The organism is Bradyrhizobium sp. 2TAF36 (assembly GCF_052114925.1).
Classification (GTDB): domain Bacteria; phylum Pseudomonadota; class Alphaproteobacteria; order Rhizobiales; family Xanthobacteraceae; genus Bradyrhizobium; species Bradyrhizobium barranii.
In genome coordinates this window covers 57,672-105,784 of sequence record NZ_JBFRFR010000018.1, presented here as the reverse complement: position 1 = coordinate 105,784, position 48,113 = coordinate 57,672, and the positions used below count along the sequence as shown (strand labels likewise).

General features: G+C 64.7%; 41 protein-coding genes. 29 read left to right on the top strand and 12 right to left on the bottom strand.

Going from position 1 to position 48,113, the window contains the following annotated elements; translation table 11 throughout:
- Window positions 1–249: 249 nt before the first annotated feature.
- Window positions 250–1,122, bottom strand: a complete 873-nt coding sequence (locus tag AB4Z51_RS12760) for an SDR family oxidoreductase (RefSeq protein WP_063986558.1) — start codon at window positions 1,120–1,122, stop codon at window positions 250–252.
- 105 nt (window positions 1,123–1,227) lie between these two features.
- On the opposite strand from AB4Z51_RS12760, the gene AB4Z51_RS12755 reads away from it, so the two are divergent.
- From AB4Z51_RS12755 to ppc, 6 genes are all read left to right on the top strand, one after another.
- Window positions 1,228–2,037 (top strand): crotonase/enoyl-CoA hydratase family protein, encoded by an 810-nt coding sequence (locus AB4Z51_RS12755; protein ID WP_085403925.1) that lies wholly within the window; start codon window positions 1,228–1,230, stop codon window positions 2,035–2,037.
- 168 nt (window positions 2,038–2,205) lie between these two features.
- On the top strand, window positions 2,206–3,750 hold the full coding sequence (locus AB4Z51_RS12750) for an acyl-CoA synthetase (protein ID WP_085403924.1): 1,545 nt from the start codon (window positions 2,206–2,208) through the stop codon (window positions 3,748–3,750).
- Window positions 3,751–3,861: 111 nt separating this feature from the next.
- The gene (locus tag AB4Z51_RS12745) at window positions 3,862–4,656 is read left to right on the top strand and encodes an enoyl-CoA hydratase/isomerase family protein (RefSeq protein ID WP_085403971.1); all 795 of its coding nucleotides are present in this window, start codon (window positions 3,862–3,864) and stop codon (window positions 4,654–4,656) included.
- Between the two features lie 87 nt (window positions 4,657–4,743).
- Window positions 4,744–5,823 carry a rhomboid family intramembrane serine protease gene (locus tag AB4Z51_RS12740; protein ID WP_085403923.1) on the top strand — a complete coding sequence of 360 codons (1,080 nt, stop codon included), beginning with the start codon at window positions 4,744–4,746 and terminating at the stop codon, window positions 5,821–5,823.
- Between the two features lie 63 nt (window positions 5,824–5,886).
- Window positions 5,887–6,291, top strand: coding sequence for a YccF domain-containing protein (locus AB4Z51_RS12735; RefSeq protein ID WP_441497497.1), 405 nt, complete (start codon window positions 5,887–5,889; stop codon window positions 6,289–6,291).
- A 122-nt stretch (window positions 6,292–6,413) separates the two neighbouring features.
- Complete coding sequence (gene ppc, locus AB4Z51_RS12730; protein WP_441497496.1) at window positions 6,414–9,212, top strand: phosphoenolpyruvate carboxylase; 2,799 nt, start codon at window positions 6,414–6,416, stop codon at window positions 9,210–9,212.
- A gap of 72 nt (window positions 9,213–9,284) precedes the next feature.
- Here the strand turns inward: ppc and AB4Z51_RS12725 are convergent, their stop codons facing one another.
- From AB4Z51_RS12725 to AB4Z51_RS12710, 4 genes are all read right to left on the bottom strand, one after another.
- Window positions 9,285–10,451, bottom strand: a complete 1,167-nt coding sequence (locus AB4Z51_RS12725) for an SMP-30/gluconolactonase/LRE family protein (RefSeq protein ID WP_085403921.1) — start codon at window positions 10,449–10,451, stop codon at window positions 9,285–9,287.
- A gap of 114 nt (window positions 10,452–10,565) precedes the next feature.
- A complete protein-coding gene (locus AB4Z51_RS12720) occupies window positions 10,566–11,480 on the bottom strand; it encodes an SDR family oxidoreductase (protein WP_441497495.1) in 915 nt (304 codons plus the stop codon).
- 138 nt (window positions 11,481–11,618) lie between these two features.
- The gene (locus AB4Z51_RS12715; RefSeq protein WP_085403919.1) at window positions 11,619–12,758 is read right to left on the bottom strand and encodes a thiolase C-terminal domain-containing protein; all 1,140 of its coding nucleotides are present in this window, start codon (window positions 12,756–12,758) and stop codon (window positions 11,619–11,621) included.
- Between the two features lie 3 nt (window positions 12,759–12,761).
- Entirely contained in the window at window positions 12,762–13,175 is a 414-nt protein-coding gene (locus AB4Z51_RS12710) for a Zn-ribbon domain-containing OB-fold protein (RefSeq protein ID WP_085403918.1), read from the bottom strand.
- Window positions 13,176–13,368: 193 nt separating this feature from the next.
- Here AB4Z51_RS12710 and AB4Z51_RS12705 point away from each other — a divergent pair, with 193 nt between their 5' ends.
- The 5 genes from AB4Z51_RS12705 to AB4Z51_RS12685 all read left to right on the top strand — a co-directional run bounded on the left by AB4Z51_RS12705 (window position 13,369) and on the right by AB4Z51_RS12685 (window position 17,680).
- Complete coding sequence (locus tag AB4Z51_RS12705; protein WP_085403917.1) at window positions 13,369–14,718, top strand: amidase; 1,350 nt, start codon at window positions 13,369–13,371, stop codon at window positions 14,716–14,718.
- On the top strand, window positions 14,711–15,397 hold the full coding sequence (locus AB4Z51_RS12700) for a DUF2848 domain-containing protein (protein ID WP_085403916.1): 687 nt from the start codon (window positions 14,711–14,713) through the stop codon (window positions 15,395–15,397). Before AB4Z51_RS12705 ends, AB4Z51_RS12700 begins: the two co-directional genes overlap by 8 nt.
- Before the next feature lie 156 nt (window positions 15,398–15,553).
- Entirely contained in the window at window positions 15,554–16,300 is a 747-nt protein-coding gene (locus tag AB4Z51_RS12695; protein ID WP_085403915.1) for a 2OG-Fe(II) oxygenase, read from the top strand.
- A gap of 9 nt (window positions 16,301–16,309) precedes the next feature.
- Window positions 16,310–16,963 carry a DNA oxidative demethylase AlkB gene (alkB, locus tag AB4Z51_RS12690; RefSeq protein WP_085403914.1) on the top strand — a complete coding sequence of 218 codons (654 nt, stop codon included), beginning with the start codon at window positions 16,310–16,312 and terminating at the stop codon, window positions 16,961–16,963.
- Window positions 16,964–17,035: 72 nt separating this feature from the next.
- Window positions 17,036–17,680: a hypothetical protein gene (locus tag AB4Z51_RS12685; RefSeq protein WP_028146918.1), complete on the top strand. Its 645-nt coding sequence runs from the start codon at window positions 17,036–17,038 to the stop codon at window positions 17,678–17,680.
- Between the two features lie 6 nt (window positions 17,681–17,686).
- Here the strand turns inward: AB4Z51_RS12685 and AB4Z51_RS12680 are convergent, their stop codons facing one another.
- The 6 genes from AB4Z51_RS12680 to hpaH form a co-directional block, all read right to left on the bottom strand.
- Entirely contained in the window at window positions 17,687–19,312 is a 1,626-nt protein-coding gene (locus tag AB4Z51_RS12680; protein ID WP_085403913.1) for a thiamine pyrophosphate-dependent enzyme, read from the bottom strand.
- A 24-nt stretch (window positions 19,313–19,336) separates the two neighbouring features.
- Entirely contained in the window at window positions 19,337–20,206 is an 870-nt protein-coding gene (locus tag AB4Z51_RS12675) for a fumarylacetoacetate hydrolase family protein (protein ID WP_085403912.1), read from the bottom strand.
- A gap of 194 nt (window positions 20,207–20,400) precedes the next feature.
- Complete coding sequence (gene hpaD, locus AB4Z51_RS12670; RefSeq protein WP_085403911.1) at window positions 20,401–21,384, bottom strand: 3,4-dihydroxyphenylacetate 2,3-dioxygenase; 984 nt, start codon at window positions 21,382–21,384, stop codon at window positions 20,401–20,403.
- 127 nt (window positions 21,385–21,511) lie between these two features.
- A complete protein-coding gene (hpaE, locus tag AB4Z51_RS12665; protein ID WP_441497494.1) occupies window positions 21,512–23,050 on the bottom strand; it encodes a 5-carboxymethyl-2-hydroxymuconate semialdehyde dehydrogenase in 1,539 nt (512 codons plus the stop codon).
- Entirely contained in the window at window positions 23,043–23,441 is a 399-nt protein-coding gene (locus AB4Z51_RS12660; RefSeq protein WP_085403909.1) for a 5-carboxymethyl-2-hydroxymuconate Delta-isomerase, read from the bottom strand. The genes hpaE and AB4Z51_RS12660 overlap by 8 nt, the downstream gene beginning before the upstream one ends.
- A gap of 30 nt (window positions 23,442–23,471) precedes the next feature.
- Window positions 23,472–24,278, bottom strand: a complete 807-nt coding sequence (hpaH, locus tag AB4Z51_RS12655; protein WP_085403908.1) for a 2-oxo-hept-4-ene-1,7-dioate hydratase — start codon at window positions 24,276–24,278, stop codon at window positions 23,472–23,474.
- Between the two features lie 111 nt (window positions 24,279–24,389).
- On the opposite strand from hpaH, the gene hpaR reads away from it, so the two are divergent.
- The 8 genes from hpaR to AB4Z51_RS12615 all read left to right on the top strand — a co-directional run bounded on the left by hpaR (window position 24,390) and on the right by AB4Z51_RS12615 (window position 33,493).
- Window positions 24,390–24,905, top strand: coding sequence for a homoprotocatechuate degradation operon regulator HpaR (gene hpaR, locus AB4Z51_RS12650; protein WP_085403907.1), 516 nt, complete (start codon window positions 24,390–24,392; stop codon window positions 24,903–24,905).
- 294 nt (window positions 24,906–25,199) lie between these two features.
- Window positions 25,200–26,345, top strand: coding sequence for an ABC transporter substrate-binding protein (locus AB4Z51_RS12645; protein ID WP_085403906.1), 1,146 nt, complete (start codon window positions 25,200–25,202; stop codon window positions 26,343–26,345).
- Between the two features lie 83 nt (window positions 26,346–26,428).
- Window positions 26,429–27,301 carry a branched-chain amino acid ABC transporter permease gene (locus AB4Z51_RS12640; RefSeq protein ID WP_071915720.1) on the top strand — a complete coding sequence of 291 codons (873 nt, stop codon included), beginning with the start codon at window positions 26,429–26,431 and terminating at the stop codon, window positions 27,299–27,301.
- Window positions 27,298–29,076, top strand: a complete 1,779-nt coding sequence (locus AB4Z51_RS12635; protein WP_085403905.1) for a branched-chain amino acid ABC transporter ATP-binding protein/permease — start codon at window positions 27,298–27,300, stop codon at window positions 29,074–29,076. The genes AB4Z51_RS12640 and AB4Z51_RS12635 overlap by 4 nt, the downstream gene beginning before the upstream one ends.
- Complete coding sequence (locus AB4Z51_RS12630; protein WP_063986556.1) at window positions 29,076–29,804, top strand: ABC transporter ATP-binding protein; 729 nt, start codon at window positions 29,076–29,078, stop codon at window positions 29,802–29,804. The genes AB4Z51_RS12635 and AB4Z51_RS12630 overlap by 1 nt, the downstream gene beginning before the upstream one ends.
- Window positions 29,805–29,819: 15 nt before the next feature.
- Window positions 29,820–30,905 (top strand): malate/lactate/ureidoglycolate dehydrogenase, encoded by a 1,086-nt coding sequence (locus AB4Z51_RS12625; RefSeq protein WP_085403904.1) that lies wholly within the window; start codon window positions 29,820–29,822, stop codon window positions 30,903–30,905.
- Window positions 30,906–31,033: 128 nt separating this feature from the next.
- Entirely contained in the window at window positions 31,034–31,810 is a 777-nt protein-coding gene (locus AB4Z51_RS12620; protein ID WP_028157190.1) for an HpcH/HpaI aldolase family protein, read from the top strand.
- 159 nt (window positions 31,811–31,969) lie between these two features.
- Window positions 31,970–33,493: a UxaA family hydrolase gene (locus tag AB4Z51_RS12615; RefSeq protein ID WP_071915717.1), complete on the top strand. Its 1,524-nt coding sequence runs from the start codon at window positions 31,970–31,972 to the stop codon at window positions 33,491–33,493.
- A 13-nt stretch (window positions 33,494–33,506) separates the two neighbouring features.
- Here AB4Z51_RS12615 and AB4Z51_RS12610 read toward each other — a convergent pair whose 3' ends face one another.
- Window positions 33,507–34,433, bottom strand: a complete 927-nt coding sequence (locus AB4Z51_RS12610) for a lipase family protein (RefSeq protein ID WP_161495909.1) — start codon at window positions 34,431–34,433, stop codon at window positions 33,507–33,509.
- Between the two features lie 263 nt (window positions 34,434–34,696).
- Between AB4Z51_RS12610 and AB4Z51_RS12605 the strand changes: the two genes are divergently transcribed.
- The 10 genes from AB4Z51_RS12605 (at window position 34,697) to AB4Z51_RS12560 (ending at window position 48,087) form a co-directional block, all read left to right on the top strand.
- Window positions 34,697–37,966 (top strand): transglutaminase family protein, encoded by a 3,270-nt coding sequence (locus tag AB4Z51_RS12605; RefSeq protein WP_354075227.1) that lies wholly within the window; start codon window positions 34,697–34,699, stop codon window positions 37,964–37,966.
- A 27-nt stretch (window positions 37,967–37,993) separates the two neighbouring features.
- Window positions 37,994–40,519, top strand: coding sequence for a circularly permuted type 2 ATP-grasp protein (locus AB4Z51_RS12600; protein WP_135214867.1), 2,526 nt, complete (start codon window positions 37,994–37,996; stop codon window positions 40,517–40,519).
- The gene (locus AB4Z51_RS12595) at window positions 40,516–41,394 is read left to right on the top strand and encodes a transglutaminase family protein (RefSeq protein WP_085403900.1); all 879 of its coding nucleotides are present in this window, start codon (window positions 40,516–40,518) and stop codon (window positions 41,392–41,394) included. Before AB4Z51_RS12600 ends, AB4Z51_RS12595 begins: the two co-directional genes overlap by 4 nt.
- Window positions 41,395–41,601: 207 nt before the next feature.
- Window positions 41,602–42,429 (top strand): metal-dependent phosphohydrolase, encoded by an 828-nt coding sequence (locus AB4Z51_RS12590; protein ID WP_085403899.1) that lies wholly within the window; start codon window positions 41,602–41,604, stop codon window positions 42,427–42,429.
- Window positions 42,430–42,540: 111 nt separating this feature from the next.
- Window positions 42,541–43,431, top strand: coding sequence for an alpha/beta fold hydrolase (locus tag AB4Z51_RS12585; protein WP_085403898.1), 891 nt, complete (start codon window positions 42,541–42,543; stop codon window positions 43,429–43,431).
- A 126-nt stretch (window positions 43,432–43,557) separates the two neighbouring features.
- Complete coding sequence (folE, locus tag AB4Z51_RS12580) at window positions 43,558–44,184, top strand: GTP cyclohydrolase I FolE (RefSeq protein ID WP_071915711.1); 627 nt, start codon at window positions 43,558–43,560, stop codon at window positions 44,182–44,184.
- A 32-nt stretch (window positions 44,185–44,216) separates the two neighbouring features.
- A complete protein-coding gene (locus AB4Z51_RS12575; protein ID WP_085403897.1) occupies window positions 44,217–45,740 on the top strand; it encodes an FAD-dependent oxidoreductase in 1,524 nt (507 codons plus the stop codon).
- A 129-nt stretch (window positions 45,741–45,869) separates the two neighbouring features.
- Window positions 45,870–46,445 (top strand): HdeD family acid-resistance protein, encoded by a 576-nt coding sequence (locus AB4Z51_RS12570; protein ID WP_014496836.1) that lies wholly within the window; start codon window positions 45,870–45,872, stop codon window positions 46,443–46,445.
- 92 nt (window positions 46,446–46,537) lie between these two features.
- On the top strand, window positions 46,538–46,762 hold the full coding sequence (locus AB4Z51_RS12565) for a hypothetical protein (RefSeq protein ID WP_014496835.1): 225 nt from the start codon (window positions 46,538–46,540) through the stop codon (window positions 46,760–46,762).
- Between the two features lie 113 nt (window positions 46,763–46,875).
- Window positions 46,876–48,087, top strand: a complete 1,212-nt coding sequence (locus tag AB4Z51_RS12560; RefSeq protein ID WP_041955751.1) for an ABC transporter substrate-binding protein — start codon at window positions 46,876–46,878, stop codon at window positions 48,085–48,087.
- The last annotated feature ends 26 nt before the right edge of the window (window positions 48,088–48,113 follow it).

The window sequence follows — 48,113 nt, the reverse complement described above, 5'->3', positions numbered from 1 at the left end:
GCCTCGTGCAACTGTTCAGGTTGATAGATGGAACGGGCGGGAGACCGGGCCGGATCACGGCGTCAAGCGCCAAGGACCCAACGGCTTCCCGCCCACTCCATCATGACAGGCTTCCAAGACACAGGGACCCAAAGCCACAGGGAGGAGTGTGGCGCGATATCGGGTTGTGAGTCTTCGCCAAACCTCATCCTGGGGTTATGGGTCCCGGGCTCGCGCTATGCGCGCCCCGGGACGACAGCGGTGGGTGCATCACCCCCGCTTCGCCCGGTCCTTCTCGTTCTGCGCCATGATGCTCTCGCGCGCGGTTTTCCAGTCGTCGTCGCTCCAGTCGCGGAGCTGGTAGAAATTGCCGCCCATCGCCAGCGCCTGCGCGCCGTCCATCGCGATGGTCTCGCCGCTGATCCAGTCGCAGCCGCCGGAGATCAGGAACACCGCGAGGTTCTGCAATTCCTCCATGGTGCCGACGCGGCCCATCGGGTTCATCGCCTTGGTGCGCGCGCCGGCTTCGTCGCCGGGCTTGATGCGCTTGCTCATGCCCTCGGTCGGGATCTCGCCCGGCGCGATCGTGTTGAGGCGGATGCCGTAGCGGCCCCATTCGGTCGCGAGCGACATCGTCATGGCGTGGATCGCCGACTTGCTCATCGCGGACGGCACCACGTAAGGCGAGCCGTTGCGCACCCAGGTCGTGGTGATGGAAACGACATTGCCGGGCTGCTTCAAGGCGATCCAGCGCTTGCCGACCGCATGGGTCACATAGAACGTGCCGTGCATCACGATGTTGGCGACGGCATCGAAGCCGCGGGGCGAGAGCTCTTCGCTGCGCGAGATGAAATTGCCGGCCGCGTTGTTGATGAGATCGGTGAGGGGAGCGTCACGAAAGATGGTCTCGATCATCTCTTCGACCGCGAGCGCGTTGCGGATGTCGACGCCGTGGCTGGTGACGCGGCCACCATACTCAGCCATCAGCTCGGTCGCGGTCTCGTCGCACACGATCTTGCGCCGGCCGCAGATGTGCACCTCTGCTCCAAGCTGGAGGAAGCGCGCCGCCATCGACTTGCCGAGCCCGGTGCCGCCACCGGTGACAAGGATGTTCCGGCCGGCCAGAAGATTTTCCTTGAACATGGCTGTTTCCTCCGCAGGCATTGTCAGTTAATTGGTCGATTGACTAAATCCGGCCGCCGGCTTCCTGTAAAGCGGCACTGAACAAGAACAGGGGAGAATTCATCCATGGAAGAGCGCGTCTCGATCTCGATCTCGGAAGGCGTCGCCGACGTGCGCCTGGTGCGCGCGGACAAGATGAATGCGCTCGATCAGGCGATGTTCGAAGCCCTTGTTGCCGCAACCGACCGGCTTTCGAAGGAAAAGGGCGTGCGTGTCGTCGTGCTCTCGGGCGAAGGCCGCGCCTTCTGCGCCGGTCTCGACATGGGGCGTTTTGCCGCCATGAAGGAGACAGGCGGCAACGGAATTCCGGGTGGCGAAAATCGCGATCTCACCAAACGTACGCATGGCCAGGCGAACTTTCCGCAACAGGCGGTATGGGGCTGGCGCCAGCTTCCGGTTCCCGTGATCGCGGCCGTGCACGGCGTCGCTTTCGGYGGTGGGTTCCAGCTCTCGCTCGGTGCCGACATGCGCTTTCTCTCACCGGATGCGCGGATGTCGGTGATGGAGATCAAATGGGGCCTCGTGCCCGACATGGCCGGCACGCCGATCCTGGCCTCGCTCGTGCGCGACGACATCCTGCGCGATCTCACCTACACCGGCCGCATCTTCTCCGCACAGGAGGCGATGAGCTACGGCCTCGCGACGCGCATCTGCGACGACCCGCGCGCCACGGCTCTCGAAGTCGCGCGCGAAATCGCCGGCAAGAGCCCCGATGCGATCCGCGCCGCCAAGCGCCTGCTCAACAATCTCTCGGTCGATCCGGGCCCGGCGCTGCTCGCCGAGTCGGTCGAGCAGCAGAAGCTGATCGGCAGTGCGAACCAGACCGAAGCGGTGCGCTCCAATCTGGAGAAGCGCGAGGCGAGGTATGTAGACTGACAGGCTCTCCGTCATGGCCGGGCAGAAGCGCGAAGCGCGTCTTCGCGCTAGATGTCCCGGCCATCCACGTTCTTGGTCAGAAGCGGCAAGCAAGAACGTGGATCACCGGGACAAGCCCGGTGATGACGACTAACTGGCAACGTCGCTAAACAACAAAGAAAAACAAAAATGAGCGAAACGTCCCCATTCCTCGGCATCGTCTCCGGCGAGCGCCGCCGCACCCATGCCGAAGTCGCCAACCGCGCTGATCGCATCGCGAGCGGCCTCGCCAAAATCGGCGTCAAGCAGGGCGATTGCGTCTGCATGCTGATGCGCAACGATATCGCCTTCCTCGAAGCCGCCTACGCCGCGATGCGGCTCGGGGCCTATGGCGTGCCGATCAACTGGCACTTCAAGCCGGAGGAGATCAACTACATCCTCGGGGATACCGGCACGTCCGTGCTGATTGGACATGCCGACATGCTGCACGCCCTGCGCGATGCCATTCCGAAAGGCGTCACCGTGCTCAGCGTGCCGACCCCGCTGGAGATCCTGTCCAACTACAAGATCGACCCCGATCACCTGAAGACGCCGGACTTCGCGATCGATTTCGAATCCTGGCTCGCACAGTACCCGCCCTACGACGGCCCGGTCGTGCCGCAGCCCATGAACATGATCTACACGTCAGGGACGACCGGCCATCCAAAGGGCGTGCGGCGCAATGCGCCCACGCCGGAACAGGCGGCGGCCGGCGAGCGCATGCGTGCGATGATCTATGGGCTCAAGCCCGGCGCCCGCGCGATCCTGCCGGGCCCGCTCTATCACTCCGCGCCGAACTCGTTCGGCATCCGCGCCGGCAAGCTCGGCGGCGCACTGGTGCTGATGCCACGGTTCGAGGCCGAAGAATTTCTGGACCTGATCGAACGATACAAGATCGACACCATCTTCATGGTCCCGACCATGTTCATTCGCCTGATGAAGCTGCCTGAGGCGGTGCGCAGGAAGTATGATGTCTCCTCGCTCCGCCACATCATCCACGCCGCCGCGCCATGTCCGGCCGACGTCAAGCGCGCGATGATCGAGTGGTGGGGGCCGGTGATCTACGAATTCTACGGCTCGACTGAATCCAGCGCCGTCACCTTCGCGACCCCCGAGGATGCGCTCAAAAAGCCCGGCACCGTCGGCAGGATTTCGCCGGGCGCCGAGCTGCGCTTCATCGGCGACGACGGCCGCGTGCTGGGCGTGGGCGAGATCGGCGAGATCTATTCCCGCATGGCCGAAATGGCTGACTTCACTTACCACAACAAGCCGGAGAAGCGCGCCGAGATCGACCGCGACGGCTTCATCACCTCCGGCGACGTCGGCTATATCGACGAGGACGGCTACGTCTTCATCTGCGACCGCAAGCGCGACATGGTGATCTCAGGCGGCGTCAACATCTATCCGGCCGAGATCGAATCCGTGCTCCACGCCGTGCCCGGCGTGCATGATTGCGCCGTGTTCGGCATCCCCGATGCCGAGTTCGGCGAGGCGCTGATGGCGGTGGTCGAGCCGCAACCAGGTGTCACGCTCGATGCCGGCGATATCCGCACCCGGCTCAAGGGCTCGCTCGCCGACTACAAGGTGCCCAAGCACATCGAGATCCGCACGAGCCTGCCGCGCGAAGACTCCGGAAAAATATTCAAGCGCCGCCTGCGTGATCCCTATTGGGAGCAGGCGGGGCGGAAGATTTGAAAGCCTTGTAGCCCGGATGGAGCGAAGCGCAATCCGGGGCGGTGCTCGCGTCAGAAAGACCCCGGATTTCGCTTCGCTCCATCCGGGCTACGAACACAGGAACGAATGATCATGACCGACGCCGCAAACGAAGTCCTCTATGAGGTCGCCGACCACATCGCGGTGATCACGCTGAATGCGCCGGAGCGCATGAACACGATCTCCGGCCCGATGCTGAACGATCTGGCGCGGCTGCTGACCGAGGCCAATGAGGACCGCAACGTCCGGGTCGTGATCCTCACCGGCAAGGGGCGGGCATTCTGCGCCGGCCTCGATTTGCGCAAGGAGCGCGACGGCAATGGCCTCAGCGCCGCGTCTTCGCCGACCACGATCAATCTGCGCAACACGCCGCCGACCGTGCTTCAGGCGATGGACAAGCCGACCATCTGCGCCGTCAACGGCGGCGCCGCTGGTTACGGCATGGACACCGCGCTCGGCTGCGATATCCGCATCATGGCGGAGTCCTCGAAGCTTGCGGCGGCCTTCGTCAAGCGCGGCGTCGTGCCGGAATCCGGCGGCACCTGGCTGCTGCCTCGGATGCTCGGCTGGGCCAAGGCTTCCGAGCTGATCTTCACCGGCCGGACGCTCAGCGCCCGCGAGTGTCTGGAATGGGGCCTCGCCAACGAGGTCGTGCCGGATGCCGACTTGATGGGCCGCGCCCGCGCCATCGCCCGCGAAATCGCAGCCAACGCGCCGCTCGCGGTGCAGGCCTCCAAGCGCATGATGCGGATGGGCCTCAACGAGAACTTCTCCGATCACGTTCACCACGTCTACCTCCAGCTTCTGCCGCTGTTCAAGACACAGGACATGGCCGAGGGCATGAAGGCGTTCATGGAGAAGCGTGAGCCGAAGTTCGAGGGGCGGTAGGCGCCGCCTGATCGCGCACGCTGGAGTAGCAATCAGTAATCGGCTCGGCTAGGTTGACGTTCCCACGCCAACCGCTTGCGATCGCCGATGCCCTCATACCGCGCCAGCTTCTTCGAAGTTCCTCATGCGGCCCTTTACGCGCTAATGACGGTGACCGTCCTGGCGTCGGGATTCTGCTTCATCCAGGCAGGCAGTCCGGCGGCGCCGGCAGAGTTGCTGTATCGCTATGGCGGCATGTATTCGGGCGCAATCGCGCGGCATGAGTACTGGCGCCTGCTCGCCTATGGCTTCCTGCATGTCAACTTCGTCCACCTCACCATGAACATGTTGTGCCTCGTGCTGTGGGGCGGACATCTCGAGCGGCGAGTGGGACCGGCCTATTTCCTCATCATCTATCTCTGCGCGATGGTGTTCGGCGCCGTCATCGGCAATGGCATCCATTCCACGCCCTATTTGACCGTCGGCGCGTCCGGCGCCACGTCGGGCATTTTGGGTGCGCTGCTCTGCCTGTGGATCCTCGGCAAGCTCGACGTCAGGTTCGACTTCTTCGCCATCAACATCGGATTGAACATCGCGTTTGCGCTCGGCAATTCGCGGATCGACTGGGGCGTCCATCTCGGCGGCTTTGCGGCCGGATTGATCGCCTGCGCATTGCTGGACCTCATCGAGAAGGCGAATCCTTACGCGCTTCGTTGCAAATTTCCCGAAGCCGTGAAGGTCAATCTCACTCTGTTGGCCTGTGTTGCTGCTGCGTGGGCTTGGAGCGGTCAGGCCATCGCCGCCGGGATTTCCGGATGGGGCCTGGCCATCGTTGTCGTGGTCGCATGCTGTGCGGTCGTGAAGGTGGTTGATCTCGTCCTCTCCATGAAGAAGGGTCTTGCGATCGTCGTGGTCGCCCTGGCTGGAGCGAATGCTGTCACCGTCCTGCTGTGCGGTTTGGCTCTGGCATCTTCTTGCAGTCCGCGCTGGCCAACCGGGTCCGCTCCACTCGATAATCTTCTCGTCATATTCTGTCCCAATCCTGTTCTGATCTCGGGGCTGGCCGCGATCGGTGCCGCCGCGGTGACGCTGTGGCTCTGCGCAAGGGAAATTTCGCGCGGGATCGAGGATGTCGGATTTGTCGGCACATCGCTGCGTGCCGAACGCAGCCGGCGTCATGGACTATGACCGCGGAGGTCGTGCTATAAGAGGGCTCATTGACCCCGGATCATCCCAAGGTTCCTAAATCTAATGGCCCCCGTTTCCATTCTGCTCAACGTGATCTGGATTCTCATCGGCGGTGCCTGGATGGCAYTCGGCTGGCTGGTGGCTTCCGTCATCATGGCCATTACCATCATCGGCCTTCCCTGGGCGCGGGCGGCGTTCAACATCGCGGTCTACGCCCTGCTGCCGTTCGGCTCGCGCGCGGTCAACCGCGACGAGGTCACCGGTATGGGCGATATCGGCACCGGCCCGCTCGGGGTGATCGGGAACATTATCTGGTTCGTGCTGGCCGGCTGGTGGCTGGCACTCGGCCACGTGCTGACAGCCGTGATCTTCGCCGTCACCATCATCGGCATTCCCTTTGCCTGGGCCCATCTGAAGCTCGCGGGGATCGCGCTCTGGCCGATCGGCAAGGTGATCGTGCCGGCCTAGCCGCAAGGAGTGATCGCCCCTTTCAGTGTGCGCCGCCCCCAACTTCATCTTGCGCTGCGGCAAAAAACTTGCACACTCGGCGGAGCCGGGCAGCGAAGCGAGCTCGAACAAGGAAGCGAGCCATGTCCCTCCAGACCGTGCCACCCGACGCCATCGACAACCGCGCGAACCGCGCTGAGGACGCCCAGGCGCTGGAGGCAGATGCGCGGCTGCGTGACGACATCCGCCTGCTCGGGCGTATCCTGGGCGACACCGTGCGCGACCAGGAAGGTGCTGAGTTGTTCGACCTGGTCGAGCGCATTCGCCAGACCTCGATCCGGTTCCACCGCGACGAGGACCGGCTCGCCCGTCGCGAGCTCGAGCAGATCCTCGACAGCATGTCGACCTCCGAGACGGTGCGGATCGTCCGCGYCTTCAGCTATTTCTCCCACCTCGCCAACATCGCCGAGGACCAGAACAACATTCGCCAGATGYGCGCCCGCAGTGCCGCCCAGAGCTCTGGTTCCGGCGTGCTGGCGGAGACGCTGGCCCATGCCAGGGACGCCGGGATCAGCTCCGATGTGCTGCGCAATTTCTTCAAGACCGCGCTGGTCAGCCCGGTCCTGACCGCGCACCCGACCGAGGTCCGCCGCAAGAGCACCATGGACCGCGAGATGGAGGTCGCCAGCCTGCTGGACCGCCGCGAGCGTGTAGCGCTCACCGCGGACGAGGCCGCTGCCAGCGACGAGCAGCTTCGCCGCGAGGTGCTGACGCTGTGGCAGACCAATCTCTTGCGCCGGACCAAGCTCACCGTGCTCGACGAGGTCGCCAACGGCCTGTCGTTCTACGATTACACCTTCCTGCGCGAGGTGCCGCGGCTGGTCAACGTGCTCGAAGACCGACTGGAGGAGGCTGGCGAGGCGGCTGCAAGCGAGCTCGCCTCGTTCCTGCGCATGGGCAGCTGGATCGGCGGCGACCGCGACGGCAATCCCTTCGTCACCGCCGACGTGATGCGCGGGACGCTGCGGCTGCAGTCGAGCCGGGTGATGCAATTCTATCTCAACGAGCTGCATGTGCTCGGCTCGGAGCTGTCGATCGCGGCGCACCTCGCCGACGTCTCCGAGGAGCTGCGGACGCTGGCGGAACGCTCGCCCGACACCTCGCCGCACCGGAGCGGCGAGCCTTATCGTCTCGCGGTCTCCGGCATCTATGCGCGCCTGACGGCGACGGCCGAAAAGCTCGAGGTCGAGATCACGCGCCGGCCGGTCGGCAAGGGCAGGCCCTACGAGACCGTCAGGGAGCTGCAGGCCGATCTCGATGTGCTGCACCGTTCGCTGATCTCCAACAATGCCCGCGTCATCGCCCGCGGCCGGCTGCGGCTGCTGCGGCGTGCGGTGGATTGCTTCGGCTTCCATCTGGCGCGGCTCGACATCCGCCAGAATTCTGCTGTGCACGAACGTACCATCGCCGAGCTGATGGACGCCGCCAATCCCGGCATGTCCTATCTCGCGCTGGGCGAGGACGCGCGCATCTCGCTGCTCACCAATGAATTGCGCAGCACGCGCTCGCTGGTCTCGCCATTCGTCAAATACAGCGACGAGACCATGGGCGAGCTCAACGTCTTCCATTCCGCCGCGGAGGCGCATGCGAAGTTCGGCTCGGACGCCATTCCCCAATGCATCATCTCGATGTGCAAGGGCATGTCCGACATGCTCGAGGTGGCCGTGCTGCTCAAGGAGGTCGGCCTCGTTCATCCCTCCGGGCGCAGCGCCATCAACATTGTGCCGCTGTTCGAAACCATCGAGGATTTGCAGGCCTCCAGCGCCATCATGGATCGCATGCTGTCGCTGCACGATTACCGCCGCCTCGTCGACAGCCGCGGCAGCGTGCAGGAGGTCATGCTCGGCTATTCCGACTCGAACAAGGATGGCGGCTTCGTCACCTCGGGCTGGGAGCTCTACAAGGCCGAAATCGGCCTCGTCGACGTGTTCGAGCGCCACAGCGTGCGACTGCGCCTGTTCCACGGTCGCGGCGGCTCGGTCGGCCGCGGCGGCGGCCCGAGCTATGACGCCATCATCGCCCAGCCCGGCGGCGCGGTGAACGGGCAGATCCGCATCACCGAGCAGGGCGAGATCATCTCGTCGAAATATTCCAACGCCGAAGTCGGCCGCAACAATCTGGAGATCCTCGCTGCCGCGACGCTGGAGGCGAGCCTGCTGCATCCGCGCCAGAGCGCGCCGCGCCGCGAATATCTCACCGCGATGGACGAGCTTTCAAATTTGGCTTTCAAGGCCTATCGCGGCCTCGTCTACGAGACCGACGGTTTCGTCGATTACTTCTGGGCCTCCACCGTCATCAACGAGATCGCGACGCTGAACATCGGCAGCCGTCCCGCCTCGCGCAAGAAGACTCGGGCGATCGAGGATCTGCGCGCCATTCCGTGGGTGTTCTCCTGGGCGCAGTGCCGCCTGATGCTGCCCGGCTGGTACGGCTTTGGCAGCGCGGTCGAGCAGTGGATCGCGGAGCATCCCGACAAGGGCATGCCGTTCCTGAAGGAGCTCTACAGGGAATGGCCGTTCTTCCGCATGCTGCTGTCGAACATGGACATGGTGCTGGCGAAAAGCTCGATCGCGATCGCCTCGCGCTATGCCGAGCTCGTGCCGGACGAAGCCTTGCGCGAAAAAATCTTCGRCCGGATCCGCCGCGAATGGCATTCCTGCATCGAGACGCTGCTCGACATCATGGGCCAGGACCGGCTGCTCCAGGGCAACCCGCTGCTGGAGCGCTCGGTGCGCCACCGCTTCCCCTATCTCGATCCGCTCAACCACGTGCAGGTCGAGCTGCTCAAGGAGCATCGCGCGCAGAACCCGGACGAGCAGGTGCTGCGCGGGATTCAGCTCACGATCAACGGCATTTCGGCCGGATTGCGGAATACGGGGTAGTAGGGCGAGTAGCGAACAGAAGGCGTGCCGCTGCCGACTATTCGCTACTCACCATTCGCTATTCGTTGATGTTCACGGCTTTAGTGCGCCCTGCACACCGGTGTACACAGCATAGAGCGATGTCGAGCCACAGATATAGAGTCTGTTTCGCTGCTGCCCGCCGAAGCTCAGGTTGGCGACGGTTTCCGGGATGTGAATTTTGCCAAGCAGTTGGCCGTTGGCCGTATAGCAGCGCACGCCGTCTTCGTTCGGATCGCCCCAGCCCACCGAACACCAGACCCGTCCTTCGGTGTCACAGCGGACGCCGTCGGTGATGCTTGGCTTTGGCATCTCGGCGAAGACCTTGCTGTTCGACACTTTCCCCGCCGCCACGTCGAGGTCGAACACGCGGATATGCGATGGGTTGTCCGGTCCGTCCGTGAACCCGGTCTCGCAGATGTAGAGCTTCTTCTCGTCGGGCGAGATGGTGATCCCGTTGGGCTCCACAAAATCGTCGATGACGACCTTGACGTCGCCGGTTTTCGGGTCGACGCGGTAGACGTTCTTCTTCTCCTGCTCGGGGTCGGCCTTGATGCCCTCATAGAAGCCACCGATGCCGTAGGCCGGATCGGTGAACCAGATCGCGCCATCGGCGGTAACGACCGCATCGTTCGGCGAGTTCAGTCGTTTGCCATTGAATTTGTCGGCAATAATGGTGATCGAGCCGTCGAGTTCGGTGCGCGTCACACGCCGCCCGCTATGCTCGCACGTGATCAGGCGTCCTTCGCGATCGATCGTGTTGCCGTTCGAGTTCATCGAGGGTTGACGGTAGACGCTGGTATGACCGTCATCCTCCGAGAAGCGCATGATGCGATTGTTGGGGATGTCGCTGAACAGCAGATATCGTCCGGCTGCAAAATACACGGGACCTTCGGCCCATCGGAAGCCGGTTGCAACACGCTCGACCGCCATGGTGCCGGCGAAGGCCGGGAAGTCGGCAGGCCCGAACGTTGGCGGCCCCTTCTTCGCGGATTCCAGACGGGAGTCCGGGTAGCGGCTGCCGGGAAGCGGTCCCAAGGGCAACGGGGCCGTCGATATCGTCGGAGTGCCGGTCTGGCCGAACGGCGTGACGGAGGCCGCCAGGGCTGCGTTCATGGTGACGCCCGTCGCGGCTACTGCAGCCGCCGCGCCCTTCAAGAGGGTGCGGCGCCCGAGGCAAGGCTCGTCAGTATCGGCAGAATTGGTCAGTGATTTTGTCATAGTCGCCTCCCGTTTTTTGTTGGAAGGAAACCATTCGCCCGCAATCGGGCGTAATGCGGGCGATCTCCGGCCGGACAACCGGAGATCGCAATGCAACAATAGCTGGGAGAACGGCTAGACGGGATCCCAGGGGAAGATGTCGGCCGAACGGTCGAGCTTGTAGAACGAGCCCTTCAGTGCCGGCATGCCGTGTTCCGCGATCGTTTGCGGCGTCCAGCCCTCGCTGCGATGAACCGAGCGCWGCGGGCGGTTCTGGCTGAACAGGAACAGCTCGTTCATGCGTGCGCCGAAGATCTGCCCGGAGACGTCCTTGGCGGCATCGGAGAGCAGATAGGCGCAGATCGGCGCGATCTTCTCCGGTCCCATTTGCTTGATCTTCTCGACGCGCGCCTTCTCGGCTTCGGTCTCGGTCGGGATGGTGCCGATCATGCGGGTCCAGGCGAACGGCGAGACGCAGTTGGAGCGGACGTTGAAGCGGCCCATGTCGAGCGCGATCGACTTTGACAGGCCGATGATGCCGAGCTTGGCCGCGGCGTAGTTGGCTTGGCCAAAATTGCCGATCAGGCCGGAGGTCGAGGTGAAGTGCACGAAGGAGCCGCTCTCCTGCTCGCGAAAGATCCGCGCCGCGGCGTGGCTGACGTAGAACGAGCCCATCAGGTGAACCTTGATGACGGCCTCGAACGCTTCCACGCTCATCTTGTGGAAGATCATGTCACGCAAGATGCCGGCATTGTTGACGACGCCGTCGAGCTTGCCGAAATGATCGGTCGCGGTCTTCACGATCTTGCTGGCGGGGACAGCCTCCGCCACCGACTCGAAATTGGGCACCGCGATGCCGCCGCGCTTCTTGATCTCGTCGACCACCTCCTCGGCGGGCGAAGCGCTGGAACCGGCGCCGTCGGCGGCAACACCGGGGTCGTTGACGACGACCTTGGCGCCCTCCGCCGCGCAGAGCAGCGCGATCTCGCGCCCGATGCCGCGGCCCGCGCCGGTGACGATGATGACCTTGTCTTGAAGTGATTTGCTCATGTGGGTTCTCCGCTAGCCGTTCCAATTTCCGCCGTCATTCCGGGATGCGCCGCAAGGCGCAGGCCCGGAATCCATACTCCCGATCGTGGTTATGGATTCCGGGCTCGTCGCTGACGCGACGCCCCGGAATGACAGTCGTTACCTCTCGTTCGTAAACACGATCGTGCCTGATGCCGCGAACATGCCGCCGACGCCGTGGCACACCGAAATCTTCGCATTCGGCACCTGGGCCGGGGCAATCCCGCGCATCTGGCGTACGCTCTCCTGGAGTGCGTACATGCCGTACATGCCCGAATGCATGTAGGACAGGCCGCCACCATTGGTGTTGAGCGGCAGCTTGCCGCCGGGGCGCGTGTTGCCATCCGCGATGAATTGGCCGGTTTCCTCGTGCGGCATGAAGCCGAGGTCGCCAAGGCCGAACAGCGGCAGATGCGCAAACGCATCGTAGATCATGAGATGGTCGACATCCCGGTGCGCGATGCCGGCTTCCTTAAAGGCGAGGGGGCCGGCAGTCTTGAACGCGCGCGAGGAGTTGAACGTTTCCATCTGGCTGACCATCGGCGTCTCCACGCTCTCGCCGGTGCCCATGATGTAGACGGGCTTCCTCGGAAAATCCTTGGCGCGGTCGGCCGAGGTCAGGATCAGCGCGCCGCCGCCGTCAGTGACGAGGCAGCACTGGAGCAGCCGGAACGGATAGGCGATCATGCGCGAGTTGAGGACATCAGCGACCGTGATCGGGTCCTTCATCATCGCGCGGGGATTTTTGGCCGCCCATTCCCGCTGCACCACCGCCACCGAGGCGAGCTGCTCATGCGTGATGCCGTAGGTCTTCATGAAGCGCAGCACGGGGATCGGGAACATGCTGGGTGGCCCGTAGATGCCGTAGGGCGCCTCGAACTGTCCTTGCAGGCTGTCGGCGGGGATCGAGCGCGGCGCCTTGCCGATCATCGACTTGCCGCTCTCGGCATGGGTGATCAGCACGGTCTTGCAGAGACCGGCCTCGATCGCCGCGGCGGCATGGCGAACATGCAGCATGAAGGAGCAGCCGCCGACCGAGGTGCCGTCCACCCAGGTAGGCTTGATGCCGAGATAATGGCAGACCTGCTGCGGCGTTTCGACCGCGGTGGCAAAGCCGTCGATGTCGGAGAGTTTCAGCCCGGCATCCGCGATGGCGTTGAGCGCCGCATCCGCGTGGAGCTGGAGCTGCGACATATTGGGGATGACACCGAGCTCGGTGGTCTCGGCCGCGCCGACGACGGCAACCTGGTTGCTGCGCATGGCCTATCCCTTCGCCGGACGGAACACGGGGAGGGTGATCTTGTCGTCGAGCGCCTGGAAGGCGACTTCGAGCTTCATGTCGAGCTCCAGCGCCTCCGGCGTCTGCGGACAGTCGATGATGTTGCTCATCATCCGCGGTCCTTCGGCAAGCTCGACCACCGCGATCGCATAAGGCGGTGTGAAGCCGGGAGCGGCGGGACGATGATTGATCACGTAGCTGTAGAGGAAACCGTTGCCACTCGCCTTGAAGATGCTGACCTTGCGCGAGGCGCAGGACGGGCAGAACGGGCGCGGCGGGAAATAGACATGCGCGCAGGCGTCGCAGCGCTGCAAACGCAATTCGCCCGCTTTCGTGCCGTCCCAGAAATGCTGGGTCTCCGGCGTCGGTTTCGGGCGCGCGCGCTGCGGTTCGGCCATGTCGGAAAACCCTCCCAAAGGCAATTCTTGCTAATGCCTGGGCTTCACGCCTGGCTGTTTCGATCTTGATGCGACAATCGACCATCGCGCGTCAACGGTCCAGCAATGCGCATGCATGCCATCATGCGCACAATGCTTGTGTCGAACCGAGGCGGCGCTATAGATTGCGCGCGCAATATTCCGTGAGACAGACATGCCCGATTTTCCGACACTGGCGAAACTCGCCGACGACCTCGAAAGCGGCCGCACGACCTCCCGCAAGCTGGTCGAGGCATGCCTCGCCAGGATCGCCGACCCGGCCGGCGAGGGCCAACGCACATTCATCCACGTCGACAAGGACGCCGCGCTCGCAACCGCGGATGCGATGGACGGCTTGCGCAAGGCCAAGGCGGCGCCGTCGCGCTATGCCGGTATCCCGGTCTCGATCAAGGATCTCTTCGACATCAAGGGCCAGGTCACGCGCGCCGGCTCCCGCGCGCTCGACGATTCTGCGCCGGCCGATCAGGACGCCGCGACGGTGGCGCGGCTGCGCAAGGCCGGCTTCGTCGTGATCGGGCGGACCAACATGACCGAGTTCGCCTATTCCGGCATCGGCATCAATCCGCATTACGGCACGCCGAAGGGCGCCTGGAACCGAGCCGAGGGACACGTGCCCGGCGGCTCGTCCTCGGGCGCCGCGGTGTCCGTGCTCGACGGCATGGCGCATGGCGCGCTCGGCACCGACACCGGCGGCTCCTGCCGGATTCCGGCCGCCTTCAACGGCATCGTCGGCTACAAGCCGACGCAGCGCCGCGTGCCGCTGGACGGCTCCGTGCCGCTGTCCTTCTCGCTCGACAGCATCGGGCCGCTGGCGCGGTCGGTCAGCTGCTGTGCCATTCTCGATGCCGTGCTCGCGAACGAGCCGATCGTCCCGCTGAAGCCGCGGCCGGTAAAGGGCATGCGGCTCGCAGTGCCGACCACGATTGCGCTCGACGATCTCGATGCGGACGTGGCCTCGACGTTCGAGCGCGCGCTCAAGAGCCTCGCCGATCACGGTGCGATCATCGAGCGGATCGAGATGGCCGAATTTCACGACATCGGCCCGATGAACGCCAAGGGCGGCTTTGCGGCGTCCGAAAGCTATGCCTGGCATCGCTACCTCATTACGGCCAAGGGCGACGTCTACGACCCCAGGGTCTCCGTGCGCATCATGCGCGGCGAGGCGCAGAGCGCTGCCGATTACATCGATCTCCTCAACGAGCGCCGCTCGCTGATCGTGCGCGTCAATGCGCGCGTCGCGCCCTATGACGCGCTGGTGCTGCCCACCACCGCCAACACGCCGCCGAAGATTTCCGATCTCGCCGATGACAAGGCGTTCACCAGGGAAAACCTGCGGGCGCTGCGCAATTGCACCCTCATCAACATGATCGACGGCTGCGCCATCTCGCTGCCCGCGCATCGCGAGGGTGACGTTCCTGTCGGCCTGATGCTGGCGGGCGCGGGCGGATCTGACCGTCGTATTTTCGAGCTTGCTGCCGGCATGGAGGCCGTAATTCGTGTTTGACCTGACTTTCACCGTTGACGCCCAGGACACCACCACGCCGCTGACATTGGCGATCGACCAGATGGTCATTGCGGGCTGGACCGGCCGCGATCCCGTCGCGCGCGACAAGCACATCGCCGAGCTGCAAGAGATGGGCATCGCCCCGCCGGCCTCGACGCCGATCTACTACCGCGCCTCGGCGCGCCGGCTGACCCAGGAAGACGGCATCGAATGCTGTGGCGGCGATTCCTCCGGCGAGGTCGAATTCGTGCTGATCGGCTGGCAGGGCCGCATCTTCGTCGGCTGCGGCTCCGACCATACCGACCGCAAGGTCGAGGCCTACAACGTCACGGTCTCCAAGCAGATGTGCGACAAGCCGGTCGCATCCACGCTCTGGGAGCTCGAGGACGTCATCGGTCATTGGGACAGGATGATCCTGCGCTCCTACGCCACCATCAAGGGCGAGCGCGTGCTCTACCAGGAGGGCACGCTGGACGCGATGCTGCCGGTCGCCGACCTCATCGCGCGCGGCTTTGAGGGTGGCAAGTTCCCCGACGGCTGCGCCATGTTCGGCGGCACCTTTGCTGCCAAGGGCGGCATCCGCCCGGCGGACCGGTTCGAGTTCGAGCTCGAGGATCCGGTGCTGAAACGGACGATCAAGCACGGGTACGACGTGACGACGCTGCCGGTGCGAGGCTGATACCCCTCCGCCGTCATTGCGAGGAGCCCTTGCGACGAAGCAATCCAGGATCCCTCTGCGGAAAGACTCTGGATTGCTTCGCTGCGCTCGCAATGACGAGGAGATAGTCGGGAATCGGGTGGCAAAGGGCGGGCCGGTCTTGCGAAGGTGGCAGTCATGACAGCAACGGCACGCAAATCACCCCCTAAGCCCTCAGTCGACCTCGCCACCCACGTCGACGCCCTCGACTGGCCTCAAATCACCGTCGAGCTCGATGCCCAGGGCAGCGCCGTCCTGAAGGATCTGCTGACGCCGGACCAATGCCGCGCCATCGCCGCGCTCTATCCCGATGATGCGGGCTTCCGCAGCCGCATCGTCATGGGCCGCCACGGGTTTGGCCGTGGCGAGTACAAATATTTCTCCTACCCGCTGCCCGATCTGATCGCGGAGCTCCGCCCGGCGCTCTATGCGCATCTTCAGGGCGTTGCCAATCGTTGGAACGAGGCGATGGGGATCGACATCCGTTATCCAGCCGCGCATGCGGCGTTCCTCAAGCGCTGCCACGAGGCAGGCCAGGCGCGGCCGACGCCGCTGCTGCTGCAGTACGAGACCGGCGATTTCAACTGCCTGCACCAGGATCTCTATGGCGAGCACGTGTTTCCGCTCCAGGTCGCGATCCTCTTGTCCGAGCCGGGACGCGATTTTACCGGCGGTGAGTTCGTGCTGACCGAGCAGCGCCCGCGCATGCAGTCGCGCGCCGAGGTCGTGCCGCTGGCGCAGGGCGACGCTGTGGCCTTTGCCGTGCATCACCGCCCGGTGCAGGGGACACGCGGCACCTACCGCGTTAATCTCCGCCATGGCGTCAGCCGGATCAGGTCCGGCCAGCGTCATACGCTGGGTGTGATCTTCCATGATGCCAAATGAGCGCTGCGATTGACGGGTGATCTGTTCGACACGGCCGCCGAGGCACAGCCGTCGCGTGAGGAGATCGCCGACGGCGCCGTGTTGCTGCGCGGATTCGTCAGGCCGATCGAGAGCGAGCTGATCGCCGCCGTGCGCGCGATCGTGGCGCAGTCGCCGTTCCGCCGCATGACCACGCCCGGCGGCCACCTGATGTCGGTGGCGATGACCAATTGCGGCGAGCGCGGCTGGATCACCGATCACACCGGCTATCGCTATGATCCGATCGATCCGCGAACCGGCGCGCCATGGCCCCAGATGCCGACGGTGCTTCGCGACCTGGCTCGAGGCGCGGCGGAGCAGGGCGGGTTCACCGACTTTGCGCCCGACGCCTGCCTCGTCAATCGCTACGAACCCGGCACGCGGCTGTCGCTGCATCAGGACAAGGACGAGCTGGACTATTCGGCCCCGATCGTCTCGGTCTCGCTCGGGCTGCCCGCGACCTTCCTGTTTGGCGGCCTGGCGCGCAGCGACAAGTCACGCCGCTTCCGGCTCGTCCATGGCGACGTCGTGGTCTGGGGCGGGCCGAGCCGACTCGCCTATCACGGCGTCGCGCCGCTCGCCGATGGCGAGCACGCCCTGCTCGGGCGGCAGCGGATCAATCTGACGTTCCGCAGGACGCGGTGAATCAAGCAGAGTGCTTGCTCGCAGGAAATCGGCTAGACTTGGGGCTACCCGAGTACGAAAGTCGAGGGGCCCATGCAGCAAATACCGGGATGGCTGAGCACGGCGCTGATCGGTGCTGTGATTGCAGCCTTGGGGTATGTCTCGAAGCTTGCGATCGAAAGTGCTCTTCAATGGAGGGCGGCCCGTACTGCGCGGCGCGCTCAGCTTGTTCACCTGCTATCCCTGCTGCTGGCGACGAGGAAGGCCTTCATTATACAGAACGCGCTGGCACGGCGGCTCTGCGACGAAATCACTCGTGCTCATCCGGAGCTAGATGGGTCGTATGACAACGTTCTTGCCCACGGATATCTCTCTTTGGACGACCGACAGAAGTTAGAGCATGGCGTCATCCGCAATTATACGAGCAACTGTTTGTACCCACTGAACTTGCAAATCATCGATTGGCTTTCGAAGGACGATTATTTCAAAGGCGGAGGCAGACAACAACAGGCCAAAGAGCTCTCAGTAAGATTGCAGACGCTTTTTGCTCATTTGGTATTGTGGCGCGCCAAGTACGAGTTTTGGATACCTTCCAGGCCGGAGCGCGCCATCGTATACATGGCTGACGAGGATGCTCACGGCATAAGTTTTCCCACCGGTATCGAGGACCTGATTTCTCGCGTGGCCGATGACATGATCGGCTCGCCGGGCGAGGCGGCGACTGGGAAGAGCCCGTGAGAAGCTCTACGGCTTCGGCGGATGAATGAACGCCCACGGGCTGACTTCCGAATCCCGCGTCACTTCCACCGAAATCAGATATGGCCCGTCATGGGCCAGCGCCTTTTCCATCGCCGCCTTGAACTGGTCCGGCGCGGTGACACGCGCGGCCGCCACACCAAAGGACTCCGCGAGCTTGACGAAATCCGGATTGACCAGATCGGACGCGACCACGCGGCCGTTAAAGCGCTCGCGCTGGTCGCGGCGGACATTGCCATAGGCGTTGTTGTTGAACACCAGCGTCACCACGCCGATGTTGAACTGCACGGCGGTGGCAAGCTCCTGCACGCCGAACATGAAGCCGCCGTCGCCGGTGATCGCCACCACGGGCTTGTCGGGATTGGCCACCTTGGCACCAAGCGCGGTCGGGAAGCCCGAGCCGAGCGTTCCCTGATAGCCTGACGTGATGAAGGTGCGCGGCTCGTAGATCGGAAAGCCGTACCAGGACGCGAAACCGAACTGCGACAATTCGTCGGTGACAATCGCGTTCGCCGGCAGCACCTCGCGCAGGATGTTGAGATAGGCCATCTGCGGCTGGATGCTCTGGATCTCTGCCAGCGCGGTCGCGGTGGCCTCGCGGATCGCGGCGCGGCGGCCGGCGGTCTTGCCGTAGCCGGCCTTGCTGACCGCTTGGATCAGATCGGCGGTCGCGGTCTTGGCATCGGCGACGATGGCGGTGTCGGAGATGAAGCGCCGCATCTCGACGGGATCGATGTCGATGCGGATGCTCTTCAATCCGTCGGGACGATACGGCCAGCGCGACATGGTTGGCAGCTCCAGCCGCGAGCCGATGCCGATCATGAGATCGGTCTTCGGCCATAGCTTGTAGGCGGCAGCCATCGTGAGCCCCAGCTCATGCGCGTTGGAGACGATGCCGCGCCCGCTGCGGAAGGCGACGACGGGTGCATCGATCATCTCGGCGAGCTCGAGGATTTCGTCGCGCGCCTCGATCGCGCCGCTGCCGACAAAGATCATCGGCGCCTTGCTGCTCCTGATCACCGCGGCCGCCTGGGTGATCAGATCAGGATCGGGCAGTGGCGCGGGCAGCGGCTCCAGCACCTTCGCGGCACAGGTGTCCGCGCGCTGGGTGAAGACGTCCCAGGGCATCTCGACCGAGGCGGGGCCGCGACGGCCGGACGTCATTTCCTGGAAGGCGCGCGACACGGTGGTCGGCGCGTTGCCGGGCGTTTCAATCCGATCCGCCCACTTCACATAGGTGCGCAAGGTCGCGAGCTGGTCCGGCATCTCGTGCAGATGGCCGCGGCCCTTGCCGAGAAATTGCGTCGGCACCTGGCCGGTGACGCACAGCACCGGCTCGTTGCAGCCGTAGGCGGTCAGCAGCGCCGCACTCGCGTTGAGCACGCCGGGGCCGGGCACCACGCTGAACACACCGGGCTTGCCGCTGGAGCGCGCATAGCCGAACGCCATGTAGCCGCAGGCCTGCTCGTGCCGCGCGCCGATCACCTTGAGCTGGGCCTGGTGGAAGGCGTCGAACAGGCCGTAGACCTGCGCGCCGGGCAGGCCGAACACGGTGTCGACGCCGTGGGCGACAAGGCCGCTTACGATCGCTTCGCCGCCGGTGAGGGTGGTCATTGCACTATTCCATTTCGATTGTTGTCAGGCTTCGTCGACGACGCCATTCCGTAGCATGCCGATGCCTTCGGCTTCGACCTCGATGACATCGCCGGGCGTCAGATAGCGCGGCGGATCGAACCGCGCACCGGCACCTGTCGGCGTGCCCGTCACAATGATGTCACCGGGGACCAGCGTCGCGAAGGTCGAGATATAGCTGATGAGATAGCGGAACGGGAACATCAGCCGGCTGGTCCGGTCCTCCTGCCTGAGCTCGCCGTTGACATGCGTGGTCAGACGAATGTCGGCGATCTGCGATTCCCGCGTGTAGGGCACGAGCCACGGGCCGAGGCTGCCGCTGGAATCAAAATTCTTGCCCTGCGTGACATTGAACTTGGCGTGGCGCAGCCAGTCGCGCACCGAGCCTTCGTTGCAGAGCGTGAGCGCCGCGATGTGGTCGAGCGCGGCACTTTCCGCGATGTGCCGGCCGGCCTTGCCGATCACAAGCACGATCTCGCCTTCGTAGTCGAGCTGCGCTGACGCGCGCGGGCGCACCAGCGGCGTCTCGTGGCCGACGAAGGAGCGGGGCGAGCGCATGAACATGCTCGGATATTTCGGCGCCTCCTGGCCGTCCTTGTACTCGGCATTGCGGTCGGGATAGTTGACGCCGATGCAGATGATCTTTTCCGGCGCGGGCACGGGCGGCAGCCAGGTGATGTCGCCGAGCGCATGGTCTGGCGTCAGGCTGGCTGCCTCCTCGGCAAGGCCCACGAGCTTTCCGGCGGCGATCACTTCGCGCAGCGTCGGATAGTCTTTTGCGTGGCGTGCGGAGAGATCGACGATGCCGCCCTCAAGGACGGCGCCGTACTTGGTTTCACCCTTGACGGAATAGGTGGCGAGGCGAGGGAGCTTCATTGGTGACTCTTCACTTCCTGTCGTCCCGGCGAACGCCGGGACCCATACCGCGGAATCTATCGATTGGATGAGGTAGGAGTACCGAACAACGGGTCTTCACCAAACTCCTCCCTGTGGTTATGGGTCCCTGCTCCCGTGCGCAATTGCGCACTAGGCAGGGACGACGAAGAGAGAGGCTTTGCCTGTCATCGGCATTAATCCGCCACCAGCACGTCGGCGACGAACTTCGGCTCACGCACGGCCTGCCCGCTGAACGGCGAGCCCTGCTCGAACCAGGACCGCGGCGCCGGCGCGCCCCACAGCGTCTGGCGGCGCGGATCGCGCAGCGACCAGCGCAGCGGCTCGTGGTCGTGATCGCCGGTGAAGTAGTCGCTGGTGTAGAGTTCGAGGCGGTGCCCGTCGGGGTCGCGCACGTAGAGGAAGAACGCATTCGAGATGCCGTGGCGTCCCGGGCCGCGCTCGATGTTCTTGACGAAGCCTTGCGAGGCCATCACGTCGCAGAGATGGATGATGTTCATCGCCGTCGGCGTCCAGTAGGCGAAGTGGTGCAGGCGAGGGCCCTTGCCGTTGGTGATGGCGAAGTCGTGGACATTGCCCTTGCGATGCATCCAGGCAGCCGCAATGCGCCCGTTCGGTCCGTCCTCCTCGGCATATTCGGTGAGGCGGAAGCCGAGCCGCGCGTAGAACTCGACGGTGTCCTGCACCTCGGCGGCGAAGACGTTGAAATGATCGAGCCGCTGTGGATGGCATCCCCTGTAGAGATCGTAGCGGCGAAGCAGATGCGGGCGCCGGTCCATCGCGGCGTAGAGCTCGATCTGGAAGCCGAAGGGGTCGGTGAATTGCAGCGTGCGGCCCTGGAAGGGCTGGTCGACGAAGGCGTAAGAGAGACCGTTCTCCGAAAGGAAGGAGGCGGCCTTGTCGAGGTCTTTGTCGTTGCCGACTTTGAAGCCGAGCCGGGCGCAGGCGGGCACCGCCGCCTTGCGCAGCACCAGCGAGTGATGCTGGTGCTCCTCGGCTGCGCGCAGATAGACGACCTTGTCGTCGGCATCCTCGACATGCAGGCCGACGGTGGTCTCGTAGAATTCGCGGCTGAGCTTCAGGTCAGTCACGTCGAGCACGACGTGGCTGGAGCGGATGATGTTGAACGGCGGTTCGAAGATGTGTTGCGGTACGGGCATCGGCGTTTCCCCTCGGTCTTCTGTCATTCCGGGGCGGCTCGCAGAGCCGAGCCCGGAATCCATCGCGCAGCAGAGTTGGTGGATGAATGGATTCCGGGCTCGCGCTCCGCGCGCCCCGGAATGACAATCAAATTCCCAGTTTCTGAATCTTGTGCGTGCCCCGCGCCAGCGAGACGTGCTTGGTTTCCATGTAGAAGTCGAACGAGTAGTCGCCGCCATCGCGGCCGATGCCTGAGGCCTTCATGCCGCCGAACGGCGTCGGCAGATGGCGGACGTTTTCCGAGTTCAGCCAGATCATGCCGGCCTCCAGCGCGTCGGCAACGCGCAGTGCGCGGCCGACGTCGTTGGTCCAGACATAGCCGGTCAGGCCGTAGCGGGTGTCGTTAGCGATCTCGATGGCGTCGGCCTCGTCCTTGAAGGGCAGCACGGTGAGGAAGGGGCCGAACACTTCCTCTTGCGCCACGCGCATCTTGCCGGTTGCGCCGGTCACCAGTGTCGGCTCGACGTAATGTCCGCCGCCCGGGCCGTCATAGGCCTTGCCGCCGACTGCGATCGTCGCGCCGTCCTGCCGCGCGACGTCGAAATAGGAGCACACTTTGGCCAGGTGCCGCTCGTGGATCAGCGGCCCGATCTCGGTGGCGGGATCGAGCGGATGGCCGACCTTGAGTGCCTTCACGCGCGCGGTCAGCTTCTCGATGAATGTCTCGGCAATGTCTTGCTGGATCAGCAGACGGCTCGACGACGTGCAGCGCTCGCCGTTGAGCGAGTAGATCATGAACACGACGGCATCGAGCGCGCGGTCGAGATCGGCGTCGTCGAACACGATCACCGGGTTCTTGCCGCCGAGCTCGAAATGCACGCGCTTCAAGGTCGGCGCGCCCTGAACCATGATCGCCGATCCCGTCGCGCTCTCGCCGACGAAGCCGATCGCCTTGATCGCGGGATGCTCGGTCAGGGCCTTGCCGGCCTCCTCGCCAAAACCGTGCACGGTGTTGAGCACGCCGTCGGGAACGCCGGCTTCCTTGACGAGCCTTGCCAGAACGGCGGCCGTCACCGGCGACCATTCGGCCGGCTTGTGCACGACGGTGCAGCCCGCGGCCAGTGCCGGCGCGATCTTCCAGGTCGAGAGCATGAACGGCGTGTTCCACGGCGTGATCACGCCGACCGGGCCGATCGGCACGCGGGTCGAGACGTTCCAGTGCTCGTCGCTCGGCGTGTTCTGGCCATCGCGCGCCTCGGCGCATTTGTCGGCGAAGAAGCGAAAATTCTCGGCGGCGCGGATCGCGGCCTTGGCCATGAAGCGATAGGCTTGGCCGGTGTCGATGCATTCGAGCACCGCGATGTCTTCGGCATTGTCCTCGATCGCGTCGGCGACGCGGTGCAGCAGCTTCTTCCGCATCGCCGGTCCCATGTCGCGCCAGGACTTGAAGGCCAGCGCAGCGGCGGTGGCTGCGGCGTCGATGTCCTCGGCGTTGCCGCGTGCGAYGCTCGCGAGCGTGGCGCCATCGACCGGCGACTTCGTCTCGAATGTCTCACCGGAGATCGAGGCGACGATCTTGCCGTCGATCATGTGGCCGATGCCGTCGGCCCGCAGCTTCTTCAGCAGCGGTGCTGCGCGGTCGCGATTGGCCTGGAACACATCGGCTTTCGGCGTGGGCTTATCCATGGGCAGCCTCCACTTTCAGGGCGTCGTGGATGTTGTTGCGCTTCCAGCTGGTGTCCTTGTCGTTGATCTGCATGTCGAACGACAGGGCGAACTTGCTGGCGGCGAAGACGGGATCGAGATGTTTTGAAAGCGCCTGGAAGACGTGCTCGCCGGCTTTCTGACGCGTGGGAAGGTCGCGGCCTTCGCCGATGCGCAGGACCATGTCGAGAAAGCTGTAGTCCTGCCGCGCGTCCGCGATCGCGTAGTGCTCGCACCTGACAGCGCGGACGCGGATGCCGCCGAGCGGGAAGATGCCGGTCTCGACTGCCGCCTTCCGCACCACCTCGCAGACGGCGCCGATGTCGAGGCGGCCGTCGAGATTGGCCGAATATTCGATGGTGAAATGCGGCATCGCGGTTTCACTCCCTGTTTTTTTGTTCGTCTAAGCGAAGTAGCAGCTCACCGAGCCGTAGGCGCCATAATCGGCCTGAATTGTGTCGCCCTTGCGGGTCTCGATCGGACGGATGAAGGAGCCGGCGAGCACGACCTGCCCGGGCTCGAGCGCAAGGCCGAGCGGCGCGATCTTGTTGGCGAGCCAGGCCACCGCAGTCGCGGGATGATTGAGCACGCCGGCGGCAAGGCCCGTCTCCTCGAGCTGGCCGTTCCTGAAGCAGAGCGCGCCGATCCAGCGCAGGTCGGCGTCCAGCGGGCGGATCGGCCGTCCGCCGAGCACGATGCCGGCATTCGCCGCGTTGTCGGCGATGGTGTCAAAAATCTTTCGCGTCGCCTTGGTCTTGGGATCGACGCGCTCGATGCGCGTGTCCAGGATTTCCAGCGCCGGCACGACGAAGTCGGTGGCGTTGAGCACGTCGAACATCGTGCAGTCCGGCCCCGCGAGGCGCTTGCTCATGACGAAGGCGAGCTCGGCCTCGACGCGCGTGGCGATGAAGCGCTCGGTCGGGACAAGGCCGCCATCGGCAAAGAACATGTCGTCGAGCAGCACGCCTGAATCCGGCTCGTCGATATTGAGCGCGCTCTGCATCGCCTTCGAGGTCAAGCCGATCTTGTGGCCTTTGACGGTGCGGCCCTCCGCGAGCTTGAGGTCGACCCAGGCCTTTTGAATCGCGTAGGCGTCAGCGATGGTAATGCCTGGAAAATCCTGCGAGAGCTGCCGGATCTGGGTGCGGGTCTTCTCCGCCTGATGCAGACGGTTCGCGCAAGCTTGGATATCGTCGTTGGAAAGCGCCATCTGTGATCTTACAAATCGTGGTGCCCGGAGATACTTAACATGTTAAGTGAATGCGTCAAACACAATTTGGGTTTGCTGCACTGCAAACATTTTGCGGCTTGAAAGGACGACATGGCGAAGAGACCGGCTGATCCCGCGAACGGAAGTGAGCCCGCCGCACGGCAGGTGCCGATGCGCGACTTCTCGCGCTCGCTGCCGATGTCGCTGCTCAGGGCGCGTGAAGCGGTGATGCGGCAATTTCGTCCCAAGCTGCGCGAGCACGGCCTGACCGAGCAGCAATGGCGCATCCTCCGCGCACTGGCAGCCATCGAGGCCGCGGAGGTGACAGAGCTCGCGCGCACGGCATTTCTCCTCGGCCCGAGCCTGTCGCGCATCCTGCGCGATCTCGAGGCGCGCAATCTGATCGAGCGCAAGACCGCGAAGGCGGACCAGCGCCGCAGCATGGTCTCGATCTCGAAGGAGGGCGTGAAGCTGATGGCCGCGGTCGCCCCATCCTCGGAAGCGATCTACGCCGAGATCACGCAACGCTTCGGCGCGCGCAAGCTCGCCGAGTTGCAGGAGATGCTCGGTCAGTTGGAATCGTGTCTCGCTTCCACGGGCGCGAGTGACGTCACGGATGAAACGTAACGGCAAATTTGCATGATCACTTTCCAACTACGCATGACTGTCATCATTGCATAATGCGTGGGCAGCGCGATCGCCACGAAATGCGTGAAAATGCCGTGAGAAATCGCTGAGAATAGACAGCCGTCGCGGGTGTTGATCACTATTGGGTGCGCGCTCTGCGCAGTTAGTCGATGTTGGCGCAATATCAATTTACTCGTATCGGCAGAATTCGTAAGTAGCATCCGGTTCTGTATTCAGCGATAGAGCCAAGACCAAGAAGGGCCGACAAGGATGCCCGGCCCCAGGGAGGAATGAATGAGACTGACGAGACGCGACTTCGCGGCCGGAATTGCTGCCGGCATTGCCGCGCCATACCTCATCAAGAGCGCGCATGCGCAAGGCGCCACCATCAAGATCGGCATGTGCGCGCCCGTCACCGGTCCCGCCGCTGAATCCGGCGGTTACGCCATCAAGGGCGCCAAGCTCGCGCTCGAAGCTGTGAACAAAGCCGGCGGTATCCTGGGAAAACAAGGCGAGTTGATCGTCGAGGACGACCAGACCACCAATCCCGGCATCGTGCTCGCTTTCTCCAAGCTCGCCGCGCAGTCCGACATCGTCGGGTTCCTCGGCTCGATCCGTTCGACCCAGGTGCACGCGATGGCGCCCGACGTGATCAAGCTTGGCAAGCCCGTGATGATCGGCGGCACCGATCCTAACCTCACCCACATGGGCAATCAGTGGCTGTTCCGCTGCCGCCCCAATGACAGCTATTCCGGTCGCGTCATCGCCGAATACGGCGTCAATACGCTCGGCAAGAAAAAGTGGGCCGTGCTGCACTCGACCGACGCTTTTGGCACCGCCGGCGGCAAGGCGTTGACCGCCGCGCTCGAAAAGCTCGGTGCCCCCTCGGTGCTCGACCAAGGCTACGCCAACCAGAGCCAGGACTTCACCCCGGTCGTGCTCGCGATCAAGCAGTCCGGCGCCGACATCCTCGGTTCCTACTTCACGTTCGAGAACGATCTCGGCATCTTCGCCCGCCAGCTCCGTCAGCTCGGCGTCAACATCCCGTGGGTCGGCTCGCCTTCGATCGTCAACATCACCGCGCTGAAGCTCGCAGGTCCCGCGCTCTACAACACGTATGGCGTGGCGGACTATGCCGAGGATTCCAGTGAAGGTTCGAAGGCATTCGGCAAGATCTACCGCGATGCGGTCAAGGTCGCGCCCGACAACCAGAGCTCCTGGACCTTCGACGCCATCAGCGTCTTGTCGGCGGCCATCAACAAGGCCGGCACGACCGATCCGGCCAAGGTCCGCGAAGCCATCCTCGCGATCAAGAAGTTCCCGGGTGCCGAGGGCGAATACAATTTCGACCAGAACGGCGATGGTCTCCACGGCTACAACATCGTGAAGAACGAGAAGGGCAGCATCGTCTTCGACAAGCACATCGAGTTCAACGACTGACGTTGAAACGGCCTCCCCGATTTCGATCGGGGAGGTCGAACCGTCTTTCGGCGAACGCATCCGACCTCCAACAGAAGCTTGTCATGGATCTCGCCCTACAACTCCTTTTTACCGGCATCGGTATCGGCGCCGTCTACGCGCTCGTCGCGCTTGGCTTCGTGCTGATCTTCCGTGCCACCAACGTGGTGAATTTTGCCCAGGGCGAATTCTCCATGGTCGCGGCCTATCTGATGGTCGTCGCGGTCGAAGCCGGTCTGCCCTATTGGGCGGCCTTCATCGTCGCGCTGCTCGGCATGGCGCTGCTCGGTGTCATCTTCAATCTCGGCGTCTATTATCCGCTGCGTCACCGCACCTATCTGCCTGTGATCATCGCCACCATCGGCGCCTCGATCCTGCTCGCCAATTCCGTGCTCGCGATCTACGGTCCGCAGCCGCAGGTGCTGGAAGGCTGGTTTGAAACGCCCGGCATTCAAGTCGGCCCGGTCTATCTCGACAGCCAGTATCTCCTGATCATCGGCGTCACCATCTGCCTCGTGATCTTCAATTTCTGGTTCTTCGAGAAGACGCTGCTCGGCAAGAAGCTGCAGGCGACCTCGCAGGACAAGGAAATGGCCTCGCTGCTCGGCATTTCCGTCTCCACCATGATCATGATCACCTTCATCTATTCGGCGGTGCTTGGCGGCCTTGCCGGCATCCTCGTCGCACCCGTGCTGTTCGTCTCGATCCAGATGGGCTCGACGATCGCGCTGAAGGCGTTCGCGGCCACCATCATCGGCGGCTTCGGCGACGTTGCCGGCGCCATCATCGGCGGTCTTGCGCTCGGCGTGATCGAGACCTTTGGTGCGGCCTATATCTCGGTGCCCTACAAGGACGGCTTCGCCTTCCTGGTGCTGGTCGCCTTCCTGATCTTCCGGCCGCAAGGCATCTTCGGCGAACGCGTGGCGGAAAAGGCATGAGCGCACCCAGCGACAACATGCCGATTCCGGCGCCCGCCATCCGTTCGAAACCGCTCGTGATCCGGCACCTGCCGTACTTCATCGGCGCGGCGATCCTGGTCGCGCTCGCGGCCAACATGCGCTTCGACGGATACGTCCATAACATCCTGCTGCAGGCCACCACGTTCTCGATCGCGGTGTTCGGCCTCTCCGTCGTGCTCGGCCTGTGCGGCCAGATCAATCTGGCGCAGGCGGCGTTCTTCGGGCTCGGCGCCTATGCGGTCGGCATGGGCACGACGGATCTGCAGCTCAGCTTCTGGCTGTGTCTCGTCGGCGGCTGCGTGATCTCGCTGCTCGCGGGCGCGTTCCTCGGCATGTCCACGCTGCGGCTCGGCGGCCATTATCTTGCGATGGTGACGATCTCGTTCCAGCAGATCGTCACGCTGGTGATGATCAACGCGATCTGGCTCACGCGCGGTCCCGACGGCGTCCCCAACATTAAGCGTCCCGACCTGTTCCAGTCGTCGCAGAGCTATCTCGCCTTCTGCGTGGCGATGCTGGCGATCGTCGGCTACCTGGTCTGGCATCTCTCCGACACCAAGCTCGGCCGCGCCATGCGCGCCGTGCGCGACAACGAGCTTGCGGCCGGCGTCAACGGCATCGACGTCTTCCGCACCAAGATCTACGCCTTCGCGCTCTGTGCGCTGCTCGGCGGGCTCGCGGGCGGATTGTTTGCCGGCGGCTTCGCCTATGTCAGCCCCGATCAGTTCTCCTTTGCAGAATCGATCGTGTTCCTGACCATGTCGCTGCTCGGCGGCGTGGCCTCGCCGATCGGTTCTGCCATCGGCACGGGTCTCTTGATCCTGATCCCGGAATGGCTGCGCTTCCTCAAGAGCGTGCCGGGCCTGTATCTCGCGATCTACGGCCTGTTCGTGATCCTGATCATCCGCTTCATGCCCGACGGCATCTGGGGCTTTGTTGCGGACGCCTTCACGCGCTGGCGCGCCAAGATCAAGGCGCCGCCGGCAGCGGCTGCCCTGCAATTGAAGCCGGCRACGATCGGCGGCGACACGGTGCTGGAAGTCACCGGCCTGTCGAAGCATTTCGGCGGTCTCAAGGCCGTCGACGGCGTCGACATCGCCGTGAAGCGCGGCGGCGTGCATGCGCTGATCGGGCCGAACGGCTCGGGCAAGACCACGACGCTCAACGTGCTCTCGGGTCTCTATGAAGCGACAGCCGGCAGGATCGTGCTCGACGGCACCGACATCACCCACATGCCGCCGCATCAGCGCACGGCGTCTGGTCTCGGCCGCACGTTCCAGAACATTCGCCTGTTCCGTTCGATGACGGCGCTGGAGAATGTCGAGATCGGCGCCGAGCGGCCCGGCAACACCATGGTCGGGAAGGGCGACGACGCCCTGACCGAGCGGGCGATGGAGGCGCTGACCTTCGTCGGGCTCGGCAGCCGGGCCAACGAGCTGATCTCGAGCTTCTCCTACGGCCATCAGCGGCTGATCGAGATTGCCCGTGCGCTGGCCTCGAACCCGACGCTGCTGCTGCTCGACGAGCCCGCTGCCGGCCTCAACTCAACCGAGAAGCTGGAACTGCACGAGCTGCTCAAGCGCATCGCGGCGCAGGGCCTGACGATCCTGATCATCGATCACGACATGACGCTGGTCTCGGAAGCGGCCCAGCACATCACCGTGCTCAACTTCGGACGCCGTATCGCGGACGGCGAATCCCTGGCCGTGCTGCGTCATCCCGACGTCGTCTCCGCCTATCTCGGGAGCGAATGATGCCGTTGCTCGAAATCCGCAATCTGGTGGTGCGCTACGGCGAGATCGAAGCGCTGCGCGGGGTGACCTGCGCGGTGGAGCAGGGGCAGGTGGTGACGCTGCTCGGGGCCAACGGCGCTGGCAAGTCCACTACGCTGCGCGCCATCTCCGGCCTCGCCAAGCCGACCTCCGGCGACATCCTGTTCGACGGCAAGTCGATCGCAGGTCTTGGTCCGGAAGCGATCGTCCGCATGGGCATCTCGCACGTGCCGGAAGGCCGCAGGGTCTTCCCGGGTCTCACCGTGAAAGAGAACATCATGCTCGGCGCGTCCAATCGCCGCGCGCCGACCTCGGAGATCTCGCGGGAGGCGGACGCGATGTTCGACCTGTTCCCTGACATCCGGAAGTTCACCAACGCACTCGGCTGGACGCTGTCCGGCGGCCAGTTGCAGATGGTGGCGGTTGCGCGCGGCTTGATGGCCAAGCCGCGGCTGTTATTGCTCGACGAGCCCTCGCTTGGTCTTGCGCCCGTCATCGTGCAGGCCGTGTTCAAGATCATCTCGGAGATCCGGCGCAACACGACGGTGCTGCTCGTCGAGCAGAACGCGCGCATGGGCCTGTCGGTGGCCGATTACGGCTATGTGCTCGAAACCGGCCGCATCGTGCTCGGCGGCAAGCCCGACGCGCTCTGGGGCAACGAAGCGATCCGCGCCGCCTATCTCGGCGGCCATGCCAAGGTGAATGCTTAACCGGGGAGTTTCTTGATGGTCACGATCCAGGTCCAGAACCTCATCGACTTCGTCGGCGAGGTGTTTGGTCACGCAGACTCCTCGCCGGAGGAAGCGAAGCGGATCGCGACCTATCTCACCACGGCCAATCTCACCGGCCATGACAGCCACGGCGTGATCCGCGTGCCCGTCTACATCCGCTGGAAGAAGACGGGTTTCGTGGTCCCGAACCAGAACGCAGAGGTGGTTGTCGACACGCCTTCGCTCGCGGTGGTCGACGGCAAGTTCGGCTATGGCCAGACCGTGACGCCGCAGGCGGTCCGGATCGGCATCGAGAAATGCAAGAAGGCGGGCCTTGCCGCGGTTGCGCTGCGCAATGCCGGTCATATCGGCCGCGTCGGCGACTGGGCCGAGATGGCTGCCGCCGAAGGGTTGGTCTCGGTGCATTTCGTCAATGCGGCCGGCTCGCTGCTGGTGGCGCCGTTCGGCGGCGTCGAGAAGCGGCTCTCCACCGCGCCTTACTGCGTCGGCATCCCGCGCGAGGGGCAGGATCCGATCGTGCTGGATTTCGCCACCTCGGTCGTCGCCGAAGGCAAGGTGCTGGTCGCGAGCCGCGGCGGCAAGAAGCTGCCGAAGGGCGCACTGGTCGATGCCGACGGGACCCTGAGCGAGGACCCGACCGTGCTCTACGGGCCCTTCACGCCGGAAGGGCCGCGCGATCACACCAAGGGCACCGGCGCGATCCGTGCCTTCGGCGACCACAAAGGCTCGGGTCTGGCCTTCATGTGCGAGCTGCTCGGCGGCGCGCTGACCGGAACCGGGGCCACCTCGGGCGGGCGGCGCTTTGCCAACGGCATGCTGGCGTTCTATGTCGATCCGAAGGTGATTGATACCTCCCATGTGTTCGACGCAGAGGTATCGCGCTATACGGACTTCATCCGTGCCACCAAGCCGATGGCAGGGGTCGATCAGGTGCTGATTCCCGGCGATCCCGAGCGGAAAACCCGGGCCGAGCGCACCAAGAACGGCATCCCCTTGCCGGATGACACCTGGGCGGCAATAGTGAACACCGCCCGCGAGGTCGGCGTCAGCGAAGTCAGCATCCAGCGGGCGACCGCATAGGCCTTGCGTCATTGCGAGCGTAGCGCGGAGCCCCGGTTCGCGGTAACAGCAGAGCCGTGCTGTCGCGGCGCTCGTCATGGTGACGAAGGTCCAAACAACGGTCCAAGCAACAAAAGAAGGAAGGCAACGTGGCGAACAAGGTCAAGGAAATCTGGAAGTCGGGCAAGGCCGTGGTCAACGCGTGGCTCGCAATTCCCTCCGGCTTCTCCGCCGAGATGATCGCGCAATGCGGCTTCGACAGCGTCACCGTCGACATGCAGCACGGCGTGCAGGACTATCTCTCGATGGTGCAGTGCTTCCAGGCCATGGACAAGCATCCCGTGACCCCGATGGTCCGCGTGCCCTGGAACGAGCCCGGCATCATCGGCAAGGTGCTCGACGGCGGCGCCTATGGCGTGATCTGCCCGATGGTCAACACGGCGCAGGAGGCCAAGAACCTCGTTTCCTATTCCAAGTATCCGCCGCAGGGCGTCCGCTCCAACGGCCCGATCCGCGCCGGCATGTACGGCACCGCGGGCTCCTACCAGAAGACCGCGAATGCCGACACCATCCTGCTGCCGATGATGGAGACCAGGACCGCGGTCGAGAACATGGAAGCGATCCTCGACGTCGAGGGCATCGATGGCGTCTATATCGGCCCGTCCGATCTCGGCTTCTCCTACGGCCTCGAGCCCAAGCTCGACCGCACCGAGCCGGAGATTCTCGCGATCTACGACAAGATCATCAAGGAATGCGCCAAGCGCGGTCTCAACCCGGGCATCCATTGCAGCGGTGCGGAAGGCGCAGCGCGTGCGATCAACATGGGCTTCAAGCTGGTGACGTTGTCCAACGAAGTCGGCCTGATGACGACCTACGCCAAGATGCAGGTCAACGCGACCCGCAAGGATTCGGCCGGGAAGGCCTGATCTCGTGTCCCGGACGCGATGCGGCGCCTAGCGCCGCTTCGCAGAGCCGGGACCCAGTTGCTTGCGAAAGAAACGACACATGGGGCCCCGGCTCAGCAGCGCACCGTTTCACGCTGCGCTGCGTCCGGGGCACGATAGTTTTGATACAGGAGACCTGCCATGACCATCAGCCCCGTCATTCGCCTCCATCCCGATGATGGCGTGCTGATCGCGCGCGCGAGCCTGCCGCCGGGAACATTGGTTGCCGACGGCGTGACCACGGTCGAGCGCATTCCCTCCGGCCACAAGGTCGCGATCAAGCCGATCGCAGTGGGCGAGCCGGTCAGGCGCTACGGACAGATCATCGGCTTTGCGACGGTGCCGATCGCGCCGGGCCAGCACGTGCATACGCAGAACTGCGGCATGGGCGATTTTTCCAAGGACTATGCCTATTGCGCCGACGTCAAGCCGACGCCGAACTTCGATCTGCCGGCAACCTTCGAGGGCATCCGCCGCCCGGATGGCCGCGTCGCCACGCGCAACTATATCGGCATCCTCACCTCGGTGAATTGCAGCGCGCATGTCGCAAGCCTCGTCGCCGACGTCTTCAAGAAGAATCCGTTCACCGGCGACAATCCGCTCGCCGACTTCCCCAATGTCGACGGCGTGGTCGCGCTGACCCATAAGACCGGCTGCGGCATGACGCAGAACGAGCCCTTGGCGCTGCTCCGCCGCACGCTCGGTGGCTATGCGCGTCACGTCAATTTCTCCCACGTCATCGTGCTTGGGCTGGGCTGCGAGGTGAACCAGATCGGCGGCCTGATGGAGGAGCAGAAGCTCGCCGGCCGCCTGCGCGCGATGGACATCCAGGAGGTCGGCGGCACCCGCAAGACTGTCGAAGCGGGTATTGCCTTCGTGCGTGAAGCTCTCGCGGACTCCAACAAGGTCAAGCGCGAATCCGTGCCCGTCAGCGAACTCACCGTGGCCCTGCAATGCGGCGGCTCGGACGGCTATTCCGGCGTATCCGCGAATCCGGCGCTTGGGGCTGCCAGCGATCTCATCGTCCGTCACGGCGGCACCGTGATCCTGTCCGAGACGCCGGAGACCTATGGCGCCGAGCATCTGCTCACGCGCCGCGCCGTCAGCCGCGAGGTCGGCGAGAAGCTGGTCGATCTCATGCGCTGGTGGGACGCGTATACCGAGCGCGAGGGCGCCGAGATGAACGCCAATCCGAGCCCCGGCAACAAGGCCGGCGGCCTCACCACCATTTTGGAGAAATCGCTCGGCGCGATGGCCAAGGCCGGCACCACCAATCTCGTCGACGTGCTGCGCTATGCCGAGCCCATCACCAAGAAGGGTTTCATCTTCATGGACACGCCCGGCTACGATCCGGTCGCGGCGACCGGCCAGGTCGCCGGCGGTGCCAATCTGGTCTGCTTCACCACCGGCCGCGGCAGCGTGTTCGGCTGCAAGCCGGCGCCCTCGATCAAGCTTGCCACCAACACGCCCATGTACAAGCGCATGGAGGAGGACATGGACGTCAATTGCGGCACCATCCTCGAAGGCGAGGAGAGCGTCGAGCAATGCGGCCAGCGCATCTTCGAGCTCATCCTGAAGACGGCGTCCGGACAGCCGACCAAGAGCGAGAGCTTCGATTTCGGCGGTGCCGAATTCGCGCCCTGGGTGCTCGGGGCGACTATGTGAGGCTACGCGGCAGTTACGGAATGGTGACCGACAACGCCCGGAAGTAGCTTGCCGGAACATGGTCGCGCACGAAGCCGGGCAGTACGTCGGATTGGTCGAGCGTCCGCGGGTCGATGTTGCGGAGTTCCTCGATGCTTGGGATCTTCAGGTGGAAATTGCCTCCGGTAAGAAGGGTACCAAGCCCGACTAGGTTGAAGCTGGGGTCGTTTCCCTCTTTCGACGCCGGCACCTGACCTGCGAAGGTCGAGCCAGACGCGCAACGCAGCATTCGGCCGACGTGGCGGAAGTTGCCTCGCAGGCTGGGTGGAACGGCCGGGACGATGTCGTTACCGTTGACGAGCCGGAACGTGCTTTCGCTGAGAGGCTCGTAGGCTTCAAAGAAATCCTGACCGCCGGTTCGCGGCCCGCCAAACGTGTAAATGGCGGTTGCCCGTAGGCCAGCATCCAACGCCCGCAGTGCTGAGATATTTGCCAAGGCGCCGCCCATGCTGTGTCCAGTAAAGAAGAGCGGCTGTCCGGCGCCGCCACTCCTGATCGCGACTTCGATGTCTGATCGGACTGCATCGACGGCTTCGGCAAATCCCTTGTGAAGAACATTTTGACTTGGTGCGAGGGTGAAGTCGGTGATCCAATCCTTGATACTGAGCGGATCGGTGCCGGAGAGTGTGACGAAAGTCGCGCCGCGTCCGACGGCGACAATGAAGCGGGCTTTTGGCGGTACCAAACCTGTAGCGGGAGTGTCGGCACCGAAGCCGCGCATCTCTAGCCCCAGTGCCGTCAGGATATTGTCTACCTTGTCGCGGTCGTCGGTCTCGTAGGCGAGCTGCGACAACCACATCATGGCTTGCGCGTTTTCCGGTGTGAAACCTGGAGTGACAGTGAAACCATCGAGCGCGTCGGCGCGATAGGAAGCCCGCGGGAATCTGACCAGAAAGCTCATCGGAAACATCTCCTCTTTCAGGCCGCGCCACGCGTCGAGACGTTGCGCGGCAACCATTACGAACGGGAGAGTCCATCATGCGCAAAGCGGCGCGTCGGGCGCGGCTTGTGCAGGCAATGGTTCATTCGATCATAGGTAGATCACTTCGGCAAGTGTAACTCGCAATTCAGCCCGCGGCGTAGGCAACCCGTGCCCGTTGTTAGTGCTTGATCCCACCCGGAACCGGTGTTCTGCTCAAAAAAGCTGCTGGAGCACCGCACCCCGTGTCGATCTACGTCGCATTACACCACGTCACGCACTACAAATACGACCGCCCGATCGATCTTGGCCCGCAGACCATCCGCCTGCGGCCGGCGCCGCATACGCGCACGCCGGTTCTGAGCTATTCGCTCAAGGTCACTCCGGCCAATCATTTCGTGAACTGGCAGCAGGATCCGCAGGGCAATTGGCTCGCGCGCTACGTCTTTCCGGAGAAGACGACCGAGCTGAAATTCGAGGTCGATTTCACGGCGCAGATGACCGTGGTCAACCCGTTCGACTTCTTCGTCGAGCCTTATGCCGACAGCTTTCCGTTCGAGTATTCGAAGGATCTGAAGACCGAGCTCGCGCCGTATCTCGAGACCATCAAGCCCGATCGCCTGTTCGCAAAATTTCTCGACGCGATCCCGCCTGAAGCCCCGAACACCGTCAACTTCCTGGTCGATCTCAATCGCGAGCTTCAAAAGCACGTCCGTTACATCATCCGCATGGAGCCCGGCGTGCAGACTCCGGAGGAGACGCTCTCCTCCGGTGCCGGATCGTGCCGCGACTCCGCCTGGCTCCTGATCCAGACCTTCCGTCATCTCGGTCTCGCGGCCCGTTTCGTCTCCGGTTATCTCATTCAGATACGCCCCGACATCGATCCGATCGAGGGACCGCCAGAGGTCGAGAACGATTTTACCGACCTGCATGCCTGGGCCGAAGTCTATTTGCCCGGCGCGGGCTGGATCGGCTTCGACGCGACCTCGGGTATGCTCGCGGGCGAGGGGCACATCCCGGTTGCGGCCACGCCGCACTATCGTTCGGCGGCGCCGATCTCCGGCGGCGCCGGCTTTGCCGAGGTCGAGTTCGAGTTCGACATGAGCGTGAAGCGCATCCGCGAGGCGCCGCGCATTACAAAGCCGTTCTCCGACGAATCCTGGACGCGGCTCAATGACCTCGGCGAGCAGGTCGACGGCGATCTCGCCGCGCAGGATGTCCGGCTGACCATGGGCGGCGAGCCGACCTTCGTCTCCGTCGACGATCTGGAAGCGGCGGAATGGAACACCGAGGCCGTCGGCCCGACCAAGCGCGCGCTCGCCGACGATCTGATCCGCCGCTTGCACACGCGCTTCGGGCCGGGTGGCCTGCTGCACTTCGGCGAGGGCAAATGGTATCCCGGTGAAAGCCTGCCGCGCTGGGCCTTTGGCCTGTACTGGCGCAAGGACGGCGTACCGATCTGGAAGAATGCCGATCTGATCGCCAGGATCGAGAATCCGCGGCGCGCCGAGGTCAAGGACGCCCAGGAATTCGTGGAGGGCGCGGCGGCGCGGCTCGGACTTGATCCCGGCTACGTCATCCCAGCCTATGAGGACACCGCGTACTGGCTCCAGAAGGAAGCCGAGCTTCCCCTCAACGTCGATCCGTCCGACTCCAAATTATCCGATCCCGAAGCCCGCGCGCGGATGGCGCGCGTGTTCGACGAGGGCCTCAACACGCCGCGTGGCTTCGTGCTGCCGGTGCAACGCTGGAACGCGCCGCCGCGCTGGCGCAGCGAGCGCTGGCAACTCCGGCGCAATCATCTGTTCCTGATGCCGGGCGATTCACCGCTGGGCTTGCGCCTGCCGATCGGCTCGCTCGGCTACATCCCGCCCAACCAATATCCTTACATCGTCGAGCAGGATCCGTTGGAGCCGCGGGGCAAGCTGCCGGTGTTCACCCTCGCCGCGCGCCCGGAATCGCCGCCGCAGGTCGCGCCCGAGCATCTCAACACGTCCGTCCCCGTCCGCACCGCGATGTCGGTCGAAGTCCGCGACGGCGTGCTCTGCGCCTTCATGCCGCCGGTGGAGCGCATCGAGGATTATCTCGAGCTGGTCGCGGCCCTCGAAGCGACCGCCGAGGAGATGCAGATCCAGGTTCACGTCGAAGGCTATCCGCCGCCGTTCGATCCGCGCATCGAGGTGATCAAGGTGACGCCCGACCCTGGTGTCATCGAGGTCAACATCCAGCCGGCCAAGAGCTGGCGCGAGGCGGTCGACATCACCGTCGGGCTCTATGAGGACGCCGGCAAGACACGCCTCGGCGCCAACCGCTTCCTGGTCGACGGCCGCCACACTGGCACCGGTGGCGGCAACCACGTCGTGGTCGGCGGCTCCAGCCCGCAGGACTCGCCGTTCCTGCGCCGGCCTGATCTCTTGAAGAGCCTCGTGCTGTACTGGCAGCGGCATCCGTCACTGTCCTATTTCTTCTCCGGCCTGTTCATCGGCCCGACCAGCCAGGCGCCGCGCATCGACGAAGCCCGGCACGACAGCATCTACGAGCTCGAGATCGCGCTCTCGCACGTGCCGCCACCGGGCTACCAGACGCCGCTGTGGCTGGTGGACCGGCTGTTCCGGCACCTGCTCGTCGACATCACCGGCAACACCCACCGCGCCGAGATCTGCATCGACAAGCTCTATTCGCCCGATGGCACCACTGGCCGGCTCGGCCTCGTCGAATTCCGCGCGCTCGAAATGCCGCCCGATCCGCGCATGTCGCTGGCGCAGCAGTTGCTGATCCGCGCGCTGATCGCAAAATTCTGGCGCGAGCCGCAACAAGGCAAGTTCGTGCGCTGGGGCACTGCGCTGCATGATCGCTTCATGCTGCCTCACTTCATCTGGCAGGATTTTCTTGACGTGCTTTCTGAGTTGAAGCAGTCCGGCTATCCCTTTGAGCCGGAATGGTATCTGGCCCAGCTCGAATTCCGTTTCCCCGCCTTCGGCCGCGTCCATCATGGCGGCGTGACGCTGGAATTGCGTCAGGCGCTGGAGCCCTGGCACGTGCTGGGYGAGGAGGGCTCGGCCGGCGGCACGGTGCGCTACGTCGACAGTTCGGTCGAACGACTTCAAGTGAAAGCTGAGGGCTTTGTCGAGGGCCGCCACATCGTGACCTGCAACGGCCGCCGCCTGCCGATGACCTCGACCGGTCGCTCGGGCGAAGCCGTGGCCGGCGTCCGCTTCAAGGCCTGGCAGCCGGCCTCCGGCCTGCACCCGACCATCCCCGTTCACGCGCCCCTGACCTTCGACCTGATCGACACCTGGAACGGCCGCTCGCTGGGCGGCTGCGTCTATCACGTCGCCCATCCCGGCGGGCGCAGCTACGACACCAAGCCCGTCAACACCTACGAGGCCGAGGCGCGGCGGCTGGCGCGCTTTCAGGACCACGGCCATACGCCGGGTCCGATGCAGCCCCCGCCCGAGGAACGCACAAATGAGTTTCCGCTGACCCTCGACTTGCGGACCCCGCTCCTGCAATGAGAATGATGGTGGGGCAGGGAGAGGCGCATGGGCGAGGGCGCAGCCGAGCAGGACGACAAGACGGGTAAGGCGCGAGGTCAGCGCGAAGGCCAGCGCCGCCTCGCGCAATGGGTCCGCGACTATAGCCGCCTGCCCGGCATCCCCGACGAGTTCCTGGGGCCCGACGGCGCCCCCCGCGCGGTCTGGAGCCGCTTCTTCGACGCCTTCGGCGCGCTCGCGCCGGACGAGATCGAACGGCGGTTCGGCATGGCCGACCGCCATTTGCGCGAGGCCGGCGTCACCTACCGTGCGCCCGGCGACAGCGCCGATCGGCCGTGGTCGATCAGCCATCTGCCGCTGCTGATCGACGAGGCCGACTGGAAGCAGCTGTCCGCCGGCATCACCCAGCGCGCCGAGCTGCTCGAGCTCGTGCTGCGCGACATCTATGGCGAGGGGCGGCTGGTCGCGGAAGGCGCGCTGCCGGCCGCCGCGATCGCCGGCAGTCCCGAATATCTCCGTCCCGTCTGTGGCGTGCCGCCGCCGGGCGGGCGCTATCTCTCGCTCTATGCCGCCGATGTCGGCCGCGGACCCGACGGGCGCTGGTGGGTGCTCGGCGACCGCACGCAGGCGCCCTCAGGCGCGGGCTATGCGCTGGAGAACCGCCTGGTGCTCTCGCGCGCCTTCTCCGATCTCTACAAGTCGATGAACGTGCCGCGCGTCGCGCCGTTCTTCGAGGCGTTTCGCGACAGCCTGCGTGCGCGCGCCGATCGCGACGAGCCGCGCATCGGCGTGCTCACGCCGGGCAGCTTCAGCGAGACCTATTTCGAGCACGCAACCCTGGCGCGCTATCTCGGCTTTCTGCTGGTCGAGGGCGACGATCTCGCCGTCAGCGACAACCGTATCCACATCCGCACCGTCGCCGGCCTCAAGCGGCTCGACGTGCTCTTGCGCCGGGTCGATTCCAACTCGCTCGATCCGCTCGAGCTCGATGCCTCCTCGCATCTCGGCGTGGCCGGCCTGATCGACGTGCTGCGCAAGGACGGCGTCGTCGTCGCCAACATGCCGGGCTCGGGCGTGCTGGAGGCGCGCGCGCTGCTCGGCTTCCTGCCGGCCCTGAGCCGCCGCCTGCTCGGGCAAGAGCTCAAGATGCCGCATATCGCGACCTGGTGGTGCGGCCAGCGCAACGCGCGCGACGAGGTGTTGTCACGGCTCGACGAGGTCGCGATCGAGGGCGCCTATCGCCGCGGCGTTCCCGGCTTCGACAGCAATGGCCCGGTGCTCGCGAGTGAGCTCGACGCCGCCGGGCGCCAGCGTCTCGTCGACGCCATCAGCGCGCGCGGCATGGACTATGTCGGCCAGGAGATGGTGCGGCTTTCGACCATGCCGGTGTGGGAGCAGGGCCAGCTCACGCCGCGTCCCTTCGTGCTGCGCGTGTTCGCGGCCGCGACGGCCGACGGCTGGGCTATCATGCCCGGCGGCTTCTGCCGGATCGCCGAGCAGGCGGACGCGCGCGCGGTGTCGATGGGCGACGGCGCGCGCGCCGCCGACGTCTGGGTGGTCTCGGACAAGAAGGTCTCGATCGCGACGCTGCTGCCCGCGACCGACAAGGTGCGGATCCGCCGCATCGCCGGCGTGCTGCCGAGCCGCGCCGCGGACAATCTGTTCTGGCTCGGCCGCTATCTCGAACGCGCCGAGGCAACGCTGCGGCTGGTGCGCGCGCTGGGTTCGCCGAGCGGGCCCAACAAGGGCACCGCTGCCTCGCTGCAATCGGCCGACCGCATCCAGCGCCTGCTGGTGGCGTGGGGCGCGATCTCGCAGGCCTCGCGCACGGCGCCGGGGCGCATCGTCGCCGAAGCACTGCAGAGCCCGGAGCGTTTCGGCTCGGCGCTGTCGCTGGTGCGCGCGGCGCAGCGCACGGCGACATCCTTGCGCGAGCGGCTGTCGCCCGACGCCTGGCAGGTCATCACCGAGATGGCCGATCGCCTCGCCTACGAGGTCGAGGACGACGACGACGTGCTGAGTGCGGCCGAACTGACCTTGCAGGAGCTTGCGAGCTTGGCGGGGCTGGCGCAGGAGAACATGAACCGCGCCGCCGGCTGGCGCTTCCTCGATATCGGCCGCCGCACCGAGCGCGCCATCAACACCACGCGCTTCGCGCGCCAGTTCGCCTATGACGAGGCCTGCGACGAGGACCTCGATATCCTGCTGACGCTGGTGGATTCCCAGATCACCTACCGCTCGCGCTATCTGCTGGCGCCGATCCTGGCGCCGGTGCGCGATCTCGCCGTGCTCGACAGCTACAATCCGCGTTCGGTCGCGTTCCAGGTGACGACGCTGAACGAGCACATCGCTTCGCTCCCGAGCCTGAAGGAGCACGGCCTGATCGAGCAGCCGCAGCGGCTCGCGGTGGCGGTGCAGTCCATGCTGGCCACCGCGGAAGCCGAGAAGCTCGAGGTCAAGACCCTGTTCTCGCTGGAGCAGGACCTGCTCAGCCTCGCCGAGGCGATCGGGCTGCACTACTTCCCGCACGGCCCCAATGCGAGCCGGCCGGAAAAGCTGACGGGGCTGGCGTGATCTACGACATCCGTCACGTCACGACTTACGAATACGAGAGTCCGGTCAGCTTTGCCCGCTGCACGCTGCGGCTGGAGCCGAAGAGCGGCGACGGTCAGGAGCTGATCTCGCACAGGGTCGAGATCCGGCCGCGCCCGTCCGAGCGCCACGTCCGCCGCGACTTCTTCGGCACGCTCACCGAGAGCGTCGTGATCGAAACCGCGCACCGAAACTTGCGCATCGACTCGCGCTCGCGCGTGTCCGTCTCGCGCAAATCGCCGGCGCGCGATGCCGTCAGCCCGCCCTGGGAAAGCATCCGCGACATCGCGTTTGAAGCAACGAGCCTCGGGCCGTCCTCGCCGGTCGGCTACGTCTTCGCGAGCCCGCTGGTGCCGGTGCTGCACCCCGTCAGCGCCTATGCGGCCACGAGCTTTGCGCCAGGCGCAGGGATCCTCGCCGGTGCGACCGATCTCATGCATCGCATCCGCACCGAATTCCGCTACGATCCGAAGGCGACGGTGATCTCGACGCCGCTTGGCGAGGTCTTCGACAAGCGCCACGGCGTTTGCCAGGACTTTGCCCATGTGATGATCGCAGGGCTACGCGGGCTCGGCCTTCCGGCTGCCTATGTCAGCGGCTATCTCCGTACCATTCCGCCGCCGGGCCAGCCGCGTTTGCAGGGCGCCGATGCCACCCATGCCTGGGTGTCGCTGTGGTGTGGGGCTGAGCTTGGCTGGGTCGATTTCGATCCGACCAATGATTTGCTGGTCGCCAACGATCACATCGTGCTCGCGGTCGGCCGCGACTTTTCCGACGTCTCGCCGGTCGACGGCATCATCGTCGGCTCGCCGAAGCAGAAGCTCGGCGTCGCCGTGGACGTGCTGCTGGTGGAATAAAAGCGGTCTTGACGGGCCCGGCCAGGCTGTGTCGCGCCCCGACTGCAACCGTGATGTCGCAGGGCACAACAGCAACATATTTCCGTAAATTCGTCCCGGCGTTTGGTCACTTGGCCCAAGATGGGCTATGCTGGCCGTTGCGTCGAAGACACGAAATGAGACGTCGGGAGCTGGCGTGGGACACCACCGACGAGCGGGGCTGCATCCATGATGACGTTACCGAGACTGGCGGCTGAATCCCTGGAGAAAGTGCTGGGCTCGTTCATGCGTCGCAGGTACGGCGAGTCTCCCGCGAACATCGTCGAGAGCGCGACGCGCACCGCGATGGAGTGCATTGGCAACAGCGACGCGCTCTACCACAATGTCGAGCACACGATGCTGGTGACCCTGGCGGGCCATTCCATCCTCAGCGGCCGATATCTCCACACCCACCTCGAGGCCGCGGATTACGTCCACATCCTGATCGCGTGCCTCGCCCACGACATCGGCTATGCCCGGGGCCTGTTCGAGGAGGATGACAATGACGGCTTCGTGATCGACGCGGCGGGCACCAAGGTTTCATTGCCGCGCGGCGCCTCGGATGCCAGCCTGATGATGTATCATGTCGACCGGTCGAAGCTCTATGTCATGCGGCGGCTGCAGCATATCCCGGGGCTGGACCCGGAACGCATCGCCAGCGCCATCGAGGGCACTCGCTTCCCGGCCCGCGAAGGCCAGGAGTACGACGACGAAGCCTCGATCCTGCGTGCCGCCGATTTCATCGGCCAGCTCGGCGATCCCAACTATCTGCGCAAGGCCAACGCGCTCTATTACGAATTCGAAGAGGTCGGCATCAATCGCCAGCTCGGCTACGACTCGCCCGCCGACATCGTGAACCGCTATCCACAATTCTACTGGAACAGCGTCGCACCGCACATTCAGACCGAGATCGGCTACCTCAACAAGACCGAGATCGGCCGGCAGTGGATCGCCAATCTCTACAGCAACGTGTTCCGCGCCGAACGCGAGATCTCGCTGTCTGGCCCGCAGAAATAGCCCCCGTAGCCCGCATGGAGCGAAGCGGAATGCGGGGACGCCTGTATCCGCGAATCCCGGATTGCGCTGCGCTCCATCCAGGCTACGGCCTCTCAACTCCGTGAGCAAATCATGCAACAAAAAACCATCGCCACGGATATCCTCGACATCGCCTATCTCGAATACGGCGCACCGGATGGCTGGCCCTGCATCATGGGCCACGGCTTTCCCTACGATGTGAACGCCTATGCCGAGACCGCGCCGCTGATCGCGGAAGCCGGCGCGCGGGTGCTTGTGCCCTGGCTGCGCGGCTACGGGCCGACGCGGTTCCGGTCCGCAGCGACGCTGCGCTCCGGTGAGCAGGCGGCGCTCGGCGCCGATCTGCTGGCTTTCATGGATGCGCTTCGCATCGAACGCGCGGTCGTCGGCGGTTACGATTGGGGCGGACGCGCGGCCTGCGTGGTCTCGGTGCTGCATCCCGAGCGCGTGATCGCCCTCGTCTCCGGCAATTCCTACAACATCCAGAACATCGCGCGTGCGATGGAGCCGGCTTCGCCACCGGAGGAGGCGGCGCTCTGGTATCAATATCTCTTCCACAACGAGCGCGGCCGCCGCGCGCTGGAGCGCAACCGGCGCGGCTTTGCGCGCCAGCTCTGGGCGATGTGGTCGCCGAAATGGGGCTTCGACGACGCGACGTTCGAAACGAGTGCGGTGGCGTTCGACAATCCTGATTTCGTCGATGTCGTGATCCACTCCTACCGTCATCGCTATGGGCTGGTCGAAGGCGATCCCGCCTATGCCGCGATCGAGGCCAAGCTCGCCGCGCAGCCGCCGGTCCGTGTCCCGACGATCGCGGTCGACGGCGACAGCGACGGCGTCAATCCCGGCACCGCCCATCATGCGCCCAAATTCGAAGGCGTGTTCGAACGGCGTGTCTTCGCTGGAGCCGGCCACAACCTGCCGCAGGAGCGGCCTGCCGAATGGGCGCGCGCTGTGCTCGACGTGCGGAAAGCAGCCTCGTAAAGCCCGGCTTTCCCGCCCCGCCGCCCGGTCGCCCGATTTTTCGCGACTTCGGGAACCTTTTCCGATTGCAGCCGTCCAAGCTGAGGGACCGCCAGATGTGCGCGGCCCATTGCAGGGAGGCTATTGATGAATTCACATGCGCGCAGGTTGGAGGGCGTCGCGGTGGCGCAGCTGCCGGGCGAACGGCCTGGCAGGGCCGAGGTCGAGCAGGCGGTCCGGACCATGATCCGCTGGGCGGGCGACGATCCCGCCCGCGACGGCCTGCACGACACGCCGGACCGGGTTGCGCGCGCCTTCGCAGAGTATTTTTCCGGCTATGCGCAGGATCCGACCGAAATCCTGCAAAAGACCTTTGAGGAGATCGAAGGCTATGACGAGATGATCGTCCTGCGCGGCGTTCGCTTCGAAAGCCATTGCGAGCACCACATGGCGCCGATCGTGGGCCGCGCCTGGGTCGCCTATATCCCGCAGGGCCGCGTCGTCGGCATCAGCAAGCTCGCGCGGGTGGTGGATATCTACGCAAAACGCCTCCAGATCCAGGAGAAGATGACCGCGCAGATCGCCAATACGATCAACGATGTGTTGAAGCCGGAAGGCGTCGGCGTCATCATCAAGGCGACGCATCATTGCATGACCACGCGTGGCGCGCACAAGCCTGGGACCGATCTCGTCACCAGCCGCATGCTGGGCGTGTTCCGTGACAACGCGTTGACGCGCCAGGAGCTGTTGGGGCTGGCCAATTCGGACGCGTGATCCGCGCGGGCCGAGCTGAAGGAGACGACACCATGACCGAGCACAAGACGCCGAGCGGGCCGGACCTCACCAGGGGCGTGTTGCTAACCGCGTTCGAGGACGGCAAGCTGCTCGGCCATGTCGGCGAGGAAGATGTGCTACTGGTAGCCGCAGATGGCGAGGTCTTCGCGATCGAGCCGTCCTGCAGCCACTATCACGGTCCGCTCGCCGAAGGGCTGGTCGTGGGCGACACGATCCGCTGCCCCTGGCATCACGCCTGCTTCTCCTTGCGCACGGGCGAAGCCACCCGCCCGCCGGCGCTGAACGCGCTGGCGGTCTGGGAGGTCACGCGCGACCAGGACAGGATCTCGGTTCAGCGCAAGCGCGAGATGCCGCAGCCTGCAGCGTCACATCGCAGCGCGCCGACGCCGGAAAAATTCGTCATCGTCGGCGGTGGTGCGGCCGGCTTTGCGGCCGCCGAGACGCTTCGGCGCGAGGGCTTTGCCGGCGCCATCACCATGCTGAGCGATGATGGCGCGATGCCGGTCGACCGGCCGAACCTCTCCAAGGATTACCTCGCCGGCAGTGCACCCGAGGATTGGCTGCCGCTGCGGGGCGAGGACTATTATCAGGACGCGGGCATCGATCTCAGGCTCAACACGAACGTCGCAGCGATCGATCCGAAGGCGCGCACCATCACGCTCGGCAATGGCGACAAGCTGCCGTTCGACCGGCTGCTGCTCGCGACCGGCGCCGAGCCGGTCAAATTGCAGATTCCGGGCGCGGACCAGCCACACGTGCACACCTTGCGCACCGTTGCCGACAGCCGCGCCATCATCAAGGCGGCGGGTAGCGCGAAGCGCGCGCTGGTGATCGGCGCCAGCTTCATTGGCCTCGAAGTCGCGGCCTCCTTGCGAGCGCGCAAGCTGGAGGTGCATGTGGTTGCCCCCGAGAAGCGGCCGATGCAGCGTGTGCTCGGCCCCGAGATGGGCGACTTCGTCCGCGCGCTGCATGAAGAGAACGGCGTCCACTTTCACCTCGAGGACACCGTGGAAAAACTCGAGGGCAAACGCGCCACGCTGAAGAGCGGCAGCGTGATCGAGGCCGATCTGGTCGTGGTCGGGATCGGCGTCAGGCCGCGCCTTGCGCTCGCCGAGCAGGCGGGGCTCGCCATCGATCGCGGCGTCAGCGTGAACGAATATCTCGAGACCAGCGCATCGGGCATCTTCGCGGCCGGCGACATCGCGCGCTGGCCCGATCCCCATTCGGGCCAGAACATCCGCGTCGAGCACTGGGTGGTGGCGGAGCGGCAGGGCCAGGCCGCGGCGCGCAACATGCTCGGCAGGCGCGAACGCTTCGACGCCGTGCCGTTCTTCTGGTCGCAGCACTATGACGTTCCGATCAACTATGTCGGCCATGCCGAGAGCTTCGACGACATCGCGACCGACGGCAGCATCGACGGCAGGGATTGCCTGCTGAAGTACCGCAAGGGCGGGCGCGTGCTGGCGGTTGCTTCGATCTATCGCGATCTCGATAGTCTCAAGGCCGAGCTCGACATGGAGCGCTCGCGCGCGTGAGGCGCCCCGTCCGCTCTTGACTTAAGTCAATGGGGGCTCCCGCGGGGGCTGCTCTACTGGCTGTTGTCCCAGCGCGGCTCGTGCTATCCTGAGATGTGCCTTGGGACTTCGCATGCAGGAGTAGCCGTCATGACAAGTGCTTCGGATACGTCTCCAAACTTGGGTCTTGGGTCCGGCATTGCTGCGCTGCACGCCAAGTGGGGCTGGATCGTCGCCCTCGGCGTCGTCTATCTCATCACCGGCTTCATCGCGCTCGGCAGCATGATGATGGCGACGGTGGCGAGCGTGCTCGTGGTTGGTGTGATGATGATCATCGCCGGGGTCACCGAGGTGATCGGCGCGTTCCAGATGAAGAGCTGGGGCAAGTTCCTGATCTGGGCCTTGCTCGGCGTGCTCTATATCGTCGCGGGCTTCCTGACCTTCGAGAACCCGTTGTTCGCCGCGGTGCTGCTTACCTTGTTCCTCGGCGCGTCGCTGCTGGCCTCGGGCGCCGTCAGGCTGTTTCTCGCCTTCAGCATGAAAAGGGAAAGCCCGTGGGTGTGGGTGGCACTGTCTGCGGTCATCACCCTGCTGCTCGGGCTCTTGATCCTGGCGCGCTGGCCGGTCAACAGCGTCTATATCCTCGGCCTGTTCCTCGGCATCGACCTGATCATGGCCGGCGCCGGCTGGGTCAGTCTGGGCTTTAGCCTGCGGCGGCGCCATTAAGGCTTGATCCGGAGAAGGACCGTGGTCGCCCAAGAGCGCGATGACGGTTCATCCAGATTTCATCGCGCGTCGGGCGACGCTGAGGGATTGTCATGCGCTGGTTTCATCTTGCCGTGATCGTGTTTTTCGCCGCAGCGACCATCGTCTTCGCCGTGCAGAATCTCGACACGGTCACGATCTCCTTCTTCAAGATGAATCTCAGTCTGCCGCTCGCGCTCCAAACCCTCGTTGTCTATCTCGTTGGAGCCGCGACCGGCGGCAGCCTGTTCGCCCTGCTGCGGCGTTCATACGCAGGTTCCAAACGAGACGTCGAATGAACCAGCAACTCGACGCAAGACCATCTTGCGGAACTCCGCTGATCTGACGTGCTGGCAAAAAGCAGCACGCCGCGCGGTCGCCTCGCGTGGACGATCATCACCGGGGAGAAACCATGAGAGCCGCTTTGGTCCTGGCCGCAGCGCTAGCTGCCGCCTGCCTGTCCACGCCCGTCTCCGCGCAAAAGTCCTACGGTCCCGGCGTCAGTGACACCGAGATCAAGATCGGCAACACCATGCCCTATAGCGGCCCCGCATCGCCGCTCGGCATCACCGGCAGGGTGATCTCCGCTTATTTCGATGAGGTGAACGAGAAGGGCGGCGTCAACGGCCGCAAGCTCAACCTGTTGTCGCTCGACGACGCCTTCTCGCCGCCGAAGACCATGGAAGCCGCGCGACGTTTGGTCGAGGGCGACGGCGTCGCCTTCATCTTCGCGACCATGGGCACGGCGCCGAGCTCGGCGATCGCAAAATACCTCAACAGCAACAAGGTGCCGCAGCTGTTCCTGATCAGCTCGGCCTCGAAGTGGAACGATCCCGCCAACATGCCGTGGTCGATGGCGCTGCCCTGGGCGCCGAACTACACCAGCGAGGCCGCGATCGACGTCGCTTACGCCCGCGCCAAGAACCCGAACGCGCGTTTCGCGGTGCTCTATCAGAACGATGACGCCGGCAAGGAATATTTTCGCGGTGTCAAGGAAGCGCTTGGTGCCGACGCCGACAAGGCGCTCGCGATGGCCTCGAGCTTCGAGGTCACCGATCCCACCGTCGATTCCCAGGTGCTGACGCTGGCCAACACCAAGGCTGATGTCTTCATGATCTATTCGGTGACGCCGCGCGCCTGCGCGCAGGCGATCCGCAAGGCCCATGAGGTCGGCTGGCAGCCGACGCGCTTCCTCGCCTCCGGCTGCGCCAACAAGGCGACCGTCATGGTCCCTGCGGGCCTCGATGCCGGCAAGGGCGTGCTGTCGCTCGGCTCGCTCAAGCCGTTTGTCGAGCAGCCGAAGGACGACCCGTCGATGACGGCCTATATCGACTTCATGAAGAAGCGCCTGCCCAATGCCGACATCAACAATGTCGCCGGCCTCTACGGCTACACCGTCGCCGAGGCACTGGTCGTCCTGCTCAAGCAGTGCAAGGACAATCTGACGCGCGAGAACATCATGGCGCAGGCGGCGAACCTCAAGAACGTGCCGCTGTCGCTCTTGATGCCCGGCATCACCCTCAACACCACACCGCAGGATTTCCGCCCGATCAAGGACGGCTATATGCTCCAGTTCGACGGCAACGACTGGATCGTGGCGAGCGAGCTCTTGCGCGGGACGTGAGGGGGCGTTCTCTCCGCGAACTCGGA

Bases quoted from the DNA above. Each gene is read 5' to 3' on its own strand.
- AB4Z51_RS12685 (WP_028146918.1), top strand. From the start codon at position 17,036: ATGCAGCAAATACCGGGATGGCTGAGCACGGCGCTGATCGGTGCTGTG.
- AB4Z51_RS12695 (WP_085403915.1), top strand. From the start codon at position 15,554: ATGACAGCAACGGCACGCAAATCACCCCCTAAGCCCTCAGTCGACCTC.
- AB4Z51_RS12710 (WP_085403918.1), bottom strand. From the start codon at position 13,175: ATGGCCGAACCGCAGCGCGCGCGCCCGAAACCGACGCCGGAGACCCAG.
- AB4Z51_RS12725 (WP_085403921.1), bottom strand. From the start codon at position 10,451: ATGACAAAATCACTGACCAATTCTGCCGATACTGACGAGCCTTGCCTC.
- AB4Z51_RS12590 (WP_085403899.1), top strand. From the start codon at position 41,602: ATGATGACGTTACCGAGACTGGCGGCTGAATCCCTGGAGAAAGTGCTG.
- AB4Z51_RS12705 (WP_085403917.1), top strand. From the start codon at position 13,369: ATGCCCGATTTTCCGACACTGGCGAAACTCGCCGACGACCTCGAAAGC.
- AB4Z51_RS12675 (WP_085403912.1), bottom strand. From the start codon at position 20,206: ATGAAGCTCCCTCGCCTCGCCACCTATTCCGTCAAGGGTGAAACCAAG.
- hpaR (WP_085403907.1), top strand. From the start codon at position 24,390: ATGGCGAAGAGACCGGCTGATCCCGCGAACGGAAGTGAGCCCGCCGCA.
- AB4Z51_RS12600 (WP_135214867.1), top strand. From the start codon at position 37,994: ATGGGCGAGGGCGCAGCCGAGCAGGACGACAAGACGGGTAAGGCGCGA.
- hpaH (WP_085403908.1), bottom strand. From the start codon at position 24,278: ATGGCGCTTTCCAACGACGATATCCAAGCTTGCGCGAACCGTCTGCAT.
- AB4Z51_RS12640 (WP_071915720.1), top strand. From the start codon at position 26,429: ATGGATCTCGCCCTACAACTCCTTTTTACCGGCATCGGTATCGGCGCC.
- AB4Z51_RS12615 (WP_071915717.1), top strand. From the start codon at position 31,970: ATGACCATCAGCCCCGTCATTCGCCTCCATCCCGATGATGGCGTGCTG.
- AB4Z51_RS12750 (WP_085403924.1), top strand. From the start codon at position 2,206: ATGAGCGAAACGTCCCCATTCCTCGGCATCGTCTCCGGCGAGCGCCGC.
- AB4Z51_RS12645 (WP_085403906.1), top strand. From the start codon at position 25,200: ATGAGACTGACGAGACGCGACTTCGCGGCCGGAATTGCTGCCGGCATT.
- AB4Z51_RS12575 (WP_085403897.1), top strand. From the start codon at position 44,217: ATGACCGAGCACAAGACGCCGAGCGGGCCGGACCTCACCAGGGGCGTG.
- AB4Z51_RS12680 (WP_085403913.1), bottom strand. From the start codon at position 19,312: ATGACCACCCTCACCGGCGGCGAAGCGATCGTAAGCGGCCTTGTCGCC.
- AB4Z51_RS12715 (WP_085403919.1), bottom strand. From the start codon at position 12,758: ATGCGCAGCAACCAGGTTGCCGTCGTCGGCGCGGCCGAGACCACCGAG.
- folE (WP_071915711.1), top strand. From the start codon at position 43,558: ATGAATTCACATGCGCGCAGGTTGGAGGGCGTCGCGGTGGCGCAGCTG.
- AB4Z51_RS12745 (WP_085403971.1), top strand. From the start codon at position 3,862: ATGACCGACGCCGCAAACGAAGTCCTCTATGAGGTCGCCGACCACATC.
- AB4Z51_RS12740 (WP_085403923.1), top strand. From the start codon at position 4,744: ATGCCCTCATACCGCGCCAGCTTCTTCGAAGTTCCTCATGCGGCCCTT.
- hpaD (WP_085403911.1), bottom strand. From the start codon at position 21,384: ATGCCCGTACCGCAACACATCTTCGAACCGCCGTTCAACATCATCCGC.
- AB4Z51_RS12625 (WP_085403904.1), top strand. From the start codon at position 29,820: ATGGTCACGATCCAGGTCCAGAACCTCATCGACTTCGTCGGCGAGGTG.
- AB4Z51_RS12630 (WP_063986556.1), top strand. From the start codon at position 29,076: ATGCCGTTGCTCGAAATCCGCAATCTGGTGGTGCGCTACGGCGAGATC.
- AB4Z51_RS12760 (WP_063986558.1), bottom strand. From the start codon at position 1,122: ATGTTCAAGGAAAATCTTCTGGCCGGCCGGAACATCCTTGTCACCGGT.
- AB4Z51_RS12565 (WP_014496835.1), top strand. From the start codon at position 46,538: ATGCGCTGGTTTCATCTTGCCGTGATCGTGTTTTTCGCCGCAGCGACC.
- AB4Z51_RS12610 (WP_161495909.1), bottom strand. From the start codon at position 34,433: ATGAGCTTTCTGGTCAGATTCCCGCGGGCTTCCTATCGCGCCGACGCG.
- AB4Z51_RS12570 (WP_014496836.1), top strand. From the start codon at position 45,870: ATGACAAGTGCTTCGGATACGTCTCCAAACTTGGGTCTTGGGTCCGGC.
- AB4Z51_RS12660 (WP_085403909.1), bottom strand. From the start codon at position 23,441: ATGCCGCATTTCACCATCGAATATTCGGCCAATCTCGACGGCCGCCTC.
- AB4Z51_RS12585 (WP_085403898.1), top strand. From the start codon at position 42,541: ATGCAACAAAAAACCATCGCCACGGATATCCTCGACATCGCCTATCTC.
- AB4Z51_RS12560 (WP_041955751.1), top strand. From the start codon at position 46,876: ATGAGAGCCGCTTTGGTCCTGGCCGCAGCGCTAGCTGCCGCCTGCCTG.